The organism is Cryobacterium mannosilyticum (assembly GCF_004402705.1).
In the GTDB taxonomy this organism is placed as follows: Bacteria; Actinomycetota; Actinomycetes; order Actinomycetales; family Microbacteriaceae; genus Cryobacterium; species Cryobacterium mannosilyticum.
In genome coordinates, this window is record NZ_SOFM01000021.1 from 53444 (window position 1) to 111114 (window position 57671).

Consider the following 57671-nt stretch of genomic DNA (forward strand, 5'->3'; position numbering starts at 1 on the left):
AGCTCTGTTCTGCTACCCGCGGCCTAGCTGCGTATCCCGGCGTGTTGCCACGCACGACACCAGCTATGCACTGCCTGGCAGTGATCTCGACACCGCGTGCAGCGCGGCAGTCGAAAGTGTTGAACTAGAAGAGTCTGCCACAGGCCTTGCCCTTTCTGCAACCCGGGCGTGTCGCGCCCGGCGTGTCGCAGGGCACCGTCTCCCCGAGCGCCCCATTTCCGCCGTTCCGCTCCCGGCGTGCCTGGCGCGCAGCGGCGAAACGGGGGCGACCACCAGATCCGTGCCTGCCGTCACCCTGGTCACCAGGAGCGCAGCGTGGGCCGGGTGATCGGCAGGCCGAACTCGACAAGGCGCGTGCGCAGCCGCACCTTGCTCACCGAGACCGAGAACGGCCAGCGAGTGAACCCGTGAACCTGGCGGCGCACTCCGTCTTCCCGGAGCTTCTCAGCCCAGAGCACCTGCTCAGGCGTGCGACCGTCGCGCATCACCGGGTCGAAGTACTTGACCTTGCCATCGGTCTCCCCAACCTTGTGCTGGTCGGGGAAGTAGAAGTCGACGAAGACTTCGGCTCCGTCGACGATGAACGGATGCTGGAGCACCGGTTCAGGGAATCCGCTCAGGGCGATGTTCACCCGGCTTGCCGACTCGTTCGGCGAGCCGGCCAGGTGGGTCGCGAAATCGATCACGGCTTTCGCGCGAACGGAGCCGCGGAATGGCAGCATTCGCGCCCACGTCTCGTAGAGTTCGACCTTCGTGGCCAGAGCCGCCAGATGTCCCCGGCGGTCGGCGGAGAGGGCGCGGTCGGCCACGACGACGGCCGATTGGAGGTCGAGCGCGGCGGCGAGGTCCACAACCGTGCGCGCCACCGTCGTGACCAGCAAGCCGTTGACCAGGGTGATGTCCCGGGGATCGAGGTGGACCGCGTGCTTCCGAATGCCGGGCTTCGATCTGCCCCCGGCCGCCCGAGGAACGATGAAATGGACCTCGGCTGGAGGTCCGAAGAGAAACGGGAGGCCATGAAGCACGGCCGCCGACTGATGAGAGAGCACGAGTTCACTCCGTCGGGCGGCTGCCGCCGCGGCCACCACGACGGCGTAACGCTCCTCATTCCGGAAGGTGTCCCATTGTTCCTGAGGAAAGTAGTGCCCGCGGGCTACGCGGTGAAACTCACCACGCAGCGCGCTACGACGCAGTCGCAGGTCCGCGCCGAAAGAACGGGTGTAGTCGGCCACTGAGAACAGTCGGTCGGCCGGATTGTCGGAATGCGCAGGTGAATTCATGCACCCACAGTGCGGAGACCCCGCTCCTGCAAGGCACCAACGCCGTGATCTGTGGACAGCGGCCGGCATCCGTCACCTGTGAATGGATGCTGTCCGGCCCGAGCGCACCAGTTGCGCCGCTGCGCCCCCGGCGTGCCTGGCGCGCAACGGCGAAGTCGGCGCGCTCGACTGAATGGCCGTTCGCGATGTGTGCCAGCGGCTACTCGTCGCCGATCTACTCGTCGCCGATCTACTCGTCGCCGATCTACTCGTCGCCGATCTTCTCGTCGGCGGCGGCGCGGGCACCCTCGATCTGTTCTTCAAACTTGCCGCCGGTGACCTTGTTCGCCGCGTCGGCGACACCGCCGAGGAGCTTGTCGCTGATGTCCTCGGCCTGCTCGCTGTTCAACGCGTCCTTGACCTTGTTGTCGCCGAGGAAGTCCTGCGCCTTCTTGGTGATGTCTTCGAGTCCCATGGTGGTCTTCCTGTCTGGGCCGCATCGTTGCGGCCGAGTCAAAAATAGAACAGGGCTGCGCCCCAGCACAAGGGACTTTCGGGCACGAAAAAGGGGCCGGCCCCGAAGGACCGGCCCCTGATCTCGACAAGCTCGATTACCGAGCTTCACGCTCGATCACCGAGGTGACCGGGCTATGAAAGGAACTACTTGATGATCTTCGTCACCGTTCCGGCGCCGACGGTGCGGCCACCTTCACGAATAGCGAAGCCGAGGCCCTCTTCCATGGCGATCGGCTGGATCAGCGCGACGTTCATGTCGGTGGTGTCGCCGGGCATGACCATCTCGGTGCCCTCAGGCAGCGTGATGACACCGGTGACGTCCGTGGTGCGGAAGTAGAACTGCGGACGGTAGTTCGCGTAGAACGGGTTGTGACGGCCGCCCTCTTCCTTTGACAGGATGTACGCGGTGCCCTCGAAGTCGGTGTGCGGCGTGACCGAACCCGGCTTGACGACGACCTGGCCGCGCTCGACGTCTTCGCGCTTGGTGCCACGAAGAAGAAGACCACAGTTCTCGCCGGCCCAAGCCTCGTCGAGCTGCTTGTGGAACATCTCGATACCAGTGACCGTGGTCTTGATGGTCGGGCGGATGCCGACAACCTCGACCTCGGAGTTGATCTTGAGGGTTCCACGCTCGGCGCGGCCGGTGACGACGGTTCCACGACCGGTGATCGTGAAGACGTCCTCGATCGGCATCAGGAAGGGCTTGTCCTTGTCGCGGACGGGCTCCGGGAAGTACTCGTCGACAGCCGTCATCAGCTCGAGGATGTTGCCGACCCACTTCGGGTCGCCTTCCAGTGCCTTGAGCGCGGAAACGCGAACGACGGGAGCGTTGTCGCCGTCGAAGCCCTGCGCGGTGAGGAGTTCGCGAACCTCGAGCTCGACGAGCTCAAGGATCTCTTCGTCGTCAACCATGTCGGACTTGTTCAGTGCGACGAGCAGGGACGGCACGCCGACCTGCTTCGCGAGCAGAACGTGCTCACGGGTCTGAGCCATCGGGCCGTCGGTGGCGGCAACCACGAGGATCGCGCCGTCCATCTGGGCAGCACCGGTGATCATGTTCTTGATGTAGTCAGCGTGGCCCGGTGCGTCAACGTGCGCATAGTGACGCTTCTCGGTCTCGTACTCAACATGCGAGATGTTGATCGTGATACCGCGCTGGCGTTCTTCCGGAGCCGAGTCGATCGACGCGAAGTCGCGCTGAACGTTCGTCTTGGACGGGAACGTGTCAGCCAGGACCTTGGAGATCGCTGCAGTCAGCGTGGTCTTTCCGTGGTCAACGTGACCGATCGTTCCGATGTTTACGTGCGGCTTGGTCCGCTCGAACTTGGCCTTGGCCACTGTGGGTCCTCCTCAGGACTCTCGGCTTCACCGCCCGCTGGTTTGCGGCCGGTGAACCTGCTGGATTTGTGTACTTATGCTACTCGGGCCGGGAGGCCTAAGCGATTTGGGCCCGAAGGCCCCAGGCTATTCGCCCTTGTTCTTCTGGATGATCTCTTCGGCTACAGCCCTCGGGACCTCCGCATAGCTCTCGAAAGTCATCGAGTACACGGCGCGGCCGGAGGTCTTGGACCTCAGGTCGCCGATGTAGCCGAACATCTCCGAAAGTGGAACATGGGCGCGAATTACCTTCACACCGCTTGCGTCCTCCATGGTTTGGATCTGACCGCGGCGCGAGTTGAGGTCGCCGATTACGTCACCCATGTATTCCTCAGGGGTGCGTACTTCGACACTCATCAACGGCTCGAGCAGAACCGGGTCTGCCTTACGAACGGCTTCCTTGAAGCCCATCGATCCGGCAATCTTGAACGCCATCTCCGAGGAGTCGACGTCGTGTGCGGCGCCGTCAAGCAGGCTTGCCTTGACGCCGACCATCGGGTAGCCGGCCAGGACGCCAACGTGCAGCGCATCCTGGATTCCTGCGTCCACCGAGGGGATGTACTCCCTGGGGATGCGGCCACCCGTGACCTTGTTTACGAACTCGTAGCTCTTCTCGGCCGTGATCTCGAGCGGCTCGATCGCGATCTGAATCTTCGCGAACTGCCCGGATCCACCGGTCTGCTTCTTGTGCGTGTAGTCGTGACGCTCGACCGCCCTGCGGATGGTCTCGCGGTATGCGACCTGGGGCTTGCCGACGTTGGCTTCGACGTTGAATTCACGCCGCATCCGGTCGACCAGGATGTCCAGGTGCAGTTCGCCCATTCCCTTGATGACCGTCTGACCAGTTTCCTGGTTCTGCTCGGTACGGAAGGTCGGGTCTTCTTCGGCCAGCTTCTGGATCGCGAGACCCAGCTTTTCCTGGTCCTGCTTGGTCTTCGGCTCGATCGCAACCTCGATGACCGGGTCAGGGAACGTCATCGACTCGAGCACGACCTGCGCGTTCGGGTCGCACAGGGTGTCGCCGGTGGTCGTGTCCTTGAGGCCGATGACCGCGTAGATGTGACCGGCGGTCACGAAGGCCACCGGGTTCTCCTTGTTGGCGTGCATCTGGAAGATCTTGCCGATGCGCTCCTTCTTGCCCTTGGTCGAGTTGATGACCTGGGCACCGGAGTCGAGGTGGCCGGAGTACACGCGAACGTAGGTCAGACGACCGAAGAACGGGTGCACGGCAACCTTGAACGCGAGAGCCGTGAACGGCTCGGTCGCATCCGGGTGGCGCATGATGACCTTCTCCTCGTCACGCGGGTCGTGCGCCTCAATGGCGGGCACGTCGAGCGGGGTGGGGAGGTAGTCGATGACGGCGTCGAGCATCGGCTGGACGCCGCGGTTCTTGAACGCCGAGCCACAGAGGACCGGGTAGATCTCGCTGTTGACCGTGAGCTTGCGAATGGCGCCCTTAATCTCGGCGACGGTCAGCTCTTCGCCGGAGAAGTACTTCTCCATGAGGTCGTCGTCGGTCTCGGCGACGGTCTCGAGGAGGAGCTTGCGGTAGGAGGCGGCCTGGTCGACGAGGTCGGCCGGGATCTCTTCGATGGCGTACTTGGAGCCCATCTCGACGTCACCCTTGGAGTCGCCGCGCCAGGTCAGCGCACGCATCTCGACGAGGTCGACAACACCTTCGAAGGTGTTCTCGGCGCCGATCGGCAGCTGGATGACGAGCGGCTTCGCGCCGAGGCGCTTGACGATCGTGTCGACGGTGTAGAAGAAGTCGGCGCCCAGCTTGTCCATCTTGTTGACGAAGCAGATGCGGGGCACGTCGTACTTGTCGGCCTGGCGCCAGACGGTCTCGGACTGGGGCTCAACGCCCTCCTTGCCGTCGAACACTGCGACGGCGCCGTCGAGGACACGCAGCGAACGCTCCACCTCGACGGTGAAGTCGACGTGGCCGGGGGTGTCGATGATGTTGATCTGGTTCTCAGCCCAGAAACAGGTCGTCGCGGCAGACGTGATGGTGATGCCACGTTCCTGCTCCTGCGCCATCCAGTCCATCGTCGAGGCGCCGTCGTGCGTCTCACCGATCTTGTGGTTGACACCCGTGTAGTACAGGATGCGCTCAGTGACGGTGGTCTTGCCAGCGTCAATGTGAGCCATGATGCCGATGTTGCGGACCTTACTCAGGTCGGTGAGCACGTCAAGTGCCACGGGGGTCCTCCGGAAGTTTGCTTATGGTGATTGGGGCGAAACAGGGCATCCGGCGTTCGAGCCGCGGTGACCGAGCCTGTCGAGTTCTGATCTCGACAAGCTCGACCACCGGATCGGCTCGAAGCCGGAACGCGACTACCAGCGGTAGTGAGCGAAGGCCTTGTTCGCCTCGGCCATCTTGTGCGTGTCCTCGCGGCGCTTCACAGCGGCACCGAGGCCGTTGGATGCGTCGAGGATTTCGTTGGTGAGACGCTCGGTCATGGTCTTCTCGCGACGGGCCTTGGCGTAGCTGGTCAACCAGCGGAGGGCCAGGGTGTTGGCGCGGTGCGGCTTGACTTCAACCGGAACCTGGTAGGTGGAACCACCGACGCGGCGCGAACGCACCTCGAGGGTGGGGCGCACGTTGTCGAGTGCCTTCTTCAGCGTGACAACAGCATCCGCACCGTTCTTGGCAACGACGCCTTCGAGTGCATCGTAAACGATGCGCTCGGCGAGGCCCTTCTTGCCGTCGAGGAGGATCTTGTTGACGAGCTGGGAAACGATGGGGGCGCCGTATACCGGGTCAGCGATAACGGGACGCTTGGGCGCTGGGCCTTTACGAGGCATTACTTCTTCTCCATCTTGGCGCCGTAGCGGCTACGAGCCTGCTTGCGGTTCTTGACGGCCTGGGTGTCCAGTGCGCCGCGAACGATCTTGTATCGAACACCGGGGAGGTCCTTGACACGACCACCGCGGACGAGCACCATCGAGTGCTCCTGCAGGTTGTGACCCTCGCCGGGAATGTAGGCGGTGACCTCTGTGCCGTTGGACAGCTTGACGCGGGCGACCTTGCGGAGAGCCGAGTTCGGCTTCTTCGGGGTGGTCGTGTAGACACGGGTGCAAACGCCGCGCTGCTGGGGGTTGGACTTCAGGGCGGGAGCCTTGGTCTTGGTGACCTTGGGGCTGCGTCCCTTTCTGACCAACTGCTGAATGGTGGGCACTAATTACTCCTTGTTTTTGCTGCACGGTGACAGCTCATTGATGGTTAGCATTCGAATCGTTCGGTTTCCCGGCCGACTCGAGTTCATCTGGACCCGCCGGCACGCACGCAATGAATTCCGTGTGATTTGGTGGGTATGCCGTGGGGGCTGCTCGGTGAGCACACCCTGAGTGAGTGCCGAACCGGACGCGCCTAAGGTGCAGCACGAGGGTATCGCGGTGGCATGACTCAAGCGCACGACAAAGCGCACACCTCGAAATACTAACTCGGCAGTGGCGGCCCGGTCAAATGGGTTACGGGGTCTGACGGGTTCGTTCAGCCGTTGTTCAGATGCTGCGCGGCCAGAGCGGCGAATCGAGCGCCGTGTCGAGGTCGGCCAGGAGGGCCAGCACCCAGGGTTCGACGTAGTCGGCGACGGCCTGGCGCATCCGCTCACGGTGCCGGAACAGCTCGGCGCAGACCCGGCTGCCGACCAGGGCCGCGTGCTCGTCGGCGAGTTTCAGTTCGGTGCGGATGGCCGTCTTCTCCTCCGCCGTGAGCGGCGGCGGAGCGGATGCGGCGGCCGCGGCCTGGTCGGGCCGGGCCAGTTCGGCGAAGGTGAACAGGTAGGGCGCATCCGCGGTGGTGGGCGGGTCGAGGTCGAGGCCTTTGTACTCCGGGTCGAGGCCCTCGGTGGGGTGGTAGCTGGCGGCCGCCTTGCGTTCCTCGTTCAGGTGGATCTCGCGGCTGAGCAGGGGCAGGTTGAGCTCGGTGTATTCGTCGACGGCAGCGTCGATGACGAGCTTCACGCGCATGGCGAGGGCATGCTGCACGGCGTGCGGTACATCGGTGGCCAGGCCGGCGGCGACGATGACCGGCGAGCCGAAGCAGGTGCGGCAGAGGCGGGCGCGGCCGCGGTGCGTGCCCGGGCGCCAGCGCGGGAGCCAACGCAACCAGTTGTCAACCTCATGGCTGACGCGTGACTCGATGGATCCGTCCATGGATGTTAAGGATACTCGCTCGGGCTGCCTCGCGGCCAGTGAGTTCCCGACCAGTCCCCGCCCCGTCCCCGCCCGAGGCTTGCCCTAGGCGACTGACTCGGCGAACCCGTAAGGGTCGCCCGAACGCCACGCGTTCAGCACGGTGATGACGGCGAGCACGGCACAGGCCGCGGCGATGCCGGTCAGGTCCGCCAGAGCAGCATCGTCGAAGGGCTTCTGGCCGGCCAGGGCGTCGTGCCAGAGCAGCGGGAGAACGCCGAACAGGCCAAGGCTGATGAAAGAGAACCAGGTTTCCAGACGCCACTGGGTGGCCGTGAGGCGCCAGAACGTGCGGGCGCCGCCGGTCGGGATCGTGCCGCGGGCGGCCAGCCGACGATACGTCGCCCGCTTGAGCAGCGATGCGAGGAAGACGCCCACACAGCCGGCGGCCAGGAATCCATACAGGGAAAGCAGGGTCCAGAAGTCCTCTGAGGCGCCGCGGACCGTGGCACCCCACGCGCTTCCACTCGTTTCGGCGTGTACGGCCAGCGGGATGATCAGGAGGTACACGACGACGGGCAGGAGCATCCACAGCAGTGCGTACCGCAAGGGCGTCGGACTCATTTCCAATCCGACGGACCCTCCCTGCAAAAAAGTGCGCCGGCGCTGCGACAGTCGGCCCCGGCGGAACATCTCCCCGAAGAAGAGTGCCACCCCGGTGAAAAGCAGAATCACCCCGGGCAAGGAAGGGTAGTTGAAGTCTTTCCCCAAAAACGGCAGAAGCTCGACCATGAGCGACCCGCTCAACCCGACCAGATACAGCCAGATGAACACGGCAGCGGCGGCGGCGCCGAGCAGACCACCGGCGACGTAGAACAGACGGGGGCTGGGAATGCTGGGCGGCTGTGAGCCGCCCTTGCGCTTGGCCGGCGAGGCCGGAATGCGGCTAGGCGTTGCCATCTGAGCCTCCGGCCGGCTCGAAATCTGCGGCGACAGCCGGTTCCCGCCACCGGATCGAGTCGACGATGGCGTCAAAGAGGGCGACGATCATCTCCGGATCGCATTCGACCGGGGTGTCCGCCACGATGTGCAGCAGCTGGTCACCCGCCGGGGTCGGCAGGAGGTACTCGAGCTTTGTATCGGGGATCGTCTCCCGTCCGGGCTGGATCTGTACGACGCGCCAGGTGCGCGCCACGATGCCGCATTCCAGAGTGAAGACTTCGGCCGCCGGGAGCATGTCCTTGAGCGTGGCGGCCTGGCGCTCCGGCTGCGGAGGCTCCCCGTTCCACGGCACAAAATCGAGCACCATCGCAGCAGGAAATGGGATCCCGGGCAGAATCTCCAGCGAGAGGGCGACCTGGAACGCCCCAGCGGCACGTGCCCGGGCGACGACATCCCGCAGTTGGAGCTTCACCTCACGCCTCACCCTGGCCAGCCGGTCGTCCCGACCGACCTGCCGGATGACGAGGCCCGCAATAATGCGCTCGGACAGGGGCTCCTCACTGACGGGAATGTTCGCCCACGAGCCGGGCAGCACCATCGAAATGTCGGCGGCACGCATGGCCACTTGCCTGGTCATAGTGCCTCCGTCACGATGTGGAGTGTTTCGACGATCGCCTGGGTTTCTTCACGCATGCTGGCGAAGGCCCCGAAGTCATCGCAGGTGAAAGCGAATTGGAGCATCTCGCTCGACCCCACGGGGAACACCGCGAAGACGGTGCGCTCGGAAAGCCGGCCTTCGGCCGCGCCGAGTTCGGTGAATTCGATCCGTTGGAACAGTCCAACGACTTCGCCGGCGGGGATGTCGGCGCGCCAGAGCTCCAGGTCGCGTGACCGAGCCCCGGGGCGCATCCGAGTGGATTCCTCCCGGGCTATCCGCTCATAGGCCGCTGGCCCATCGTCGTCGTCCATCGCGAGTTGCTGCACGGTGAGAACGGCACCGATGGTCAGCTGTTTCTCGGGCCGCACCGAGACCGCCGCAGTGAGCCACGGATTCCGCTGGCCCAGCAGCCGGGTGCGAAGCTCGGCCAGTTCGGCGGCGAAGTCTCCTGTGGTACCCGGATTCGGGTCACGCTGGGCGACGTCGGCGACGACGCTCTCGGCCCAGCGCGTCGAATCCACGCTTTCCGCCGGGTCGAGCGGCACGGTATAGAAATTGGACGGCACGTCGAAGTCGTAGTCGACGATCTGCAGCGCCCTGACACCGGCAGTCACCGCGTGACCAGGCCTTCGACGCCGTTGGACGCGGCTTTCAGCAGGCTTTCCGGTCTCAGTTTGATGTCTCCCTCGGTGTTCAGGTTGCCGGGATCATTCATCAGTTTCTCTATCGAACCGCCCACCTGTCTGGCATCCAGCACCACAAGGGTGACCTTCGCCCCCGCGGTCAGGTCTCCCCAGGGCATGTCGACGGATTTGAGCTTGAGCGGGTTTTTGAGGGCGTCAAGACCTTCCGTCCTGGCCCCGGCGAGCCACTTCTCGGCGAGATTGGACCCGGTGCCGAGTTTGGATTCGAACGGGTTCTGGAAGATTTCCTTTGCGGCGCCCTTGAAACTCGTGAGGCTCTTCAGTTCGGTTCGTGCGGCGGTCTTCGTTACGCCGAATACCTTCTTGAATTGGCCTGCATAGAGGCCCTTCGATTTCGACGCCCGGAATGCGAGCGCCCCGGCCGACTTGGCCTTCGCGGCCTTGGCAAGGTACGTGACCAATTTGCCGCCGAACGCGGCCAGTGCTACGCCCACCGCCGCGAAAATCACGTCGCTGAGGCTGCCTTCACCCCGCTGGAGTTTGAAGCTCGCGTCAATGAGCGCGATCACCGCGCCCAGGACGGCGAGACCGATCAGGATTGCGCCCAGGATGGGGACCCACGAGAGGAAGATCGCCAGCACGCCCGCCCATTCGCAGACTACTTTGATCGCGTCCAGCACCGAGCCCCAGTCGTCCCAGCGAGAGTCATTGAGCCTGTCGCCCACGTCACCGGTGACAACGTCATTGATGTCATCCGCGGCCGACTTCGCGGCAGCATCTTTGGCCGCGCTGGCGGCGTGCCAGAGTCCCTGGGCGACGCCGAGTTCGTGCACCCGAGCGTCGTAACGGTCCGCCATGTTCTCGGCGCTTTTCTGGTTGACCGCCTGGTCGTCACCGACCGCTTCGGCCTTCTGATCGGCCTGCGTCTTGTTCGTGCGGGCGGCGGAGACTTCGCCTTCTGCCTGGGAAATGGTGGAGATCGCGGTGACCGCGTCGTCCTGGGCCGTCTTGAGCTTGCCCGAATAGGCGATCAGGGCCGTTGCCGTGAGGCTGTAGCGTTCCTGGGCCTTGCCGATGTCCCGCGCAACATTCTCAGCAGATTCCTTGAGTGCGGCAACGGCCTTGCTCTTGTTCTCGTCGGCCTCGGATATGCGATGGAGCGTCGTCACCGAGCGGGCGATGGCCAGCCCCAGTTCCTCGTAGCGGCGGGCCTTGGCCAGCACAACGTCGGCGTCGCCGGTCAGGTTGTTGAACGCAGTATCGCTGTTGCTCATCGTGTTCCTCGCTCGATTCCCCTAGACAACGCGGTGACCCGGCGAACCGGCACCCGGCCCGATTCCACTGTCTTTGTTGTCTTCGGCGGCCTCGACGAGGGCCTTGCCGAGTTCCTCATCCACCTGAGTGAACGCATCCCGAATGGCCTTGACCTGCTCGTGCAGGGCCGTGACCTGTTCGGTCATGTTCTTGCGCCGGTCGTTCCAGCTGCGCGAGAACTCACGCACGCGCTCCCCCAAACCGTCGTGTCCGACCACATCGGCCATCTCCCCGGTGAATGTGTCGGCATTGCTGTACTCGGTCGCGATATCGAGCAGATCCCTCTCCAGCTGCTCAAGCAAGTGCATCTGAATGACGATGTCAGACATCGAATTCTCCTCCCCCGGTGTGCTCGGCCGGCCACGTTCGGCCGGCCGAGCACACGAATTCAGTTGGCGACTAGCCGGCCAGCCCGGAGCCGAGCTGGTCGTCGACGCCCTGGATGGCGTCGCGCGCCTGCACCAGGAAATCGGCCATGCCGGAGATGCCGGCCAGGGCTTCGTTGAGGCCCTTGTCCATGCTCTGGTAGGACGTTCCGAACTGCCCCGAGGCACGGTCCGTCTGGAAGCCCTGGCTGATCAGGCCTTCAACAAGTCCCCTGAGGCGCACGAGGGTGTCTTCGATCTGCCCCTGGCCCGCCTTCAGGTTGTTCGAGGCAGTGGTCATCTCGTCGTACGTTACGTTCATGTTCGCCATGGAATACTCCTTCAAACATCGAGGCCAACCCCCATGAGCCGACCGACTGTTCTCAACCTATCGGGATTGCCGAGACCGCTCGATGGGCACGATTATCCATGCGCGTTTCCACGTCGGGCAGCGGCATGGGCAGCTGCACCCGCACGAACTTCCCGCGCGAGACGAAGACGCCTCTGCCCGGCGGGAATTCTGCCCGGTTGGAGCGCGGCAGCGGTGTCTTCAGCAGGAACTCGCCCTCCGTGTAGTCCGGCTGCAGGAGCAGTCCCCGCCGCACGGTCTTGATCTCGCTGAAGAGGCCCCAGGATGAACTCCAGGTCGAAGTCTCACTTTCGGCGATGATGGTATGGTCGCTGCGCTTGACCGCCTTCACGAGTTCAGTCAGCGGCGTCTCGGCCGGGGTCTGCAGGAAATCGGAGATGGTCTCCACGATCACCACGATGCTTCCCTCCGTGTCGGGGTCGGCGACGGCCGCGGCCAGGTCCCTGGCCAGGGCCGCGACCTCCTCGATCGTCGTGGCGGTTCCGGCCCACCAGTCGCCCTGCGCCAGCGGCGACCGGGAATTGCCCAGGTAGTACTGTCTCGCCGCCGGGCGTGCCCGGCCGTACGCCTGCGTGAGCGCGCGTAACGCCGTCGTCCGGCCGCTCGCGGGCGGCCCGGCCACGAGCATGACCCCGGACGGATCGAAGGCGTACGGGCCGAGATCCACATCGCTCATGCCCAGGACCGGGTTACCGTCGAGGGCGTCCGGCAGTTCGGCCGCCGAGTACTCGGTGGGCATCGACCCAATTCCGGCAGCTGAATGTACGCCGGCTCTGCGCATCGACTCGGCGAGGCGCTTCGTGGCTGCCGACTGGTCGGCAACCGCACTCGACCCGCCGAGGATCGCGATCTGGGTCTCCATCCCGTCGACGATCGCACGCCCAGCGGCCGACTTCGAGCCGAGGATGTCGGAGGGAACGTCGAGCATCCCATAGCCACCCTCGTCGGCCAGTCGCAGCACGATTCGCTTCTGGATGCTCGACCCCACGGAGGTGGGGATAGCCCCTGACCGGTCGGCGGTCAACGCGATATGGATGCCCAGCTGGCGACCGTCGGTGAGGATGTCCTTGAAGACGCCGTACCAGGGCATGCGTCCGCTCGTGGATTCCCATTCGTCCCGGAAGGCGGGATAGCCGTCGATGAGGAGAAGGATGCGGGGCTCGTCCCGCTTGCCGGTGAGCTGGCGGTAGTCGGCGATGTTCGACGCGTTGGCTTCCGCGTAACGCGGGCCGCGTTCCTCCAGGACCGCCTTGAGTCGGCGGAACAGCCGCACGATGCGTTCTGAGTCGTCCCCGGAGATGATCGATCCGACGTGTGGGAGGTCCTCGAGCATCCGGAGGCTGCCGGTGCCGAAGTCGAGCCCGTACACCTGGACCGGCCCGCCGCGGGGCGTGATCCCCGCGGCGCCGGCAAGCGTGCGCAGCAACGCGCTCTTGCCGGAGCCGCCGGTGCCGAAGATGGCGACGTGACCGTCGGCATCCGGGCGGAAGTAGACGGCCTGCTGTTCCTGGCGGTGCGGGAGGTCGGACACCCCGAGCAGGAGCTCGGAGTCGGTGCGCTGGCGGAGTTTGACGAGGTCGTAGGCGGGGGCCAGCTCGTCGAGCCAGGGACGACGAGGGTCGGGGATCTTCGCGAATGCTGCCGCCGCGACGATCGTGGTCACCAGGCGCTGCTGGTCGGTGGGGCCGAGGTCGCGGTCTTCGTCGATGTGGCCGTGGGTGCTCGGATCCTCCCATTTGCTCTCCGCCCCGAACCGGAGTTCGGCGACGTCGATCCCGGCGCGGTCGGGTTCGCGGCTGGTCCACCCGCCGGCGTAGGCGGACTGGAACTGCTGCAACCGGCCGGGGCCGGTCTTGGCGACCCCGCGGCCGGGGATGCCCGGGTCGAAGTGCGAGGCGTCCTTGGTGCCGATGACGTCGGTGCTGTCGGACTCGTCGGCCATCCGCAGGGCGATCCGCAGCGGCGTGTTGGCGCGCAGGTTGTCCTTGATCACGCCGGCCGGCCGTTGGGTGGCCATGATCAGATGGATGCCGAGGGAGCGGCCGCGCTGGGCGATGTCGACGACGCCGTCGACGAACTCGGGCACCTCGGTGGCGAGGGCCGCGAATTCGTCGATGACGAGCACGAGCGCGGGCGGGCTGTCGGGGTCGCCGCGCTTTTCCAGTTCGAGCAGGTCCTTGGCCTTCTTGCGGCCCAGCAGGTGCTCCCGGTGGTGCAGTTCGGCGCGGAGGCTGGTCAGGGCGCGCCGCACGAGGTGCGGGCTGAGGTCGGTGACCAGGCCGACGCAGTGCGGCAGGGTGACGCAGTCGGCGAAGGCTGAGCCGCCCTTGTAGTCGACGAAGAGGAAGGTGACCCGGTCCGGGCTGTATTCGGCGGCCATGCCGAGCACCCAGGCCTGCAGGAATTCGCTCTTGCCGGCGCCCGTCGTGCCGCCGACGAGGGCGTGCGGGCCCTGGCTGCGCAGGTCGAGGTGCATCGCGTCGACGCCGGCGGAGCCGATGATGGCCCGCAGCTTGCCGGCGCGGCGAGGTTTCGGCTTGCCGCCGCTGCGGTCGTGGATCGACATGTTCTGCTGCCAGCGGTCGATCACCGCGGCGCTCGTCTCGACCATGTCGTGCCCGAGCAGCGTGACCAGCGAGACGGTGCGCGGCAGGTCGCTGGAGTCCGCCACGAGTGCCCCGGCGTCGATGACCGGGGCCATCCGTTTGGCGAAGCTGAGGGCCGTTGCCGAGTCGACCTGCTCGGTGACGACATCCGTGATCGTCTCGCCGAGGCGCACGAACCCGGCGGTGGCGCTGCCCGGTTCGTCGCCCAGGGCGAGGTAGGTGCGGCAGACGGCCGGCAACGCGGCCACGGTCGGGGCGATCCAGATCGGGTAGACGCCGGCGTCGGCGGCGACCTCGGCCAGCTGCACCAGCCGGGCGCGGTCAACGGCCACGTCGTCGGAGATGAGCAGCACGATGGCGGGGATCGGCGCCGGTGCGCCCTGCACGGTCTTCGCGGATCCGACCTCTGCGCCGCGTTCCAGGGCGGCGTCGTCCTGCACCATGGCGCCGCGGCGCCTCGCGGACTTCGCCCTGGCGAGGCGCTGAGCGACGACCTCCTCGATGCTGGCGAGCACGGCGGCCCCGCTCGCCGCGCTGTCGGCGAGGTGGCTGCCGGCGATCGGGCTGTGCGGCGACGAGGTGTGCGGCATCCACTTGAGCCACCCCAGTTCGCGCGACCATCGCGGGGTCACCAGCGAGGCCACCACGAGTTCGGCGGGCGAGTGCAGCGCGGTGAGCTGCACCAGGACCGAGTTGATCGAGCCCATCGTCTGGTCGGGCGAGCCGGCCAGGCCCAGCGCGCCGGAATCGAAGAGGTTGTCGATCAGCGGCACGCCCTCGATTCGGCGGTTCGCCTCGACGACGGCGTCGAGCTTCTCCTGGAACTGGGGCAGCATCTCCCCCGTGCTGTTTTCCGCGACCGTGTTGCGGGAGTTCATCGTTCCCACGCCGAGCCGCACGTTCAGGAATGACCAGTGCTCAGGGCGCCTGGTCCAGAGGAGCGGGCCGCGCCGTCCGGCGTCGTCGTAGGCGTCGAGCGTGGATGGCGACTCGCCGAGGCGCAGGTCACGCTCGCGCACCCGCTCGGCGGCCAGGCGCGTAGCCAGCACCTCGAGCCGCGCTTCGAACCTGGCCACGGCCTTCTTCATCCGCTGCTTCTCCCGCGACTTGGACGTCAGGAAGTTGCCGATCAGCATGATCGGGGACATCAAACAGAAGATCAGCGTGTACGGCTGGCGGGTGAGGGCGAACATCGCGCCGCCCATCAGCAGCGGGGTGATCATGGCGAGCAGGGGGAACGGCTGCTCGTCCTTCTCCGCGGGAACGTCGGGCGCATTGAACTCCTGGCCCGTGTAGCGCGTCTCCACCTTCGGCGACCGGTTGAAGAAGATCGGGCCGGGTTTCGGCGCGGCGTCCGCCGAGGCTCCGGCGATCTTGCTGATCTCCACCTCGGAGTCGCCGAGCAGAAGGCGCTCCGCCTTCGCGATGCGCACGCGCCCGACGATGCCGCCGTCGACGACCACGCCGTTGGCAGAACCGAGATCGATGACCTCTACGGCGTCAGCGACCTCGAGGCGTGCGTGCTTCTTGGAGACCAGGTTGTCGTCGAGCACGATGTCGCAGGACGGGTCGCGGCCGAGCACGAAGCTCCCGGCGGAGAGAGGGAACTCGCGCCCGGCATCCGGGCCGTTGATGACGCGCAGGGTGGCGACGGCCTGCGATTTCACCTGCGACGGCGCCTGGTACATGACACCGGCGTCGGCCAGGCTCACGGATGCGCCGGAGCCGATCCACGCCTCGCCGACCGGGGCGTCCGGCGGCAACATGATCGGGTCGCCCTGGCCGGGCAGGGTGGCCCGGAGGGTGAGGTTGCGCTCGGCAGAGTGAGGCACCTCAGAATCGACCCGGCTGATGGTGGTCGCGATCTCGGAGATGGTCGCCGCGGCATCCGCTGTGACGACGATGTCGCTCGACGAGCCCGACGGGCGAACGAAGGTGAGTTTCAGGCGCATGCGTTTACATCCGAACTAGTCTTCGCGGCGTTCCCACGGCCAGAGCGGGCGGCCGTGCTCGCCCACACGGGAGGCGAGCAGCCAGGAGTAGGCCAGTGTGACGACGACGGCGAGGATGCCGGTGGCCAGGGAGAACGGGCTGAGCAGCATCGTCGCGCTGAAGGTGAGCACGTGGAACGGCTGCCCGTCGCCCGCCGCGTACAGAATCGCGCCGGTGACGATGAAGATGCCGAATGCGGCGATCCCGGCCGCGAAGGAGAAGCCGACGGCGACGCGCTGCCGGTCGGGCCGGGTGGCCACGCCGAGCGTGAGCATGAGCACGAACACCAGCAGCACGGCGGCGGCGGCCATGCTCGGGCCGACAAGCGGGCCGGCATCCGGTTCGCTGATCACGTCAAGGTTCGTGGCGAGGCTGATCATGCCGAAGGCCGCCACGATCAACGCGCCGTAGAGCACCGCTGCGAAGACCGCGACGACCGTCGCGTACTTCTGGTAGTCACGCATCGCTCCCCCTGTCCGCGTCTAGTGCGAGTGTAGCCGGACGACGCGGAGCCTGTGCCCGTTCTGGGTGCAGACGTGTGCTGTGCCCACGGGCTAGTCTTGCCCCCACCAGCACCGCGGTCGTTGCGGTTGCCCTGGCCGGGCGGAGGACTGAGCGTGAACCTGTTCCGACGCACGAAAGCCCTGCCCAGGGCGGGTGAGCACCGCGCCACGGCCATCACGGAGACCGAGCCGACTCCCGCACCTCCGCGCCATCTCCTGGTGCCCGCCGTAAAGGTCGGCGACCTGGAGTCTGAGGCCCTGCGGCACCGGGCCGCCAATGCGTTGGTCGGCAAGCACCTCACGCCCCCCGATCCGGCCTCCCCCGAGTCCGAGGTCGATCTCGGGATCGCACCAGTGCCGATTCCCGAGCCCGGTTGGCAGCCCGTTCCCCTGGCCGCCAACCGCGGCCGCTTCTTCCAGAGCCCGACTCCGGTCGGCACGGGATTCATCCTCGAGCGCGACGAGGCCAAGGCGGTCCTGGATGACTGGTCCATTCCGTATTCCGACGTGGTGCGGCCGTACCTGACCAGTGAGGACCTGGCCGACGATCCCGGCCAGCGACCCCGACGCTGGATCATCGACTTCGGCCAGAGAGAGCTGGACGAGGCGGCACGGTTTCCGCGGGCACTCGTGATCGTTCAGGAGCGGGTGAAGCCTGAGCGCGAGACCAACGCGGATGAGATCTTCCGAGCCCGCTGGTGGCTTTTCGGACGCCCGCGGCTTCCCATGCGGGCAGCCCTCGAGCCGCTCGCGCGCTATGCGGTGCTCGGATCACTCGGCAGACGGATGCTCGTGGCGTGGGCGCATCCGTGGATCGTGGCCGGCAATTCGACCCTGATTTTCGCCGGGGCCGACGACTACAGCATGGGCATTCTGCTGTCGGGCGCCTACGACACCTGGGCCCGCGCCGGCACCCTGGCGGGCGCCCTGCTCAACACTCCGACGGCGGCCCTGGCCGCCTTCCCCTGGCCGGATCCGGTCGGAGCCGGCCGCCGGGACGCTGTCGCGGCAGCCTGCATCGCCCTGTACCGGCGCCGGAGTGAGCTCTGCCGGGAACACGGCATCGGGCTGAGTCGGCTGTACGGCATGACCTGGCCCGAGGACAACCCCGATCTCGCGGAGCTGCACCGACGCCTCGACGACGCCGTGGCGGACGCTTACGGCTGGGAGCCGTCGATCTCGGCCCACCCCGCCCAGATTCTAGAGCGTCTGCTGCAGCTGAACCGGGACGTGACGGACGGGCGTCGCCCCTACTCGCCGTTCACATCGGGCGGCTGATTCCCTGCGGTGGCGCGCGGCGCTCCCGCCTAACGGAGGAGCGCCGCACGCCGCAGGAGGCTCAGTTGGAGCGGATGCCCTGGGGTCCGTCGGCGAGCACGCGGTCGTACTCGGCCTTCGCCGCGGCGTTGCGCTCGGTGACCGAGCGGCCGCGTCGGGCGATCCAGGCGCCGGTCCAGATCGGCACCTCACGGGCCACCACGGCGGCGGCGATCGCGCCCGGGTTCAGCCACTGCTGGCTGACGAAGCGGTAGGCCTCGTCGGGCGTGAAGTTCCACGCCTGCACGCTGAGCAGGGCCGCCCCGATGTAGGAGAAGTAGACGACGACGGCCACCAGGAAGCCGAAGAGCACGTAGGCCCACCAGCCGCCGCGGTTGACGATCGCGACCAGCAGGGCGAAGCCGAGGAAGAAGAAGATCACCGGCACGTAGAAGATCGGCAGCACGATGAAGTCGGTGAACTTCGCCGTGGTGTCGGCGAGCGAGCCGCTGCCGATGCCGGAGAGCGCCAGTGCGACGAGGGCGTAGAGCGCCGCGAAGACGGCCGTGCCGAGGAGCCCGATCAGGATGCCGGCGCCGCGGTTGCCCTTGTACCTGGGCGCGGTGGGCGCCTGGATGTACACCGGGGGCTGCACGGTGGTGTTCGTCGGCGTGTAGGCCTGGGTCGGCTCGGTCGACTGGGTGTACGGGGGCTGTTCGCGGGTGGGCGCGTCGTCGCTGGCGAGCGTGGCGGCACCGGTGCCGCCGACCGTGGCGGCCGGCACGTAGGTGTCGCGCTTGACCGAGTCGGCGGAGACCGGCGCGGGAGCGTAGGCCTGGGTGGCGGCCGAATCGGGCGCATCGTAGGAGATCGGCTGGCCGATCGGCGCGCCCGGGTGCGCCTGCTCGGGGTTGGTCTGCTCGGCAGGGTGGGCGGATGCCGCGGGTGCCGCGCCGTCGCGGGCGTCTGCCTCGCGGCGGGCCGTTTCGGGGTCGACGCCGACGGGGCCGGTCTCGTGGCGTCCGGTGGTGGTTGCCGAGGCATCCGTGTCGGGGTTGGTGTTGCCGTCGTTGGGCGTGGTGTCGCTCATGCTGCACTCCTCACGGGCCTGGCGGCCGTAGTTCTCTGCAGCAACCATAGCAATGCGCGTGCGGCGCGCCGGTGAAGCGCAGGGCAAAGTCTGGTGGCGGGGTCCGTCGGGTCGCGTCTGGGCGCGCATTTGACCCTCGCAGCGCCCACCCCGCGTCGAAATCTACCTTTTCGGTCAAACCCGGCTTGCACGCCGGTCGGTTTCGACCGAAAAGGTAGGTCTCGGGAGATGGCGGGCTATTTGGCCGGGGCCGGGGCCGAAGCGGACGCGGGCGTCGCGGGCGGGACCAGCACGTAGACGAGGCCGGAGATCGTGGCGTTGAGTATTCCTCGGGCGGACGGTGCGGCGCCAGCACTGCCCTTCTCTGTTGAAGCAACTGCCGCCAGCGGGTCGGCCTCAGTCGTGGTCAATCCCGAAAGCAAGAAGAGCCTCGGGCCGGTCTGGAGCCCACTGACGAAATCGAGAACGCGGTCGTAGTCGCCCTTGATCGTGATCTGCAGGGCGAGGGAGGCAAAATTCCCCGCCGTGATCCGCGGGTCTGCGACAGGGGGGATTCCTCCGGTTGCGGGAACTGCCGGCGCGGCCGCGGCATCGGTTGGGGCCGGTGCGGGGCTAGCCGCCGCGCCAGCGGCTGGCGCCTCAGCGGCGGGTGCGATGGCGGCCGGCGCCACGACCGGTGCGTACGCCACGGCGTCCGCGACTACCATCCCGGTGATGGACACCTGGGACTGGACAGCGAGGGATGACAACTGATCGACGAAGGCCGGCATCTCGGTGCCGTCCGGAACCGACAGGTTGAGGGGCGCCAACTCTGCCCGCACCTTGTCGATGCCGGCGAAGTCGTCCTTGAGTCGAGCAAGCACGACGGACTGTGCCCGGTTCGAGGCTTCCACGGACAGGCGTTCCGCATTCGCGGTCGAGGCGACCTTGAGCTGCGGCTGGATCCCGAGAAGGAATCCGAACGCGAGGATGGCCCCCATGAGCAGCACGGATCCGATGACCCAGAGTCTGTTCTTATCCACAGCTACTTCTCCTTCGCGGCGAAACGTTCGGCAAATGCGGCGTCGTTGATGTGCATCGTGATGTCGACGGTGTATATCCCGGTGGCCTCGTCAAGGAGCAGCTGGCCGGGCAGGGCATCCGCGAACCCGGGGAGCGCTGCAAGCCCGGTCAGCCAGGTGGGCACGTCGGGCAGGGAATTGCTGGTCGCGCTGAACGTCACGGTGGCGACCCGTGCCCCCTGCAGCGGAGCGGTCGGCTGTTCGTAGACGAGGATTGGGGTGGCCGAATCAACCGTGACCGACTTGATCGAGACGCTGGGCGGCAGCGTGGCCTGGACTCCCTGAAGGTAGGGTTTCCAGTCGATCTCGGTCGACACTCCCACCCTTTGCGCCGCCTTCACGAGGTCGACCTGAGCCTGCGCCGTGCGCACTTCGCCGTACTTTGTCTGTTCGGCGAGCAGTCCGGCCGTATGCGACTGTTCGGCCAGCAGCCCAAGCTGCGCCTGGGCGGAGAGCACTGTAGCGGCACCGATGCCCGCGGCCACGACAACCAGCAGACCGACGACGCCGATTCCCAGGCCACGCCTGATGGCCTTTGCCTTGCGGCGCTTGAGGACCTCGGGAGGCAGCAGGTCGACCCGGGGCTCCCCGCCGATGAGCAGCTCGTCGCCGGAAACGTTGCGGCTCATGCGTTACTCCCCAGTGCCAGGCCCAGTGCGACGAGGTATGTCCCCTGGGTTTCCTTGAGGGCTTCCGCGTTCACACCCCGGCCAAGCCCGATCGTGCCGGCCACGTCCGGAGCCAGTACGGGCAGCCGTGTCACCTCGGTCAGCGCCTCGGCGAAGCCCCTCAGCCGGGCACCTCCCCCAGTGAGAACGATTCGGGTCACCGGCACGTTCTGACGCGTGTTCACGAAGTAGTTGACGGTGTTCCTGAGGCTATTAAGCAATTCGGTGGTGACTTCCCTAATCACCGTGACGGCCGCCTCGTTGCCGGGAGCCGCCTCCGCCAGCCCCAGGGACCGTTTGAGTTCCTCGGCCTCATCGGCCGTGATCGTGAGACGCAGCATGAGCGCCTGCGTCAGGTCGTCCCCGCCGGTGGGGATGAGGCGCACGAATTGGGGCACGCCGGCATAGCTGACGACGACGGTCGTGGTGCCCGCGCCGACATCGATCTGCACGACCGGGTCATCCGTTCGTGCACCGCGAAAAATCGACCTGCTCAAAGCGAACGGGATCAGGTCCACTTCGACCGGCGTGAGCCCGGCAAGCTCGACGGCTTTCACGTTGCCGAGCACGGCGTCCTTCACCGCGGCCACGAGCAAACCGTTGATCTGAGGGCCGCCTTCACCCTCGGTTTCGGAGATCGGGTAGAAGTCAAGCAAAGCGTCAGCAACGGGAACGGAGAGCATGTCCTGCACCTGAAACGGCAGAGACTCCCGGATCCGTTTGATCGACATTTTCGGCACGGTCAGATCGCGCGCGAGCACCCGGTGATTGCCCATGCCGAGAACCACGTTCTTGCTCTTGAACCCGCCACTCGACCATAGCTGTTTGATTGCGGCCGCTACGGTGTTTGGTTCGAGCACCTCGCCGCGGCTGACCGCGCCTTCCGGAAGGGGCACTTGGTGGTAGCGCACGAGCAGCGGGTTGGCCTTGCCCGCGTCGCTCACCTCCACGGCGCGCACGGCGACACTTCCGATGTCGATTCCTACGACGTTTGCAGTCATTGATTCTCCCAATACAGACGTGCGGTCATGCCAAACCGAACAGAGAGAGATAACCCGTCGCTATCGCCCCACCACCGAATATTCCCAGCCATGCCCCGGCGAGCATCCACGGACCGAACGGGATGCCGCTCTTCCGATTCGCCCTGCGGGTCATGATTAGGACAAGACTAAACAGTCCACCGAGCAAGAACGCGGCGAACGCGCCGACGACCAGCGGAGCCCAGCCTAGCCATCCCAGAAAAAGTCCCAGAATGCCGGCGAGCTTCACATCTCCGAACCCCATGCCGCCCGGGTACAGAAGTGCCATCAAGAGATACAGGCCGAAAAGTGCCCCCCCGCCGATTAGAGCCGACAGCAGTCGTTCGGGCGCACCGGCCAGAAGCGCGGCCGAGGTCAACAGCACAGCGCCCACCGGGTAGGCCGGCAGAACGATCCGGTTCGGCAGTGTGTGGGTGTCGAGATCGATCAGTGCAAGTGCGACGCTTACCGCAGCGAGGTAGAGGAAGGCCACCATTGTGAGGGCCGCCGCCGCTACCACTGTGTCAATCATTCCGGCGGCGGATACGAGCTCTCCGAACGAGCCGAGCCCGGTGGTCGAGCTGAGCCCGGTGGTCGAGCTTGTCGAGACCCCGGACAGCACCCACCAGGCAACAACACCGAAGAACACCGCCGTGCCCAATTCGACCAGCGGATATCGCGCCGAAATCCCCGTCGCACAGTCACGGCAGCGCCCACGCAGCAGAAGCCAGGAAAGCACTGGGATGTTGTCCCACGGACGGATCTGGGCCGCGCACGACCCGCAGGCGCTGGGTGGCGACACAATCGATCGTCCGGCCGGGACCCGGAATACAACGACGTTCAGGAATGACCCGATGAGTAGCCCGAAACCTCCGAGAAGAACGGCCGGAACAATCATCACCCGACGAGATCCCGAGACGAGACCAGAGTGCCCAAGACCGGCGGCGACCCCGAGGATCCACCGGGAGTATAGGTGCCGGCACCGAGGTCGGCACCCGGGAGTCCAACTCCGATGTACCCGAAGACCGCGTTGTTCCAGTTGGAGATGGTGCCCGCATACATCTGTCCCCGCCAGGTGAACCCATTCCCGGTGCTGATGCCACACGGCGTGTACAACATCGCGATGATCGGCGCGTCAATCTGCAGATTGTTCCCGATCGTGAAGTTGCCCTGGCCCGGGCTGCAGGTCGCCGTGTTCCCAGCGGGAACAAGGTCAGGCGTGATGAACCACACGCGATGCACGGCAGCAGTCGATGACCTGAAATTCATGCTGTTGGCAAAGGTGAATTTCTTTGCGACCACCACGAGGTCATTGGATAGCGTGACATCACCTGAGTCGGACACACCGCCACAGTTGAGCGCATTGAAGATTATCGGGTTCGCACCGTTATTCTGCGGGAGAGGGCAGTTTCCGGCCGTTGTCGGTCGAATGTTCTCGTCGAAGAGCACCCCCGCTGAGGTCATCCAGTCGTTGCGGTTGTAGCCGAACTCGGTCCACACCGGCACGGTAGGCATTGGCATTGTTGGGTTCCACCGTGCAAGCGGGTGCGAAGGGGGTCTGCTGCCCGATGCCCTCAAGATCCCCCCGATCGTGCCCCCGGGCGGCGGGAACGTCGTCGTTCCGAATGCCCATGCGTCTTGGGTGACGGTGCAGCTCTTGAGCGAGATTGAGCCTGTGACGACGACCACACTTCCGGTGATCACGGTGTTGTTGTCACAGTCGAGATTGCCGGTTTTGACCTGAATGGCCGGAACGGTGGCCGATGAGGTGATGAGCCCTCCGTTGTTGAAGTTCGCGCCGTTGGCCAGGTAGATGGCCGCTCCGCTAGAAACTGTGCCCGGCGTCAGCGCCGGGGTATACGGGTAGATGGCCTCGACCGTGCTGGTGTCACCTGACGACGCCCCACTCACCCCTAAGGATTGCGAAGTACCTGTGGACGTGATCTTGACCTGCGAGGCTACCGTGCAACTCACCGGAGTGCCGGCAGCGTTCAGGTATTCGACTGTGGCGGAGTATTTTGGATTCGCGCTCGAGGCAAACGTCGCCGGACAGCTCCCAGCGCCGGACATTCCGGCTACGACGACCGAGACGCCCGCTTCCGCCGCAGCGCGCGACTGCACCAGGGCTTTGTTGCTACTCGTAACGCCAAGCCCGTTCACGGTCGCGGCAGTGATCGTCAGGCCGATCACCACGGTAACCGCCATCACCCCGATCACGGCCATCAACGCGCTCCCACGTTCACGAACTCGGTGAGCGTCAAGTCTCGAGGTCAGAAGCATGGCAGTCCCACCAATCCGGTCACGGGTACAGGCACGGGCAGAGGTTGAAGACTGGTCGACGAACTGCTGATGCGCACGGGCCGACCATTAACAGTACTGACATCGAGATTGAGAGTGACACCTCGGGGGTTCACAGCGGGGGTCGACGTGAAGACAGCCCCTGTCGAAACCCGTTGCATGCCAGTGCCAAGCAGAGTCCAGGTGGCAATATTCGCTGCCGTCGCGGGGATGAGTGCGGCCGACCTCGTCGTGCGCACTTCTCCTCCACCGAAGTACCAGGCCTGGCAAAACCAAGTCTGCGGCGAAGTTAGGCTGGCGGTTCGGACAGTCAGAAGCTCGGTACCTGGACTCGGCGCCGTGATCTTGAGCGCACTGGCGTTGCGCACACCCTGTCCGACTGATTGGGCGACGAGCTGACCGGCGTTGCTCGCCTGAGTCGCATTTCGGACTCTGCGTTCGGAGCTGAGAGAGTTGATCAGGAGACCACCGACGATCAAAAGCACAACTACGGCAAGCACCATGTAGACGAGAAGTTCTATCAGCGTCGTGCCGGCGTCTGTGGGCCGGGGAATCGCGTGTCGTGCTTTCGGAGCCATCAGGGAACCCTCAGATACACCAGGGTGGTTGCGGTCACCGGAGTGTACGTTTGGCCGGGAGCGGAGATCGACACTGTCACTGTAACGCTCACCGTTCTGGGATAGCTCGCCGCACTGGACGGGCAGGAGGCCACAGTGTGCGCCCGCTGGTAGCTCGTGCCCCGGCCGTCAGAAGTGGCCGGAACCGAGGGTGAGGACCCATACGCCGTCAAGGCCAGACAGGTGTCGCCTGCCGTCCTCACGAGAACGAGCTCCTGATCCAGCATCTGGGTTGCGGTGGCGACAGTCGAATTTCGTTCTGAGGACCGCAACGAGATGATCAGGAGCGGGAGGAAGGCAACGGCGAGCGTGCCGAGGAGGAGCATCGAGATCACGATCTCGATCAGACCGAACCCACGCTCGGCCCGCTGGGGGTGCTCAACGGAGGTGATCTGGAGCTTCTTCACGGTCGGGTCCGGTCTGCCAGGTAGCTAAAGGAGATGCAAGAGTGGGAGAACCGAATGGGGAACCGCATGCAGTCCCCCATTCGGATCTATTCAGGACCAGCCCCTGGTGGTTACGGGCACACGCCCGCGGTCACCCCAGTGCTGTCCGTGATGCGGAATTTCGTGGCACCCGAACTCTTACTCACCCCGTCGATGCAGAAGGCGGTGCCAGATGCCGCCGGCGCGGGCGTCTTGAATGCGATGGAGAGCGTGTTGTCGCTCTTGGCGAACCCGTACTTAGCAAGGCCCGTTCCGGCTGCCGCATCGAATGTCGGCGCAACAGTCGCACCGTCAGTGAAGTAGGAGACGACGGCGATTTTCGCCGTCGCGAGGTCTGACTTGACCCCACCGTCCTTGGCCGAGTCCTGCTGGCCCAAGAAGATCGGGATTGCGATCGCGGCGAGAATCCCGATGATGATGACGACGACCAGGAGCTCAATGAGAGTGAAGCCCTTTTCCTTCCGGCCGAGTTCTGAACGCTTGCGGGCAAGCGCTTCCGTGATGCTGCGAATCATGTGAATGTCCTTTGCTGGATGGGTGCTGGGAAAGGCGACTGCGTTGCCTGTATTGAGCTTATGGTCCTGCGGTTGGGGCTATAGCCCACGAACAGGGGTGTTTGGTGCAGAACGCACCCCCAGTCCGGGGCTGGCTATTTGATGTATTCGAAGATGCTGAACATGGGCATGTAGAGAGCCACGATCATTCCACCGACCACGACCCCGATGAAGGCGATCATCAGGGGTTCGATCAGCGCCGTGAGCTGCTCAGCCGTGGCCTGCACCTCTTGGTCGTAAAAGTCCGCGATCTTGCCGAGCATCTGTTGGAGGGCGCCGGCGTCTTCGCCCACCGCGATCATCTGGACGACCATTGCTGGAAAGACAGGTTCCAACGCAAGGGGCCCGGCGATCGACTTGCCCTGGCGTACGGACTCCTGCACCTTATGCAGAGCCGACTCCACGACCCAGTTTCCTGACGTCTCGCCGACGATGTTGAGCGATTGCAGAATTGGAACGCCCGCGCCGATCATTGTCGAGAAGTTGCGGCTGAAGCGGGCGATAGCCAGCTTTGTCAGCAAGGGCCCGAAGACGGGAAGTTTGAGCTTCACCGGGTCCAGGACCTTGCGCACTCGATCAGTGTTCTTATTCTTGCGCCACCAAACCGCAAAGGCGATTCCGCCGACAATGAGCACAGGAAGGAGCCAAACCATGGTTTTCGAGAGCACGACGAGTATCTGGGTAGGCAGCGGGAGCTCACCGCCAAACCCCTTGAACATCTTCTCGAAGACCGGAACGATGAAGGTCAGCATGCCGATGACGGCGACAACAGCCATGATAAGAACAATGATCGGGTACGCCAGTGCCGACTTGATAGTGTCACGCAGCTTCCCTTCTGACTCAAAGTTGCCGGCTACTGAGTTGAGCGAGTTCTCAAGGAATCCGCCCGTCTCACCGGCCCTGATCAGGTTGATCATGATGGGCGGGAACACGGTGGAGTGCTTGCCCATCGCTTCGGAAAGCGAGACTCCGGTCTCGACGTCATTGCGGATCGACGTGAGAATCTTCGCGAGGTCTTTGTTCTCCGTCTGCTCCGAAAGAATATTCAGTGTGCGGAGCAGCGAGAGCCCTGCCGAAGTCATGGTCGCCATCTGCCGGCTCATGATGGCCAGGTCTTTGAGGCTGATGCTCTTGTTGAACCCGGGGATTTTGATGTCCATGTTGAGGCCTGTGCCCACCTCAACCTCGGCGACCGAGATCGGCGTCAACCCCATCGCCCGCACCCGCGACATGGCCATGCTCTCTGTGCCGGCATCCAGGCGCCCCTTGACGACCTTGCCGGCGACGTTGCGTCCCTTGTAGGCGAACGCCAGGCTGGTCGCCATCACTGAGCCCTGGGCGAGTAGGAATCGCCGAAGTCGATGCCCTTCGCCCCGCTGACGGATGCTTCGACATGGTCGACCCGGCGGATAAGCTGGTTGAGACCCTCTAGGTCCTGCGCCTTCTCCTCGGCCGATGCCCGGGAGATCAGTCCCGCGTCTACGAGCTCGGCCAGGTGCTGATCCATGGTGTGCATGCCCAGGGCCTTACCGGCCTGCATCGAGGAAGCGACCTGGTAGGTCTTTCCCTCGCGAATCAGGTTGGCCACGGCGGAAGTCGTGACCATCACCTCGGTGGCGACGACCCGGCCTCCACCGATCTTCTTGACCAGGGTCTGACAGACCACGCCCTGCAGGGTGGCGGCGAGCTGCGCGCGCACCTGCCCCTGTTGGTGCGGCGGGAACACGTCGATGACACGGTCGATGGTCTGGGCAGCAGACTGCGTGTGCAGGGTGGCGAAGACGAGGTGGCCGGTCTCGGCGGCGGTCAGGGCGACCGAGATCGTCTCCAGGTCGCGCAGCTCGCCGATCAGGATCACGTCGGGGTCCTGGCGCAGCACGTGCTTCAACGCAGCGGCGAAGCTGTGGGTGTCGTGGCCCACCTCGCGCTGGTTCACCAGCGACTTCTGGTGTCTGTGCAGAAACTCGATCGGGTCCTCGACCGTCACGATGTGGTCGGCTCTCGTACGGTTGACGAGGTCGATCAGCGCGGCCAGGGTGGTGGACTTGCCCGAACCGGTCGGGCCGGTGACCAGCACGAGCCCACGCGGCAGCTTGGCGAACTGGCTCACCGTCTCGGGGATACCGAGGTCCTTGAGCGGCTTGATCTCGCGCGGGATAAGCCGGAAGGCCCCGCCGATCGAGTTGCGCTGGTAGTAGTAGTTGACGCGAAAGCGCGCCCCGCCGGCCGTGTAGGCGAAGTCAAGCTCGAGTTCCTCCTCGAACTGTGCGCGCTGCTTGGGCGAGAGGATGCTGTAGAGCGCCGAGGTGACCTTGTCACCCATCCAGCGGGACTCACCCTCGATCGGCCGGAGGCCACCGTCGACGCGGATACTCGGCGGGGCGCCGACCGTGATGTGAAGGTCGGACGCACCGGTGTCGAGCACCTCGGCCAGTGCATTCAGCAGATCGAGGTCCGAGACCTCATTGTCGGTGCTCCTGGTGCGGGAGCGTCGGCCTGTTGTCTCGACCGGACCGGTGTCCGAGTCCGCCGGGAGAACGGCGGTCTCCAGCGGGTGGGCGTGCGCGACATCCGTAATGTGCGTTTCAACAACCGGAATTTCGGCAAGAACTTCAGTCGAGTCGTCGAGACCGTCCGGTTCGGGATCGCCGAGGCTCCAGCTGCCGCCGGCAGCCCCGGGCGGTGTCACCGGGATTTCGTAAATTGGCTGGCTCATGCAGATGTCCCCTTCAGCACTATGCGACCACTCGCAAGATTTCTTCGATCGATGTCAAACCCAGTTGCGCCTTGGCCCAGCCGTCTTCGCGGAGCGTGATCATGCCCTGTTCGCGCGCGACCCGGCCGATTTCGGCGCTGGACGAGCGGGACACGGCGAGGCGCTCGATCTCCTCGGTCACCGTCATCACCTCGTGCACGGCGATCCGGCCGCGGTAGCCGGTCTTCGAACAATGCGAGCAGCCGACCGGTCCGTATATCGTCGGCAGCGGTCGCTCCGGGTCGAACGCGAAGCGCAACCGGGTCAGGTACTCCGCCGTCAGCACGGACGGCTTCTTGCACTTGTCGCAGAGGCGTCGGGCCAGCCGCTGGGCGACCACGCAGTCCAGGGCGGACCCGACCAGGAACGGTTCGATGCCCATCTCCGTGAGCCGGGTGATCGCGCTCGGCGCGTCGTTGGTGTGCAGGGTCGACAGCACGAGGTGCCCGGTCAGCGACGCCTCGATGGCGATCTGCGCGGTCTCGTGGTCGCGGATCTCACCCAGCAGCACGACATCCGGGTCGCTGCGCAGGATGCTGCGGAGCGCGCTGGCGAAGGTGAGGCCGGCCTTCGGGTTCACCTGCACCTGGTTGATGCCCGCCATGCGGTACTCGACCGGGTCTTCAACTGTGATCACGTTGATCTCGGGGCGGGCGACGGCTCCCAGGGTCGTGTAGAGGGTGGTCGACTTGCCCGAACCCGTCGGACCGGTGATCAGAATCATGCCGTAGGGCTTGGAGTAGGAGGTCTTGTAGGCCTCGAAGTTGTAGTCCAGGAGAGCCAGCGCGCGCACGTCCAGGGTCGTGTTCGAGTTGTCGAGAATTCGCATGACGACCTTCTCGCCCCACACGGTGGGCAGGGTCGCGACGCGCAGGTCGATCTGGCGGCCGGCGTGGCGCACGGTCATGCGGCCGTCCTGCGGTTTACGCCGCTCGGCGATATCGATGTCGCTCATGATCTTGAGCCGCGAAATGACGCCGTTCTGGATGCTCTTGGGCGCGGTCTGCATCTCGTGCAGCACGCCGTCGATGCGGTAGCGCACCCGCAGGCTGTGCTCGCCGGGTTCGATGTGGATGTCGGACGCCATGTCCTGGATGGCCTGGCTGACCAGCAGGTTCACGAACCGCACGATCGGGGCGTCGTCGTCAATGGAGTCCGAGACGCCGAAGGATGAGCTCTCGGCGGCGGCGTTCTCTTCCTCCAGGGTGGAGGTCAGGTCGCTGAGTTCGTCGTCGGCGCGGTGGTAGCGGGTGATCGCGGCGAGCAGGTCGCCACGTTCGGCGACCACCTGGGTGACGCGCATCCGTGACGCCTCGCGCACGTCGTCGACGGCGAAGACGTTGCCGGGGTCGACCATGGCCAGGATGAGCCGGCCGTTGTCGACCGCGATCGGAATGACCTCGTGGCGTTTGCAGACCGCGACCGGCACCAGCGAGACCGCCAGGCGGTCGACCGGGTAGTCGGCCAGCTCGACGAAGGGGAGGTTGGCCTGCTGCGCTCGGGCCTTGGCGAATTGCACCTCGGTGATGACGCCCTTGGTGACGAGGGCGCGCACGGCGGTCTCGTCGGCCGGGTCGCCCGCCATCAAATGGTCGAGTTCCTCGATCGGGAGCAGACCGTGCAGGATCAGAATCTCGGTGAGGCTGGCCACGCGAACCTCTCCCGGACTGTAGAGCGCTGCTGGAACTGCGAGTGCTTGCAGCAGGGTGAAGCGGCACTCGAAATGTAATGGGTAACGAAAAACGGTATCCCGCCGGGGTGCCGCCGACCAGTCCCGCGATCAGGGGGTACGGGGGTGAAACGGTACGTACCCAGGGATTCACTTCGCTGAACCGTACTTGAAGAGTAGCGCCCCTTCATCAAGTCGTAGACGCGACGCGCAAGACCTCCTGCCGGTCAATCGTTGCTGCTAGGTTTTGTCCCAGAAGCGACCGGGGGAAATGCGATGATCCTGCAAAACTGGCAGTGGATGTTTGTCTACCCGGCGGTCGTTCTGGCCATCATGGAGACCCTCTGGATCGTCTCCCGGAAACGACCCGGATTCGGGCACCGGACCGCAATCGTGATCAGCCTCCTCGTCCGGCTCATCTACCTGGTCTGGCGGGTGCTCTTCACTATTCCGACGGATGCGTGGTGGAACACGGCTACCGGTTTGGTATTGCTGGCTGTCGAGGTCATCGGTTTTGCCCAGTCCGTGACGGTCTATGCGACCTTGTGGCGGCCGCACGCCGGAGTCAGTGTGCCGCTGCCACCGGCGGACAAACTCCCCAGCGTCGACGTATTCATCGCAACCTACAACGAACCCGTGTCCATGCTCCGCATGACGATCGCCGGTGCTGTGAGCATGCGCTACCCACGCGATGCCGTACGAATTTACGTGTGCGACGACGGCGGACGAGACGAAGTGCGTCAGCTGGCCGAGCAATACGGGGCAACCCACATCACCAGGGAGGACCACGCGCATGCCAAGGCCGGCAACCTGAACAACGCGCTCGGTCTGAGCGAAGGCGAATTGATCGTGACCCTGGACGCAGACATGGTGCCACGACCCGATTTCCTGGAACACACCGTGGGCCGTTTTCAGGACGAGAGACTGGGATTCGTCCAGTCACCGCAGGCGTTCTACAACGAGGACCCGTTTCAGTACAACCTCTTTTCCGGCAAGGCCCTGCCGAACGAGCAGGACTTCTTCATGCGCACCCTCCAGGGCGGCAAGTCCCGATTCAACGCCGTGATGTATGTCGGAAGCAACACCGTCTTCCGACGCACGGCGCTCGAGACGGTCGGAGGATTCGCGGTCGGCGTGATCACTGAAGACCTCGCCACCGGCATGCTCATCCAGGCGGCGAAGTACCGGACCGAGTTCGTGCCGGAGATCATCGCCGCAGGTCTGGCCCCCGAGAATCTTGCCGACATGCTCAAGCAGCGCGACCGGTGGTGTCGCGGGAATATCCAGACCGCTCGAAAGTGGAACCCGTTGACGCTGCCGGGTCTCACTCCCATGCAACGGTGGTTGTATTCCGACGCGGTCGTGTACTGGTACTTCGGCGTCTTCAAGCTGATCTACATCCTGGCGCCCATCCTGTTCCTGCTATTCGGAGTCACCGCACTGGACACGAGCGTGGAGGCTCTGATCGTGTTCTGGCTCCCGTCGTACCTCTGCGTCACGATGTGCTTCGTCATCGTCGTCGGCCGGCGACGGAGCCACTCGTGGAGCAACATCTACGAGTTGGCGCTAACCCCCGCCATCGCCTTCTCCGCCGCGGCCGAAACACTCGGACTGAAGGTCAAGGCGTTCAACGTCACACCCAAGGGGGTCGGCTTGCAGCGGCAGGTATTCCACTGGCGGATCGCGCTCCCCCACCTGGTTTTGCTGGTGCTCTCGGCAATCGGCCTGCTCAACGCTCTTGTCTTTTCTCCACAGCTCGCCGGCACCGCCGCTCTGTTCATCAATGTCTTCTGGTGCCTGTATTTCGTTGTCGGCCTGGCATTGTCGGTCGCCCTCTGTGTGGAGCGCCCCCGTCTGCGGTCGGCCGAGCGCACACGCATGGGGACGATGGTGACCGCCGAATTCCAGCGAATCGGGAGTCACCCGGGAGTCCTTGTCGATCTCAGTCTCACGGGTGCGCGGGTTACGATTCCCTGGTCCGATCGGCTGGAACCTGACGTATTCGCCTCGCAGACCGCCGCGGTCACCGCTCTGCGGCTACCTGACATCGGAGCCGTGCGCGGAACCGGAAGCTGGATAGCCACCACGCCTCAAGGAGTCAGCGTCGGCTTTCGGTTTGATCCGCTCACTCCGGAGCAGACCGTGGAATTGGTGCGTGTAATCACCGAGTCACCGAATTGGGTCCGAGGAGACGAGGAGGAGAAGGCACTCCTCGTAACCGCAGGTTGGCGGGCAGTGCGCGGAGCCTCCCGCACCCTCGCGCCCTGGCGACGGTCCCAGGTGCGGGTAGCCAGCGGCGCCCAGGCCATCTTGCACCCTGTTGCCTCGGTGGAGATCGAATCGGCCCTCCAACGGGCACGGAAGAGATCGACCGAACGTGCCGTCGGTGGTCTGACCGACGGTTCCCAGGGCGCCGTCGTCGTACAGGTCGCTGACCAGCCATCGCCCTCGGACCCCACAACGCTCACCGCAGTGGTCGAAGACATCGGTTTCGGCGGCTGTCGGCTCTCGATGCGCCACCGCCTGCAACCGGGATCGCTCGTCATTGTTGAGATCCCCGGAAGCCTGGCGATTCCTGAGGGGGCCGAGGTGCGCTGGGTCAAGCGTCGCGGTTTACGGTTTGAGGCCGGCCTGCAGTTCGACCGGTCGGCCCCAAACCACGACTGACCGTCCGCGTCGGCGTGCGCCCGGTCGACCGGGCGGAGACGATCAGTCGCCGAAGAACACGTTCGGCGATGCCGCCGGTGCGGGCTTCGAGAACAGGTAGCCCTGGCCGTACCGGCAGCCCATCTCGGTCAGGAGGTCTCGCTGACCGGTGGTCTCGATGCCTTCCGCGACGACGTCGAGGTTGAGGGAATCGGCCAGGCGAAGGATGCCCTCGACGATCGCCCGGTCGTGCTCGGAGCGTTCGAGGTCGCGGATGAAGGTGAGGTCGATCTTCAGCAGGTCCACGGTGAACGCCTTCAGGTGGGTGAAGGAGGAATAGCCGGTGCCGAAGTCGTCGATGGCCAGCCGCACCCCGAGGGAGCGCAGTTCCTGGAAGGTGCGGGCGGCGGAGTCGATCGCATCGAGCACGGCGCTCTCGGTCAGTTCCAGCCAGAGCTGGTCCGGCGGGAGTCCGCTCTCCGCGAGAGCCCGTTTCACGACGGCCCCGAAGTCGTTCTGCACGAACTGCCGCGGTGACACGTTCACACTGACGGCCATGCGCCCGTCGAGGGAGGCGGCGGCCTGGCAGGCCTGGCCGAGCACCGTGGTGCCGATCCCCATGATCAGGCCGACCTCCTCGGCGATCGCGATGAACTCCCCTGGCGAGACCAGGCCCCGGTCTGGTCGCCGCCACCGGGCGAGCGCCTCGGTGGCCACGACGGTGCGCTGCTGCAGGTCGACGATCGGCTGGTACCAGGTCTCGATCTCGCCCAGCTCCACGGCGTCACGCAGCGCCAGTTCGGTATCGAGACGGCGCTCGATCCTCCCGCGCAGGTCGTCGTCGAAAACCTCGTAGCGTGCCCTTCCGCGGCCCTTCGCCAGGTACATGGCCTGGTCGGCGTTCCGGAGCAGCGACTCGGCGTCGTCGTGGCCGAGACCGAAGGCGATGCCGATGCTGGCGTCGACGGATGCGACCTGGTCGCCGACCAGAATCGGCTCGGCGATGGCCTTTTGCAGCGCCTCGGCGATCTTGTGCACGTCCCTGTTGTTGCCGACATCCGGGCAGATCACGACGAACTCGTCGCCGCCGATGCGGGAGACCGTGTCGGTTGAGCGCGCGTTCATCCGCAGCCGAATGCCGACCTCGGTCAGCACGGCGTCACCGGCGTGATGGCCGAGGCTGTCATTGACGAACTTGAACCGGTCGAGGTCGATGAAGAGCACAGCGACGCCCTGTCCATGACCTGACGCCTGCAGGAGGGCCTGGTTGAGCCGGTCGAGAAGCAGCAGGCGGTTGGGCAGATTGGTCAGGGGATCGTGGAAGGCAAGGTGTTCCACGCGCGCCTCGGCCAGCCGGCGGGCGGTGATGTCCTCCAGTTGGTAGAGGAGCCCCCCGGCCGACTCGCCCTCGTTGATCTCGGCGATGCTGACCTTGACCCACGTTTCCTCCTCCTCGTCGCCGCGCCGCATCCGCCGGTCCATCCGCTGCCGGGTGGACGGCCCGTCGGCGAGGCTGAGTCGATCGCCGCCGCCGGCTCCGGCCGGCATGAAGATCTCGTCGATGTGCCCTTTGACCACGGATGTCGCTCGACCTGCGAGGTCGAAGAGCCGCTTGTTCGCCTCCAGCACCTCTCCGTCGAGGGAGACGATCGCCGTGCCGAGCGGCGAGGAGGCGAAGGCCGCCTCGAAGCGTGCTCGCGCTGCTGCGGCCGCTTCCTCGGCGTTGCGAAGATCGGTGATGTCGGTCACGGTGGCCAGGTGTCCGGTGACGGTCTCGGGGTCCAGGCCGTGGATCGGCGCGGTGCTGACCTGAACCCAGCGCACCTGGCCCTGCGGGGTGCGGAAGCGCAGGGTGGTTTCGTAGATTGTGCCGGCGGCGACGACAGCGCCCCACTCCGCGGACACCCGATCGCTGTCGTCGGGGTGCATCGCCTTCGCCCACCCGTCCCCCAGAGACTCGTGGAGGGTCAGACCGCTCAGGGCCAGCCACTGGTCGTTCGCGGTGAGGAGCCCTCCCTCGGAGTCCAGCTCTACGATGCCGACGGGGGCGATCTTGATGAAGGTGTGGAGCTTGTCGGCGACTTCGCCGAGTTCCCGGGTGCGGCAGCCAACAGCCTCCTCGAGGGTGTGGTTGACCTCGGCCAGGGCCTGCATGGCTTCGTTGCGTTGCCGGTCGAGTTCCCTGAGTCTCCGGGCCGCGATCCACATCAGCGCGACACCCAGCACCGTCATGCTCGAAATCAGGATGGCAACGCCGAACACCGTGTCGTACAGACCCTGGTGCTGACCCCACAGCCGCAACCAGCCGAGGAGGAAAGGGCCGAGAATGAGGAACGGCACGGCACGGCGCATCAGCTGCCCCGCGCTGCCCTGATCGCGAAGCAATCCCACCAGGCCCACCGTGGGCTGCTGGAGCAGCACGGCCACCGACAGGATGGCGATGCTCAACGCCGTGTGCAGTGCGATGCTCGTGAACCCGGCCACGGTGTAGAGGGACGACACGCCATAGGCATAGCCCAGGAGGGCAATCAGGCTGATCAGCAGGGAGGCATGCGCGAAGACCTGCACCAGGGTGGTGCGGGCCTGTCGCACGGCGATCACGGCCGTGCCGAGGAGGATCAGCCCCACCGCGGAGAGCGGCGCCATCCGCGGGTCCTGGCCGGCCAGGTCGATCCCCGGCACCCACCCGGCGATGCCGAACGTGGACCCGAGCGCGTACCCGACCAGGGTCGCAAGTGCGAGGGCGACCGTGACGGCGGCCAGGCTCACGGCCGCCCACCGATGCGCGAGCCCGACGGAAAGTGACAAAACGATCAGGGCGACGGCGGTGATCGGCTTCATCGGCGCGAGATGCGGCAGCACGGTCGTCAACGCGGCGGTGCCGGTGTACCAGCCGATCAGGACGATGAGTCCGACAGCCCCGACGAAGGCCGCGCCGATCCGACTTGCCAAACCCATGGTGCTCCCAGCTCGCGATGGGCGAGAATGCCGCCACCAGTAGAAGAATACGGGGTTCCGGCATCCTCGCCGTCCCTCGCCACGGATTCCTCTGTCGTGGCGGTCTCGGGAGGCGTAGGATCACCTCTATATGCGATAGTCACCGCCCACCGATCCGAGGAAAGCCCGGTCGGGGGACGAGGAGTTCCAGTCCGCCACTGCGTTCGTCGCCACCGCGGCCGGCACTCCCACTCGGAAGCAGGCGCCAGCGGTCGGCCGAGACGGCGTGGGTCCGCGGCTGGGGCCCCACGGCGCTCTTCCTGTTCGGCCCGTTCCTTCATCGATGAGAAGGGATTCTCACATGTTCAAGGAAGTACACACGGTATTGCCCGCGGCAGATCTCAAGCGCGCGCAGTCCTTCTATCACGACGCTCTCGACCTCGACCCTGCCGAGGTTCATCAGGGCGTTCTCGTCTACCGCCTGGATTCCGGCCAGGCCTTTGAAATCTATGAGACGAGCAATGCCGGAACCGCCAAGAACACCCAGATGGGTTGGGTGACCGACGATCTCGACAGTGAGATGACGAGGTTGCGGGCCCGCGGAGTGGTCTTCGAGGACTACGACATTCCCGGCATGAAGACCGTCAACGGGGTCGCGACTACGGACGAGATGAAGTCCGCCTGGTTCCGCGACACCGAGGGCAACTTCATCTGCGTCTCCGAGATGCTCTGACGTCAACCGGCCCGACCGGCCGCCTGGATGGCGCTTCGGCACCATCCAGGCGCGGACGGCAAGGCAATGTCAGAGTGCGCGCAACGGGAGGTACACGGAGTTGCCCAAGCGGGTGAATTCGGCCGATTTCTCGGCCATACCCGACTCGATGGCTGCCGCGCTGGTGAGGCCGTTCTCTTCGGCGTAAGCACGAACATCCGCTGAAATGCGCATTGAGCAGAATTTCGGCCCACACATGGAGCAGAAGTGCGCCGTCTTCGCCGGCTCGGCGGGGAGCGTTTCGTCGTGGAAGCTGCGGGCGGTGTCCGGGTCGAGTGACAACGCGAACTGGTCATTCCACCGGAATTCGAACCGGGCCAGGCTGAGCGCGTCGTCACGTTGCTGTGCCCTCGGATGCTGCTTGGCCAGATCTGCGGCATGGGCGGCGATCTTGTAGGTGATCACTCCGGTCTTGACATCGTCGCGGTTCGGCAAACCGAGATGTTCCTTGGGCGTCACGTAACAGAGCATGGCGGTGCCGGCCTGGGCGATGATGGCCGCGCCGATCGCGGAGGTGATGTGGTCGTAGGCCGGGGCGATGTCGGTGGCGAGCGGACCCAGCGTGTAAAAGGGAGCCTCTTCGCAGAGTTCCTCCTCGAGCCGGACGTTCTCGACGATCTTGTGCATCGGCACATGACCGGGGCCTTCGATCATCACCTGCACGCCGTAGGACTTGGCGACCTTCGTCAGCTCGCCCAGGGTGCGCAGTTCGGCGAACTGTGCCTCGTCGTTCGCGTCGGCGATGGACCCGGGCCGAAGTCCGTCACCGAGCGAGAAGGTCACGTCATAGCGGCGCAGGATCTCACAGAGCTCGACGAAGTGCGTATAGAGGAAGCTTTCCTTGTGGTGGGCGAGGCACCAGGCCGCCATGATGGACCCGCCGCGGGACACGATCCCGGTGACGCGCTTGGCCGTGAGCGGCACATACCGGAGCAGAACCCCGGCGTGCACGGTCATGTAGTCGACGCCCTGTTCGCACTGCTCGATCACCGTGTCGCGGTAGAGCTCCCAGGTGAGCGCCGTCGGGTCGCCGTTGACCTTCTCCAGTGCCTGGTAAATCGGCACCGTGCCGACGGGAATGGGCGAGTTGCGGAGGACCCATTCCCGGGTGAGGTGGATGTCCTTGCCGGTGGACAGGTCCATCAGAGTGTCCGCTCCCCACCGGGCGGCCCACACCATCTTCTCCACCTCTTCCCCGACCGACGACGTGACCGCGGAGTTGCCGATGTTGGCGTTGATCTTGACCGCAAATGCCTTGCCGATGATCATCGGCTCGCTCTCCGGGTGCCGGTGGTTCGCCGGGATGACGGCGCGGCCGCGAGCGACCTCATCTCGCACAAGTTCGACCGGTAGGCCTTCCCTGGCTGCCTCGTATGCCATTTCCGGAGTGACGAGTCCGGCTCGCGCCCAGACGAGCTGGGTGGCCGCCCCGTCGATGGGCGCCGGCCGGATCCAGCGGTCCCTGGTCTTCGCCAGACCCGCGTCCAGGTCGATTTCCGCGCTCTCGTCGGTGTACGGGCCCGACGTGTCGTAGAGATCGAAGTGCTCTCCGTTGCTCAGGTTCACCCGGCGAACCGGGGTGGCCATTCCCGGGAATCCGGGAACTGATTCGTGCCTCTTCGTGCTGCCCCAGACGGCTCCTGTGGTGACAGTGGACATGGCTATAGCGTCGTTCGTGCTCATTCGGCAGATCTCCCTACGCCGGCATTACCCGGACAGGTTCAACGGTCGACGGCCCCGGCCGTCCTCTCAGCTCGCTGGTGCGAGCTCCCGTGGTGATGTGTTGACTCCACCACCCTATCCGCGAATCGGACGCCGGCGAACTGTCCGGCTACGCCCCGGCCCAGACGTTGGCGATGATGTCGTGGGTGTAACCGTCGGGGCCCGAGTTGACGTAGTGGGTCGCCAGCCAGATCCCGTCCCGGACGAAGTGCGACTCACCGGAGGTGCCGGCATCCCCGCTGGTCTCGGTGACGCAGCGCAGCCCGCCGAGCTCCTCGTAACAGGTCATCCCGGCGGCGGCGAGGCGCGCCTTCACGGCCGCGCTCTGCTCCGCGGTGACCCAGACCAGGTTCGTGGTGAGCCCGCTGTCGGAGCCGCCCTTCGGGTTTCCCCAGACGCAGGTGAGCTTGTCGGCCGTGTCGATGACCGTGCTGAGTTCGGCATCCGCTGTGCCGTGCCGCACTTCGGAGTCCGCCGCTTCGGTCCAGGCCGGGTTGAGCACCGCCGTGCCGAATGCCGCCACCATCGCCGGGCTGTAGAGTTCGCCGCAGGTCGACGGATGCGGCCCGGCCGGGGTGGCCGCCGGGGCAGGCGCCGCGGCCAGGGCCACCGGCGCCGGGGTCTTGCTCGGTTGGGGGCGGGCGCCCGCGGCAGCGTCACCGGGCAGGCCGGCGCCGCCGCGCCAGACGATGAGCAGCACGACGAGGGTCACGACCAGCGCCGAGCCGATAGCGCCGAGCAGGAACCAGAGCCGGCGCCGGGCGCGCGGTGGAGCGGACGGAGCTGGTGCGGTCATTGGCGAACCCCCTGGCAGATTGGGGCCAGCCTATCGGGCACGGTGGTCTCGACAGGCTCGATCACCGGGCGGGTCCGATGATCGGCCATTGGGCTCGTCGAAATCACCGGGGCTCAACGACGGATGGCCCCCTGCCGAAGCAGGGGGCCATCCGTCGTACCTAGCGAATGCTAGTTGTAGGTGCCGGGCGTGAAGTCGTCCGACGAGAAGCTGTCGAAGTCGACGAAGCTCAGGTCACCCTCGTTGAACGTCGCATCATCGGTGAAGATGCGGTTCGGGTAACGCTCAGCCTTGGCTTCATCCGTTGCCTCGACAGTGACGTCGCGGTAGCGGGGAAGACCGGTGCCGGCCGGGATCAGCTTTCCGATGATCACGTTCTCCTTGAGGCCCATCAGCGGATCGCTCTTGCCTTCCATGGCCGCCTGGGTCAGAACCCGGGTGGTTTCCTGGAAGGAAGCGGCCGACAGCCACGACTCGGTGGCCAGCGAAGCCTTGGTGATACCCATGACTTCCTGACGAGCCGAAGCCGTCTTCTTGCCCTCGGTGAGCGCGGTGCGGTTCAGCTCGTTGTACTTGAGCCGGTCGACCAGCTCGCCGGGGAGCAGGCCGGTGTCGCCGTGCTCGACGACGGTGACCTTGCGAAGCATCTGGCGAACGATGACCTCGATGTGCTTGTCGTGAATCGGCACACCCTGCGAACGGTAGACATCCTGCACGCCACCGACGATGTGCTTCTGCACAGCGCGAACACCCTTGACGCGAAGAACTTCCTTCGGGTCGACGGCGCCGATGATGATCTGCGTGCCGAGCTCGACGTGCTGGCCATCCTCGACAAGGAGGGTGGAGCGCTTGAGCACCGGGTAGGCGATCGGCTCGTCGCCGTTGTCGGGGGTCAGGATGACCTTCCGGCTGCGGTCGGTGTCCTCGATCGTGATGCGGCCCGCGGTGTCGACGATGGGCGACGCACCCTTAGGGGTACGAGCCTCGAAGAGCTCCTGGACGCGCGGCAGACCCTGGGTGATGTCGTCGGCGGATGCCGAACCACCGGTGTGGAAGGTACGCATGGTCAGCTGCGTGCCGGGCTCACCGATCGACTGCGCGGCGATGATGCCGACGGCCTCTCCGATGTCCACGAGCAGGCCGGTCGCGAGCGAACGGCCGTAGCAGACCGCACACACACCGACGGCGGACTCACAGGTGAGCACCGAGCGAACCTTGATGGTCTCGACGCCGGCCTCGACCAGCTTCTCGATGAGCACATCGCCCACGTCGTCACCGGCCTCCGCGACAACCTCGCCCTTGGCGTTGACCGCGGGTGCGGCCAGGCTGCGGGCGTAGACCGCGTTCTCCACGTTGGGGTGGCGAACGAGTTCTCCGAGCGGGTTGATCTCGGCGATCGGCAGCTCGAGGCCCTTGGTCGTCCCGCAGTCGTCTTCGCGGATGATGACATCCTGCGAGACGTCCACGAGACGACGGGTGAGGTAACCCGAGTCGGCGGTACGGAGAGCGGTGTCGGCCAGACCCTTGCGAGCACCGTGAGTAGCAATGAAGTACTCGGCGACGGACAGGCCTTCGCGGTAGCTCGAGATGATCGGGCGAGGGATGATCTCACCCTTCGGGTTGTTCACCAGGCCTCGCATGCCGGCGATGTTTCGCACCTGCAGCCAGTTACCACGAGCACCGGACGTGACCATGCGGTTGATGGTGTTGTCCTTGGGGAAGTTCTCCTGCATGGCCTTGGCAACGTCTTCCGTTGCCTTCGTCCAGATCTGGATGAGCTCCTGGCGACGCTCGAGGTCGGTCGTGAGACCCTTCTCGAACTGCGACTGCACCTTGGCGGCCTGCTTCTCGTAGCCGGCAACGATCTGCGGCTTGTTCGGCGGGGTCAGGATGTCACTGAGCGCCACGGTCACACCGGAGCGGGTTGCCCAGTAGAAACCGGCATCCTTCACGCGGTCGAGCGTTGCGGCCACTTCCACCTTGGGGTACCGCTCGGCGAGGTCGTTGACGATCGCCGAGAGGGTGCCCTTGTCGGCGACCTTCTCGAAGTACGCGTAGTCGACCGGCATGGCCTCGTTGAAGATGGCGCGTCCGAGGGACGTGGTCACCAGCACGGTGCCGACGGCCTGACCGCCCACCAGTTCGACGCCTTCAGGCTGCGTGCCCTCTTCGAAGTACTTGTCGGTCAGGCGGATGCGCACCTTGGCGTTCAGGTCGAGCGACTTCTGGTCGAAAGCGAGGATCGCTTCCGCGACAGAGGAGAACGCGCGCCCCTCGCCGATGACGCCTTCCTTGAGCGTGGTCAGGTGGTGCAGACCGATGATCATGTCCTGGGTGGGCAGGGTCACCGGGCGACCGTCTGACGGCTTCAGGATGTTGTTCGAGGCGAGCATGAGGATGCGCGCTTCGGCCTGGGCCTCCATCGACAGCGGCAGGTGCACAGCCATCTGGTCACCGTCGAAGTCGGCGTTGAACGCGGCACAGACGAGCGGGTGCAGCTGGATGGCCTTACCCTCGACGAGCTGCGGTTCGAACGCCTGGATGCCGAGGCGGTGAAGCGTCGGTGCACGGTTGAGCAGCACCGGACGCTCGCGGATGATCTCCTCGAGCACGTCCCAGACCTGCGGACGGCTGCGCTCGACCATGCGCTTGGCGGCCTTGATGTTCTGAGCGTGGCTCAGGTCGATCAGGCGCTTGATCACGAACGGCTTGAACAGCTCGAGTGCCATCTGCTTGGGCAGACCACACTGGTGCAGCTTGAGCTGCGGGCCGACGACGATGACCGAACGGCCGGAGTAGTCGACGCGCTTGCCGAGCAGGTTCTGGCGGAAACGACCCTGCTTGCCCTTGAGCATGTCGCTCAGTGACTTGAGGGCGCGGTTTCCGGTGCCCGTGACGGGGCGGCCACGACGACCGTTGTCGAAGAGCGCGTCAACGGCCTCCTGCAGCATCCGCTTCTCGTTGTTCACAATGATCTCGGGGGCACCGAGGTCAAGCAGACGACGCAGGCGGTTGTTGCGGTTGATCACACGACGGTAGAGGTCGTTGAGGTCGCTCGTTGCGAAACGGCCACCGTCGAGTTGCACCATCGGGCGCAGTTCGGGCGGGATGACCGGGACGACGTCGAGCACCATGGCGGCCGGCGAGTTGCCGGTCATGATGAACGCGTTGACCACGCGGAGACGCTTGATCGCACGGATCTTCTTCTGGCCCTTGCCCTCGGCGATCTGCAGGTGCAGGTTTTCGCTCTCGGTGACCAGGTCGAAGGCCAGCAGGCGTTTCTTGATGGCTTCGGCGCCCATGTAGGCCTCGAAGTACATGCCGAAGCGGTCCTGCAGCTCGTGGAAGACCGAGTCCTCAGGCTTGAGGTCGCCGACCTTGAGAGTGCGGAAGTCCTCCCACACACGCTCGAGGTGAGCGATCTGCTCGTCGAGGGACTTGCGGACCTGGCTCATCTCCTTTTCGGCGGCGTCCTTGGTGCGCTTCTTCTGGTCGCTCTTGGCGCCTTCGGCCTCCAGTGCTGCGAGGTCGGTTTCGAGGCGCTGCAGGCGGTCGGCGATCCGGGAATCGCGCTGGCCCTCGATGGTCTTGATTTCGAGGCGCAGCTCGTTCTCGAGGCCGGGCATGTCCTGGTGGCGGCCGTCTTCGTCGACCGTGATGACCATGTACGCCGCGAAGTAGATGACCTTTTCGAGGTCCTTCGGAGCCATGTCCAGCAGGTAGCCGAGACGGGAGGGGACACCCTTGAAGTACCAGATGTGGGTGACCGGGGCGGCGAGTTCGATGTGGCCCATGCGCTCACGGCGCACCGACGACTTCGTGACCTCTACGCCACAGCGCTCACAGACGATGCCTTTGAAGCGCACTCGCTTGTACTTGCCACAGGAGCACTCCCAGTCGCGGGACGGTCCGAAGATCTGCTCTCCGAACAGGCCGTCCTTTTCCGGCTTGAGCGTGCGGTAGTTGATGGTTTCGGGCTTCTTGACCTCACCGTGCGACCAGCGACGGATGTCGTCGGCGGTGGCCAGGCCAATGCGAAGCTCGTCAAATGTTGTTACGTCGAGCAATTTCTCTCCTTGGAAAGTTTTCGAAGTTTTCGTCAGTGGCCGGGCTTAGATGTCGTCGATGGACGACGACTCAAACCTGGTGGAAATGTTGATGCCCAGTTCCTCCGCTGCGCGGAAGACCTCGTCATCCGTGTCGCGCAGGCTGACTGCTGTTCCGTCGGACGAGAGAACCTCGACGTTCAGGCACAGCGACTGCATTTCCTTGATCAGAACCTTGAAGCTCTCCGGAATGCCGGGCTCCTGGATGTTCTCGCCCTTGACGATCGCCTCGTACACCTTCACGCGGCCGAGGATGTCATCCGACTTGATGGTCAGGAGTTCCTGCAGTGCGTAGGCGGCGCCGTATGCTTCGAGCGCCCACACCTCCATCTCACCGAAACGCTGTCCACCGAACTGCGCCTTACCACCCAGCGGCTGCTGGGTGATCATGGAGTAGGGGCCGGTGGAACGGGCGTGGATCTTGTCGTCGACAAGGTGGTGCAGCTTCAGGATGTACATGTAGCCCACGGAGACCGGGTTCGGGAACGGCTCGCCGGAGCGGCCGTCGAACAGCTGGGTCTTGCCGGAGCTGCCGATCAGGCGGTCGCCGTCGCGGGTCGGGGTCGTGGAGTCGAGAAGACCCTCGATCTCGACCTCGAGCGCGCCGTCGAACACCGGGGTCGCGACCTTGGTGTTCGGGGCTGCGCTGTGAGCCTGCTCGGGCAGACGGCCGGCCCACTTGGGCTTGCCTTCCACCTGCCAGCCCTGCTTGGCGATCCAACCCAGGTGGGTCTCGAGCACCTGGCCGAAGTTCATTCGACCGGGGATGCCCAGCGGGTTGAGGATGATGTCGACCGGGGTTCCGTCGGCGAGGAACGGCATGTCCTCGATCGGCAGGATGCGGGAAATGACACCCTTGTTGCCGTGACGGCCGGCGAGCTTGTCACCCTCAGTGATCTTGCGCTTCTGGGCGATGAAGACGGCCACGCGCTGGTTGACGCCCGAGCCGAGCTCGTCGTCGCCATCCTGCGAGTCGAAGACCTTGACGCCGATGATCGTGCCGCGCTCACCGTGGGGAACCTTGAGGCTCGTGTCGCGAACTTCGCGGCTCTTCTCGTTGAAGATCGCGCGGAGCAGGCGTTCCTCGGCGGAAAGCTCGGTCTCGCCCTTCGGCGTGACCTTGCCGACGAGGATGTCGCCGGGGCGAACCTCGGCGCCGATCCGGATGATGCCGCGCTCGTCCAGGTCTGCGAGCAGATCCGGGGAGACGTTCGGCAGGTCGCGGGTGATCTCTTCCTTGCCGAGCTTGGTGTCGCGGGCGTCGACCTCGTATTCCTCGATGTGAATCGAGGAGAGGGTGTCGTCCTTGACCAGGTTCTGGCTCAGGATGATCGCGTCCTCGAAGTTGTAACCCTCCCACGGCATGAACGCGACGAGCAGGTTCTTGCCGAGAGCGAGTTCTCCGTTTTCGGTGGCGGGGCCGTCGGCGATGACTTCGCCGACCTCGATCCGCTCGCCGGCCTGGACGATCACCCGGTGGTTGTAGCTCGTGCCCTGGTTGGAGCGCGCGAACTTGCGCAGGTAGTAGTCCTGGGTTCCACCCTCGTCGAGCTGGATGGTGACGACGTCAGCCGACACCTCCATGACGACGCCGGCCTTGTCGGCGGTGAGCACGTCACCGGCGTCAATGGCCGCGAAGACCTCCATGCCGGTTCCGACGAGCGGGCTCTCGCTCATCAGGAGCGGGACGGCCTGACGCTGCATGTTGGCACCCATGAGGGCGCGGTTCGCATCGTCGTGCTCGAGGAACGGGATCAGCGAGGTGGCGACGGACACCATCTGGCGGGGCGAGACATCCATGTAGCCGATGTCTTCTGCGGGGAAGAGGTCAACCTCTCCACCCTTCTTGCGGGCGAGCACGCGGGCCTCGGCGAAGTGCGAGTCCTTGGTGAGCGGCGCGTTGGCCTGGGCGACGATGTACTCGTCTTCCTCGCTTGCGGTGAGGTAGTCGATCTGGTCGTTGAGGACCTTGCCGTCGACGACGCGACGGTACGGGGTCTCGATGAAACCGAAGGCGTTGATCCGCGCGAACGAGGCGAGCGAACCGATCAGGCCGATGTTCGGGCCTTCCGGGGTTTCAATCGGGCACATGCGGCCGTAGTGCGAGGGGTGAACGTCTCGGACCTCGACGCCGGCACGGTCACGGGACAGACCACCCGGGCCCAGCGCGGAGAGCCGACGCTTGTGCGTGAGGCCTGCGAGCGGGTTGTTCTGGTCCATGAACTGGCTGAGCTGCGACGTGCCGAAGAACTCCTTGATCGCGGCGACGACGGGGCGCACGTTGATCAGGGTCTGCGGGGTGATCGCTTCGATGTCCTGCGTGGTCATCCGCTCGCGGACGACGCGCTCCATGCGGGACAGGCCGGTGCGCACCTGGTTCTGGATGAGCTCGCCGACGGCGCGGATACGACGGTTGCCGAAGTGGTCGATGTCGTCGATGTCGATGCGGATGTCGGTGGGCTTGCCGTCGCGGATCCCGGCGATCGTGGTCTGGTTGTCGTGGAGCGCAACCAGGTACTTGATCGTGGCCAGGATGTCCTGCAGGGTGAGCACGGAATCGCTGAGCGGGGCTTCGAGGCCGAGCTTGCGGTTGATCTTGTAACGACCGACCTTGGCCAGGTCGTAGCGCTTGGAGTTGAAGAAGAAGTTGTCCAGGAGCGCACGCGCGGCCTCGGCGGCCACCTGCTCGCCCGGACGGAGCTTGCGGTAGATGTCCTTGAGGGCTTCTTCCTTGGTGAGGATGTTGTCCTTTTCCAGGGTGAGCTCGATCGACGCGAAGCCCTTGAATTCCTCAAGGATCTCTTCGCTGGTCAGTCCGAGCGCCTTGAGGAAGACGGTCACGGACTGCTTGCGCTTGCGGTCGATGCGGACGCCGACCTGATCGCGCTTGTCGATCTCGAATTCGAGCCAGGCACCACGGCTCGGGATGACACGAGCGGAGTAGATGTCCTTGTCCGACGTCTTCTCCTGCTGGCGGTCGAAGTAGACACCCGGCGAGCGCACGAGCTGCGAGACGACGACACGCTCGGTGCCGTTGATCACGAAGGTGCCCTTGGGGGTCATCAGCGGGAAGTCGCCCATGAACACGGTCTGGGTCTTGATCTCACCTGTGAGGTGGTTCATGAACTCAGCGTTCACGTACAGCGGTGCGGAGTAGGTCTTACCCTTTTCCTTGCACTCGTCGATCGTGTACTTCTCCGGCTCGAGCTCCGGGTTGGTGAACGACAGCTGCATCGTTTCGCCCAGGTCCTCGATGGGGGAGATCTCTTCGAAGATCTCGTCGAGGCCGGTGCGAGTCGCCATGTCCTGACGGCCGGCCGCCTGGCCTTCCGCGACACGGGTCTTCCATTTGTCGTTGCCTACGAGCCAATCGAAGCTCTCGGTCTGCAAAGCAAGCAGATCCGGAACAGTCAGATTGTCGCTGATCTTTGCGAACGAAAGACGCCCAGCGGCGCGTCCGTTCTTGGGTGAGTTGGTGGTTGCGTTGCGCGCAGCAGCCAAGGAAATAACCTCCGTGGACCCCGTCAGGTCTAGTCACTGTTAGTAATGAATACCGAGTACGAACTCCACAGACCCTCCGTATATCTGAACCCGCTGATATAACTGAAACGAGGTATGCCTCAAGGTGGCTTGAGCACGCAAAGCCGACCGCAATATGAAGGCAGAGATTTGTCTGGGAGCGCAAAGATCAAGCATAGGCGCTTTCCCACGCCGTGTCCACCTCAATCTTGACCTTCCCGGAATTCTCAGGTATAACCCACCTTCGTGTCGGTCGGATGGGCGGAGACGCGGCTGGTGGAGGGCGCAGACTGGGGGGATGAGCAGGGTTGAAGCGCAGCATCCGTCGGTCACGTTGAAACTCAGCGGGCACCTGGCCGTGATCGAACCCGACCGGTTCACCCCGGGCAGTTTCAACCTGATCGTGGACGGCACGCCCCAGTCCCATGTCAACGTCGACCACCCCGACGAGTTGTTCTTCGAGTACGTGCAGCGGATCGGGCACGTGATCGACCTGATCGGCGAAGTCGGCGAGCCGATCACCGCGGTGCACCTCGGCGCCGGCGCTCTGACGCTCCCCCGCTACGTCGAGGCGACCAGGCCCGGCTCCCGGCAGCAGGTGGTGGAGCTTGAGAGCGACCTGATCGACTTCGTGCGCGCCGAACTGCCCTGGGACAAGCGCGCGCAGCTGCGGGTGCGGCACGGCGACGCTCGCGAGGTGCTCGGCAAGCTGCCCGCCGGGTTGCACGGCTCGGTCGACCTGGTCGTCGTGGACATCTTCTCCGGGGCGCGCACCCCCGCGCACGTGACCAGCCGCGAGTTCTACGAGCTGGCCGCGCCGCTGCTGAGCCCGAGGGGCGTCGTGGTGGTCAACGTCGCTGACGGGCCGGGCCTCGCCTTCGCCCGCGCCCAGGCCGCGACGCTGTCGGCCGTGTTCGACCATGTGCTCGGGCTCGCCGAGACCCAGGTGCTCAAGGGGCGCCGGTTCGGCAACATCGTGTTCGTGGCCGCCCACACGCCGATCGACCTGAGCTGGGTGTCGCGGCTGCTCGCCGGCGGCCCGCACCCGTCGAAGGTGGTCGAGGGGGCGGAGCTGCGCCAGTTCATGGCAAGCGCGCTCGCGACGACGGATGCGACGGCCACCCCGTCGCCGCTGCCCGGCCGCACGGTCTTCCAGATCGGCAACTGAGTCGGCCAGGGCCCTTCCGATTCCACATTCCCTGTGGATAACTCAGCTTCCCTGTTGATAACCGCGCTTCCCTGTTAATAACCCGGTGGCGAGGGCGTTGCCTCGCTGTTCCCCGTGCGGTACATCTCGCCTCCGCGTGGCTAACTCAGGAGATCCGGAGCCGGCCCCCGGCCTGACAGCCGGAATGGCTGTGGCGGGGCGCGGCGGCATCCGGGATCTCCTGAGTTAGCCACACACTTCGGGGCGCGGTGCGGGCTCGGCGTGGCGTCCGGCGCGAAGCCCGGCGTGAGGCCCGGCAGGAAGCCCGGCGCGAAACGCCCCCGCACTGGGGGCGGCAGGTGCCGGTCCGGGTTACTCTGGAGGCGACCCGTTTTCACCCGCGGCACGCCCTGGCCGCCCTCGTTTCAGGAACACACCCTGCCCATCATCATTGGCTACGACGCCGTCACCCTGCGTGAAAAAGTCGATCTCCGCGCTGCCGGCCTCCGTCTCGACGAACTCGGCGAACTGCGCAGCCTGTCTGCCCTCAACGAGAAGGTCGCCCTGCTGCGGCTGACCGGCCGCCTCGACGAGGCCTGGGACATCGCCAATACGGCGCTCCGCCAGGCCCGGTTCACCGGGTCGCGGGAAGAGCTCGCAGCCAGTCGCATCCGTCGCGCCCAGGTGCAGCAGTTCCAGGGCAAGCTCGACGAGGCCGCGGCCGAACTCACGCACTGCGTGCTGGAGTCGGAGACCCACGAGTGGGCCGGCGTCGCCGCGTTCGCCCGGGAGAACCGGGGCAAGGTCTACTTCGAACAGGGCGACCTCGATGGCGCCCTGGCCGACTTCACGGCCGCCGTGTTCCTGCGCGAGAAGGCGGGCGCCTCCTCGGAGCACCTCGAAAGCTCGCTGATCGCCGTGGCCGTGGTGGAGTCGTTCATCGCCGAGCAGCGCGAGGCCCGCTAGCCCGCGGCATCCGCTCTCCCGTCCCGTTCTCTCCCGTCCCGTCCCGTCTCCGGGCATAACTCCTGCAGATCGGCTGTGGTCGGGATGCCCGCCCCCGGTTTCACGCGGAAGTCCGGCTGCGGGCACCGAATCTGCAGGAGTTACGCACGTGGGGCATCGGGGGCATGCTGGATTCACGGCGGGTGAGCCCCTGGTGCGGAGCCCCCGGTTGGTGCGAAATGTTGGTGAGAGACGACTGAGGCGAGGCAGGAGATGACCGACGATCGGGGACGGGACCGAACCTTGCGACCCACCGGCCGCCGGAACCTCGCACTGCTGGCGGCGCTGCTGCTGGCGGCGGCGCTGGCGGGATGCTCGGCCAGCGCGCCGCGGCCGTCCGTGGCAACCGAGACGCCGGCCCAGGCCCGGCCGACGCCCTCCCGGAGCGTGCCGCCGAACGCGGTGCTGTTGCCGGTGCATCCGGTGGGTGACCCCGTGGTCATCGCGTCGGGGCTGGATGCCCCCTGGTCGATCCTGCGCCTGCCTGCCGGCACCCTGATCAGCGAACGCGACACCGCGCTGGTGCGGGAGTTCCTTCCCGACGGCAGCCTGCGGGATGCCGCCAAGGTCCCGGGAGTGCGCCCCGGCGGCGAGGGCGGCCTGCTCGGCCTCGCGTTCCTCGCCGACGCCGCTGCTCCGGGCGGAACCGGCTGGGTGTACGCCTACTTCACGGCCGCCGACGACAACGAGATCGTGCGGATGCCGCTGTCCGGCACTCCGGGCGGCCTCGGCCTCGGCTCGGCCGAGCCGGTGCTCTCGGGCATCCCCAAGGCCGGCAACCACGACGGCGGCCGGCTCGGCTTCGGACCCGACGGCCTGCTCTACGCCACGGCCGGTGACGCGGGCAACACCGCCAACGCCCAGGATCTCGGCTCGCTCGGCGGGAAGATCCTGCGGATGACGCCGACGGGCCAGGTGCCGGCCGGCAACCCGTTCGGCACGCTCATCTATTCCTTCGGGCACCGCAATCCGCAGGGCATCGCCTGGGACTCCCGGGGCCGGCTCTGGGCGAGCGAGTTCGGCCAGAACACCTGGGACGAGCTCAACCTCATCGTGCCCGGCGGGAACTACGGCTGGCCGGTCGTGGAGGGTGCGGCCGGGAACCCCGACTACCGCGACCCGGCAGAGCAGTGGCGCACGAGCGAGGCGAGCCCGAGCGGGCTGGCCATCGTGAACGACACCCTTTTCCTGGCAGCGCTGCGCGGCGAACGGATCTGGCGCATCGATCCCTCCACCGGGGAGACCAGTGCGTGGTTTGTCAACAGCTTCGGCCGGCTGCGCGACGTGGTGTCGGGCCCGGATGGCACACTGTGGTTTGTGAGCAATAACACGGATGGCCGCGGAGACCCGTCTCCCGGCGACGACCGGCTGTACCAGGTACGGGTGGCTCCCTGATGGCCGACCTCGACCGGGTGCGGCGCTGGGCCGACGCCCTCATCGCGCTGCACCTCGACCTGACCTGGACCTTCGCCTTCGACAACGCGAAGAAGCGCGCGGGACTGTGCAATTACACGGTGCGGCGGATCACCGTGTCGCGGTACCTGGCCGCCCGATACGACGACGACGAGGTGCACCAGATTCTGCTGCACGAGGTCGCGCACGCCCTGGCCGGCCCGCGCGCCGGGCACGGGCCGAAGTGGAAGGCCGTCGCCAGCGGACTCGGCTACGACGGCAAACGCACGCACGACGGCGAGATCGCCGACGAACTCGCTCCGTGGGTGGGAGTGTGCCCGGCCGGTCACATCCACTACCGCTACCGGCAACCCACCCGGGCGTTCGCCTGCGGGCTGTGCGGGCGCGGGTTCAACCGCGCGCACCTGATCAAATGGAACCGGAGGGAGATCACGGCGGCGGCACGGCGCCGCGCGGCGGCAGCCACGGGCACAGGCACGAGGTGACGAACGCCCGGGACGAACGCCCCGGGACACCATGTGAGGAACACCCGGGACGAACACCCCAGAACACCCGGTGACGAACACCCGGTGACGAACACCCCCGGACCATCACCCCGTGGCTGTCACCGGCAACCGTCACCCGTCAGCGGTCACCCGTCAGTCGGTGACGGTCAGTCGGTGACGGTCAGTCGGTGACGGTCAGTCGGTGACCGTGACCTCTTTCCAGAAGGCGACGTAGTTGCTGTAGTCCTGGCCGACCCGCTCGAATGAGGCCGGGTACGGCGTGGGATAGCTGAACGCGCGGTCCTGCAGCAGGGCGTCGTCGTTCTTCACGCTGAAGTACTGGCATTCGCCCTTCCAGGAGCAGGTGTACTGGGTCGGGCTCTTCACCAGCAGGTCCTCGTTCACCGACGCCGGCGGGAAGTACCAGTTGCCTTCGATCCTGACCAGGTCGTCCTGCGGCGCTTCGGCGAGGACGGTGCCGTTGAGTACTGCCTTCATGGGAGCTTCTCCTTGGGTCGGTGCCGGGCGTCTCGGCAGTCGGCCGAGGCCGTGCTCCGGCCGTGCTGGGGAAAACGTCAGGCTGGGAAGGTGAATTCCCGCAGCAGCGGGATCCCAGCCGATTCACGGCCGGCGTCCGACTCGACCGTCGCCCGGTCCGGCGCGCCGACCGCGGCCGCCACCTCGGCCTGCCGCCCGTCGGCGACGAGGGCGAGGGCCGTCTCCGAGGCGGTGACCAGGTGCCGCAGCGCCTGCCGGAGCCCGGTGAAGCTTGCGGCGGCCGCCGCCGCCTCCGGCGAGACGTGGTCGATCCCGAGGCCCGCGAGGGCGTCGATGACCGCGCCGGCGACGAGGAAGTCCTCGACCGCGAACCGAGCGGTGCCGTCGTTGCGCCGCTCGCCCACCGCGATCACCGCGACGGCGAACCGGTCGCCCTTCTCCGCCTGCCGATCGAGCACCCATTCGGCGACGCGCTCGACCGTGCCGAGATCGGCCCGGATGACCTGGTGCGCGGCCAACGGAGTGGGGATGCCCTGAGCGTAGCCGGTGGGCGGCAGCGCGTCGGCCAGGATCACGACGTCCGCCTGCCCGGCGAGGGCCTGGAAGCCGACGAGGCCGACATCGAAACGGACCTGGTATTTCTGCTGGGGCTCGGCGGCAATCACCTCATCAGAATATCGGGAACGGCCCGGCGGACGGCAACTCTGCGGGCGCCGTGCTATTGGACGTCGAACCGGGCCAGCGCGTCGGCATCCGTCGCCAGCGTCATCGCCCGACGGGCTCCGTCCAGCGCCGCGACCGGGTCGGTCTCGGCCACCGCGAGGGTGAGCTGGCGCTCGGACTCGGTCAGGCGCGTGCGTGCCTCGGCGCCGACACGTCCGGGATGCCCGGTGATGAAGTCGCGGGTGACGGTGAGCTGGCTTCGCACGGCGAGCAGCGCGCCGGACAGGGCGCCGCGGGCGTTGTCGAGGCGAAGCTGCCGGTTGCGGGCGTCCGAACGGATGACGTCCAGCCCATCCATGGCCTCCCGGAGCCTGGCGAGGTCGGCGGCCGGATCGCTGAGGCGGGACGGCCGGCGCAGCTCGCCCAGCGCCGCGTCCGCGTCGGCGATGACACGGTTCAGGTCGGTGCGCGCGTCGGGCTCCTCGTGCGCGTCGCGCAGCGTGCGCGCCTCGGCCAGTTCGGCGTCGGCAGCGTCGAGTGCCCGGGTGAGGGCGGCGAAGCCGAGGTGCAGCCGGTCTTCTCCGGTCTCGATCGCGTCGAGCAGCTTGCCGGCCCGGAAGAGGCCGTGCTCGGCCGCCTGGAGCTGATCGCCGACCGGGCGGGCGGCGTCGGCGGCAAGCTGGGCCGCGGCGGCGTCCGTGGCGGCGCGCGCCTCGTCCAGGGCGGTCTGGGCGCGGCCGGCGTTGTCGCTGATCGAGGCGAGCGCGGCCGCCGAGTACGTGTGGGAGAGGCGGGCGAGGCTGGCCGCCCCCGCGGCGACGCGGTCGGAGACCCGGTCGAGGCGGCGCTGCAGCTTCTCGAGCAAGAGCGGCGCATCCCGTTCGAGGCCCCGCCGCGACGAGAAGTCGCGGGTCTGGGCCTGGAGCCGGGCGGTGGCCTCGTCGGCGAGCTGGGCGATCTGCTCGGTCCAGCGGCGGCGTTCGGTCTCGCTGTCGGGGATGCCGTCGTCGAGCTTCTGTTGCAGCGCGAAGGCTTCCTTGAGCTGGCGGGTGGACAGGGCGAGCGCGGCGGCGAAGTCGCGGGTGGCCCCCTCACCGAACTGGGCGAGGGCGAAGGCGAGTTCGTCGGCGTTGGCTTCGATCAGGTCGTCGGCGCGGACCAGGGCGATCGCGGCGGCACGGGAACGTTCGGCGGCGGCCGCCGCCAGGGCGAGGTCGCGGGCCCTGGCCCGGCGCCGGGCCAGGCCGACCAGCAGCGCCACGATGACGCAGACCACCCCGAGAACGATGGCCGAGGGCACCCACCAGAGTTCGCCAGTCATACCGGCGAGTCTAGCCAACGCCTGGGCCAGGTCTCCGCAACGAAACCGCCGATCCTGAGCCCATTCGCCGGCACCGCGGAGGGCACCGGATGCGGCGTCGGACGACCGGCTAGCCGCGCCGCATCTGGCGGCGGATCAGGTCGTAGTCGTGCCGCGAGATCTCGATCAGGCCGCGCCGGAGCTGGTAGCCCCAGTCGGGATCGTCGCGGGTGAATTCGAGCACGGTGAGCAGCGGGCGGATCGACGCGGCGACGGCATCCGTGTCGTAGTCGACCGGGTGCCGCCACGGCCGGTAGGACCCGGACCCCGCCTGGCCGGCCTGGCCCGTTCGGCCCGGGGCACCCTCGGCGATCCACCCGATCGCGGTGAACTCGCGCAGGGTCTCGCCATCGGACTCGGTCTTCGGCGAGTAGTAGACCACGCCGTCGGATTCGCGCATCTCCTCGAGGGCCGCCCGCGACCCGTGATTGGCCTGCGCGAGCCCCATCGACACTCCGCGGAGCACCTGCTCACGCGGCGCGACGCCCAGCCAGTATCGAATTGCCACCCTCTCAGTTGTACTGCATCAGGATGCGCCACAGACTAGGGGCATGCGTGTACTGCTGAAAGAGATCCTCGACTGCTCCCCGGATGCCGCGTGGCGCGCCCTGCGCAGCCCCGCCGTCTTCCGGGAGGTGAGTTCGCCCGTGGTGAGCGCCGAATCGCTCGAGGCAGGCGGGTTCCCCACCGTCTGGGAACCCGGCGAGCACCCGGTCGGCCTGAACGCGCTCGGCCTCGTGCCGATGGGCGAACAGGTGATCCGGCTCACCATGGAGACCACCCGGAGGGACGGGGTGCGCATCCTCCGCGACACGGGCCGCGGTGTCTCCGGCGCGCTCGCCTCGGTCACCCTCTGGGACCACCGGATGGCTGTCGCCGCCGACCCGGCCGGCACGGGGAAGACCCTGTTCCGCGACCAGCTGATCTTCCGGACCGGTGCGCTCACCCTCGCCAGCTGGCCCGTGTTCTGGGCCCTCTGGCAGTGGCGGATGCGCCAGCTCCGGCGTCTGGCCCCGACCTGGCGGCTCGACCTCGGCGTCGACCTGCCGGCCGATGCCGGCGCCTCTCCTGATGCGTCCGCAGCGGCCGACGCCTCGGCCGGCACGGTGTCCGGCGCCGATTCCGCCGCCGTTTCCGGGGTGACCGAATGACCACCACGCTCGGCGCCCTCCAGGTGGCCGACTGGCGCCGCCGGGTGTTCGGCCTCTACGCCGGGGTGCGCCAGCTCAGCGCACACGACCCCGCGGCCGGCCACGAACTGTGGCGCAGCGGCCGCGACGACCTGTTCGCGGGGCATCCGTCGTCGCCGTTGATGCCCGACGACCGGTCCGCGTTCACCGGCCTGCCCGTCGCCGCCTACGACCCCGACTGGCGGTTCGAGGTGGAGGTCCACCGAGCCGAGCAGCCGTATCGGATCCAGGTGGACACGGGCACGGACGGCACGGTGCCGTTCGACCTCGTCGGCACGGTGCGCCTGCCCTACCTCGGCGCGATCGACCTGTGGCGCCTGGCCAGCTACGGCGGCGGGCTCTTCCTGCCGGTCAAGGACGGCCTGTCCGGCAAGCCCGGCGGAACGTACGGCGGCGGCCGCTACCTGCTCGACACCGTCAAGGGCGCCGACCTCGGTCCGGGCGCCGACGACGACACCCTCGTGCTCGACTTCAACTTCGCCTACAACCCGTCCTGCGCCTACGACCCGATGTGGGCCTGCCCGCTGCCGCAGGCCGGCAATGTCGTGGCCGTCGAGGTGCCTGTCGGCGAGCTGTACACCGGCGCGGAACACGACTGAGGCACCGTTCCTGGGAAGCCGCTTGACAGCATCCGCTAGAGTGGGAGCTTGCGAATGCGTAGTTGCGTTTGCTGCGTCGTAGAACGCCCTCTTCTTTCTTTCTCCGTCCGCCCACTCGTGGGCCGGCCGGATTTTGCGAATGAAACCTTCTTACGGCGAACGGATGTGCCCATCGGCACCTTCGCCATGTGAATCCTCCTGGTTCCGGCCATTGCCATTGCGCAAATCCGGTCCACGTGAGGAATCTGATGCCCGAAAGGCACCACTTTGTCTGAAACTTCCTTTGGCACGCTCGGCGTGCCGGCTCCCCTCGTCGCCGTTCTCACGGCGCAGGGAATCGACAGCCCCTTCCCGATCCAGGTCGACACCCTGCCCGACACCCTGAACGGCCGCGACGTGCTCGGCCGCGGCAAGACCGGCTCGGGCAAGACCCTCGCCTTCGCACTTCCGATGGTCGCCCGCCTCGGCGGCAAGCTGTCCGGCGGCAAGCGCCGCCCGGGCCGCCCGCTCGGCCTGATCCTCGCCCCGACCCGCGAGCTCGCCACCCAGATCACCAATGCGCTCACCCCGCTGGCCGAGGCGTACGGCCTCAACACGACGACCATCTTCGGCGGCGTCTCCCAGGGCCGACAGGTCTCCGCCCTCAAGGCCGGCGTCGACATCGTCGTGGCCTGCCCCGGCCGCCTCGAGGACCTCATGAAGCAGGGCTTCGTGAGCCTCGACGCCGTCGAGATCACCGTGCTCGACGAGGCCGACCACATGGCCGACCTGGGCTTCCTGCCCGTCGTCACGCGCATCCTCGACAAGACGCCGAACAGCGGCCAGCGCCTGCTGTTCTCCGCCACGCTCGACAATGGCGTGGACAAGATCGTGCGCCGCTTCCTGCACAACGAGGTTCTGCACTCCGTCGACGAGGCCACCAGCCACGTCTCCGCGATGACCCACCACGTCTTCGAGGTCGACGGCGTCGAATCCAAGAAGGCCCTGATCGAGAAGCTCGCCTCGGGCACCGGACGCCGCATCCTCTTCATGCGCACCAAGCACCACGCCAAGAAGCTGGCCAAGGCCCTCACCGAGGCCGGTATCCCCGCCGTCGACCTGCACGGCAACCTGTCGCAGGTGGCCCGTGACCGCAACCTCGCCGCGTTCAGCGCCGGCGACGTGAGCGTTCTCGTCGCCACGGATGTCGCGGCGCGCGGTGTGCACGTCGACGACATCGAACTCGTCATCCACGTCGACCCGCCGGCCGAGCACAAGGCGTACCTGCACCGCTCGGGCCGGACCGCCCGCGCCGGCAGCGCCGGTGACGTCGTCACGCTGGTCCTTCCGGAACAGCGCCGCGACACCGACGCGCTCCTGCGCAAGGCCGCCATCAAGGTGACCCCGCAGCGCGTGAACGCGGACTCCCCCGCCGTCGCCGCACTCGTCGGCGATGTCGCCGAGTACGTCAAGCCGCTTCCCCGCGCCGAGCAGCCGCAGCGCCAGTCGCAGGGCGGCCGTTCACAGGGCGGCGGACGCTCGCAGGGCGCCAATGCCCAGCGCAAGCGCGACGAGCGCGAGAGCGGTACCCGCGGCGGCCGTGACGGCGGCCGCGGCCGCAGCGGCGACTCCGTGGCGGCCGGCGGCTCTGCCCGCCAGGACCGTGCCGGACGCCCCGCGGCATCCGGTCGCAGCCACTCCCCGCAGGGGAACGGCGGAGCGGCCCGCACCGGCCAGGGTTCGGGACGCTCCGGCGGCCTGCAGGTCGGCGGCCTCGTGCGCGGTGCCGGCTCCACCGGCGGCGCACGCCGCTCGGCTCCCCGCCGCGCCCAGGGCTAACCGAACTGAGTCACGAGGCAGGTGACCGCCGGCTGATCAGGGTTGTTCCGATGCCGGTGTGGACGCGCTCAATGTTGTCATAGGTGAGCCCGGGTGTCAGGGATGCTGCACGTGCCGCAGTACCTCCGTGCATCCGGGCCGCGACCTACCCCACCCGCGAGGCGAAGATATCGCTGGCCGGGCGGGGTGAGATGCTGCCGGGCGGGTTGGCCCCGGCACCGTTCATCTGGGTGAAGAACGTCAGGAAGTCACCCTTCGAGTGGGTCAGGCCTTCGTAGTCCCCCGCGAAGTATCCGCGGGCCCTGGCTCCGCTCGACATGTCGAAGTCGGCACCCACCCGTGTCTCCTGCCAGGTGGCGCCACCGTCGTGGGAGTGCAGCAACCATGTGCTCGTGACCAGCGGAATCCCCGCATCGTCATTGCGGAAATCGTAGTAGAGCACACCGATGCTGCCGTCGGGCAGGACGTGCACGCGCGGCGTGAATGCCGGCGAGGAGTGGACCGTGTTGATGGCGTAGGACACGGTGCCCCAGCTTGCGCCGCCGTCGGTGGACTTGGCAAAGGCAATCTGGTCTCTCGCGTTCCCGGTGGAGCGGGCGTCCTGCCAGGCCGCGTAGACCTCCTGGTGTCCCGGACGCGGATCAGTCGCCCAGGACGGGATGATGTCGCCCGTTCGCACCGGGCTGCCGAACGTTGGGTCAGTGACCCCGACGCTGTTCAGCTTGTCGACGATCGTCGGGGCCGACCAGGTCGACCCCCGGTCGGCGGAGCGCTGGATGGCGACGTTGTCGCCCCGCACTTTCTTCGCGTTCTTGAAGTTGTAGATGAGGTCAAATCCGTTCACCAGGTCCTCGGTGCCGGTGACCACAATCTCG

General features: G+C 66.3%; 46 protein-coding genes and 1 riboswitch (1 of these 47 cut by a window edge). Of the genes, 10 read left to right on the forward strand and 36 right to left on the reverse strand.

Going from position 1 to position 57671, the window contains the following annotated elements; genetic code table 11:
* Window positions 1–299 precede the first annotated feature (299 nt).
* From E3O32_RS07725 to E3O32_RS07795, 15 genes are all read right to left on the reverse strand, one after another.
* A complete protein-coding gene (locus E3O32_RS07725; protein WP_134508237.1) occupies window positions 300–1280 on the reverse strand; it encodes a hypothetical protein in 981 nt (326 codons plus the stop codon).
* Window positions 1281–1524: 244 nt separating this feature from the next.
* Complete coding sequence (locus E3O32_RS07730) at window positions 1525–1734, reverse strand: Rv0909 family putative TA system antitoxin (protein WP_134508239.1); 210 nt, start codon at window positions 1732–1734, stop codon at window positions 1525–1527.
* A 185-nt stretch (window positions 1735–1919) separates the two neighbouring features.
* Window positions 1920–3113, reverse strand: coding sequence for an elongation factor Tu (tuf, locus tag E3O32_RS07735; protein ID WP_134508241.1), 1194 nt, complete (start codon window positions 3111–3113; stop codon window positions 1920–1922).
* A gap of 126 nt (window positions 3114–3239) precedes the next feature.
* Window positions 3240–5354, reverse strand: coding sequence for an elongation factor G (gene fusA / locus E3O32_RS07740; protein WP_134508242.1), 2115 nt, complete (start codon window positions 5352–5354; stop codon window positions 3240–3242).
* Between the two features lie 135 nt (window positions 5355–5489).
* Entirely contained in the window at window positions 5490–5960 is a 471-nt protein-coding gene (rpsG, locus tag E3O32_RS07745; protein ID WP_066597688.1) for a 30S ribosomal protein S7, read from the reverse strand.
* Entirely contained in the window at window positions 5960–6334 is a 375-nt protein-coding gene (gene rpsL / locus E3O32_RS07750; RefSeq protein ID WP_055811472.1) for a 30S ribosomal protein S12, read from the reverse strand. Before rpsL ends, rpsG begins: the two co-directional genes overlap by 1 nt.
* A 325-nt stretch (window positions 6335–6659) precedes the next feature.
* Window positions 6660–7313 (reverse strand): spermidine/putrescine ABC transporter substrate-binding protein, encoded by a 654-nt coding sequence (locus tag E3O32_RS07755; RefSeq protein ID WP_134508244.1) that lies wholly within the window; start codon window positions 7311–7313, stop codon window positions 6660–6662.
* Window positions 7314–7397: 84 nt separating this feature from the next.
* Window positions 7398–8252, reverse strand: coding sequence for a hypothetical protein (locus tag E3O32_RS07760; RefSeq protein WP_134508246.1), 855 nt, complete (start codon window positions 8250–8252; stop codon window positions 7398–7400).
* On the reverse strand, window positions 8239–8871 hold the full coding sequence (locus E3O32_RS07765) for a hypothetical protein (RefSeq protein WP_134508248.1): 633 nt from the start codon (window positions 8869–8871) through the stop codon (window positions 8239–8241). Before E3O32_RS07765 ends, E3O32_RS07760 begins: the two co-directional genes overlap by 14 nt.
* Complete coding sequence (locus tag E3O32_RS07770; protein ID WP_134508250.1) at window positions 8868–9506, reverse strand: hypothetical protein; 639 nt, start codon at window positions 9504–9506, stop codon at window positions 8868–8870. Before E3O32_RS07770 ends, E3O32_RS07765 begins: the two co-directional genes overlap by 4 nt.
* Window positions 9503–10810: a TrbC/VirB2 family protein gene (locus E3O32_RS07775; RefSeq protein ID WP_134508252.1), complete on the reverse strand. Its 1308-nt coding sequence runs from the start codon at window positions 10808–10810 to the stop codon at window positions 9503–9505. The genes E3O32_RS07770 and E3O32_RS07775 overlap by 4 nt, the downstream gene beginning before the upstream one ends.
* A gap of 21 nt (window positions 10811–10831) precedes the next feature.
* Complete coding sequence (locus E3O32_RS07780; protein ID WP_134508254.1) at window positions 10832–11179, reverse strand: hypothetical protein; 348 nt, start codon at window positions 11177–11179, stop codon at window positions 10832–10834.
* 70 nt (window positions 11180–11249) lie between these two features.
* A complete protein-coding gene (locus E3O32_RS07785) occupies window positions 11250–11546 on the reverse strand; it encodes a WXG100 family type VII secretion target (protein WP_134508256.1) in 297 nt (98 codons plus the stop codon).
* A gap of 52 nt (window positions 11547–11598) precedes the next feature.
* On the reverse strand, window positions 11599–16143 hold the full coding sequence (locus E3O32_RS07790; RefSeq protein ID WP_134508258.1) for an FtsK/SpoIIIE domain-containing protein: 4545 nt from the start codon (window positions 16141–16143) through the stop codon (window positions 11599–11601).
* Between the two features lie 15 nt (window positions 16144–16158).
* On the reverse strand, window positions 16159–16647 hold the full coding sequence (locus tag E3O32_RS07795; protein WP_134508260.1) for a DUF6121 family protein: 489 nt from the start codon (window positions 16645–16647) through the stop codon (window positions 16159–16161).
* A 153-nt stretch (window positions 16648–16800) separates the two neighbouring features.
* On the opposite strand from E3O32_RS07795, the gene E3O32_RS07800 reads away from it, so the two are divergent.
* Entirely contained in the window at window positions 16801–17964 is a 1164-nt protein-coding gene (locus tag E3O32_RS07800; protein WP_134508262.1) for a DNA methyltransferase family protein, read from the forward strand.
* A 61-nt stretch (window positions 17965–18025) separates the two neighbouring features.
* Here the strand turns inward: E3O32_RS07800 and E3O32_RS07805 are convergent, their stop codons facing one another.
* The 11 genes from E3O32_RS07805 to E3O32_RS07855 all read right to left on the reverse strand — a co-directional run bounded on the left by E3O32_RS07805 (window position 18026) and on the right by E3O32_RS07855 (window position 30102).
* A complete protein-coding gene (locus E3O32_RS07805; RefSeq protein ID WP_134508263.1) occupies window positions 18026–19033 on the reverse strand; it encodes a tripartite tricarboxylate transporter TctB family protein in 1008 nt (335 codons plus the stop codon).
* A 236-nt stretch (window positions 19034–19269) separates the two neighbouring features.
* Window positions 19270–20055 carry a hypothetical protein gene (locus tag E3O32_RS07810; RefSeq protein WP_134508265.1) on the reverse strand — a complete coding sequence of 262 codons (786 nt, stop codon included), beginning with the start codon at window positions 20053–20055 and terminating at the stop codon, window positions 19270–19272.
* Window positions 20056–20057: 2 nt separating this feature from the next.
* Entirely contained in the window at window positions 20058–20723 is a 666-nt protein-coding gene (locus tag E3O32_RS07815; protein ID WP_134508267.1) for a hypothetical protein, read from the reverse strand.
* A complete protein-coding gene (gene pilM, locus E3O32_RS07820; protein WP_134508269.1) occupies window positions 20720–21763 on the reverse strand; it encodes a type IV pilus assembly protein PilM in 1044 nt (347 codons plus the stop codon). Before pilM ends, E3O32_RS07815 begins: the two co-directional genes overlap by 4 nt.
* A gap of 25 nt (window positions 21764–21788) precedes the next feature.
* Window positions 21789–22679, reverse strand: coding sequence for a prepilin peptidase (locus tag E3O32_RS07825; protein ID WP_134508365.1), 891 nt, complete (start codon window positions 22677–22679; stop codon window positions 21789–21791).
* Complete coding sequence (locus E3O32_RS07830) at window positions 22679–24007, reverse strand: hypothetical protein (protein WP_134508271.1); 1329 nt, start codon at window positions 24005–24007, stop codon at window positions 22679–22681. The genes E3O32_RS07825 and E3O32_RS07830 overlap by 1 nt, the downstream gene beginning before the upstream one ends.
* Before the next feature lie 649 nt (window positions 24008–24656).
* Window positions 24657–25103 (reverse strand): type II secretion system protein, encoded by a 447-nt coding sequence (locus E3O32_RS07835; protein ID WP_134508273.1) that lies wholly within the window; start codon window positions 25101–25103, stop codon window positions 24657–24659.
* 110 nt (window positions 25104–25213) lie between these two features.
* Window positions 25214–25657 carry a type II secretion system protein gene (locus E3O32_RS17750; protein ID WP_134508275.1) on the reverse strand — a complete coding sequence of 148 codons (444 nt, stop codon included), beginning with the start codon at window positions 25655–25657 and terminating at the stop codon, window positions 25214–25216.
* A gap of 134 nt (window positions 25658–25791) precedes the next feature.
* Window positions 25792–27021, reverse strand: coding sequence for a type II secretion system F family protein (locus E3O32_RS07845; protein WP_134508277.1), 1230 nt, complete (start codon window positions 27019–27021; stop codon window positions 25792–25794).
* The gene (locus tag E3O32_RS07850; protein WP_134508279.1) at window positions 27021–28412 is read right to left on the reverse strand and encodes a type IV pilus twitching motility protein PilT; all 1392 of its coding nucleotides are present in this window, start codon (window positions 28410–28412) and stop codon (window positions 27021–27023) included. The genes E3O32_RS07845 and E3O32_RS07850 overlap by 1 nt, the downstream gene beginning before the upstream one ends.
* 19 nt (window positions 28413–28431) lie before the next feature.
* Window positions 28432–30102: a GspE/PulE family protein gene (locus E3O32_RS07855; RefSeq protein ID WP_134508281.1), complete on the reverse strand. Its 1671-nt coding sequence runs from the start codon at window positions 30100–30102 to the stop codon at window positions 28432–28434.
* 294 nt (window positions 30103–30396) lie between these two features.
* Here E3O32_RS07855 and E3O32_RS07860 point away from each other — a divergent pair, with 294 nt between their 5' ends.
* The gene (locus tag E3O32_RS07860) at window positions 30397–32787 is read left to right on the forward strand and encodes a glycosyltransferase family 2 protein (protein ID WP_134508283.1); all 2391 of its coding nucleotides are present in this window, start codon (window positions 30397–30399) and stop codon (window positions 32785–32787) included.
* Between the two features lie 42 nt (window positions 32788–32829).
* Here E3O32_RS07860 and E3O32_RS07865 read toward each other — a convergent pair whose 3' ends face one another.
* A complete protein-coding gene (locus E3O32_RS07865) occupies window positions 32830–35724 on the reverse strand; it encodes a putative bifunctional diguanylate cyclase/phosphodiesterase (RefSeq protein ID WP_134508285.1) in 2895 nt (964 codons plus the stop codon).
* A 340-nt stretch (window positions 35725–36064) separates the two neighbouring features.
* On the opposite strand from E3O32_RS07865, the gene E3O32_RS07870 reads away from it, so the two are divergent.
* A complete protein-coding gene (locus E3O32_RS07870; RefSeq protein WP_241974701.1) occupies window positions 36065–36436 on the forward strand; it encodes a VOC family protein in 372 nt (123 codons plus the stop codon).
* Between the two features lie 69 nt (window positions 36437–36505).
* On the opposite strand, the gene thiC is transcribed toward E3O32_RS07870, so the two are convergent.
* From thiC to rpoB, 4 genes are all read right to left on the reverse strand, one after another.
* Window positions 36506–38134 carry a phosphomethylpyrimidine synthase ThiC gene (thiC, locus tag E3O32_RS07875; RefSeq protein ID WP_241974702.1) on the reverse strand — a complete coding sequence of 543 codons (1629 nt, stop codon included), beginning with the start codon at window positions 38132–38134 and terminating at the stop codon, window positions 36506–36508.
* A gap of 17 nt (window positions 38135–38151) precedes the next feature.
* Window positions 38152–38259: riboswitch (TPP riboswitch) on the reverse strand.
* Window positions 38260–38306: 47 nt separating this feature from the next.
* Window positions 38307–38993, reverse strand: coding sequence for a hypothetical protein (locus E3O32_RS07880; protein WP_134508291.1), 687 nt, complete (start codon window positions 38991–38993; stop codon window positions 38307–38309).
* 170 nt (window positions 38994–39163) lie between these two features.
* The gene (locus E3O32_RS07885; protein ID WP_134508293.1) at window positions 39164–43060 is read right to left on the reverse strand and encodes a DNA-directed RNA polymerase subunit beta'; all 3897 of its coding nucleotides are present in this window, start codon (window positions 43058–43060) and stop codon (window positions 39164–39166) included.
* A 45-nt stretch (window positions 43061–43105) separates the two neighbouring features.
* Window positions 43106–46600 (reverse strand): DNA-directed RNA polymerase subunit beta, encoded by a 3495-nt coding sequence (gene rpoB / locus E3O32_RS07890; protein ID WP_134508295.1) that lies wholly within the window; start codon window positions 46598–46600, stop codon window positions 43106–43108.
* Window positions 46601–46916: 316 nt separating this feature from the next.
* On the opposite strand from rpoB, the gene E3O32_RS07895 reads away from it, so the two are divergent.
* The 4 genes from E3O32_RS07895 to E3O32_RS07910 all read left to right on the forward strand — a co-directional run bounded on the left by E3O32_RS07895 (window position 46917) and on the right by E3O32_RS07910 (window position 50668).
* Window positions 46917–47786: a spermidine synthase gene (locus tag E3O32_RS07895; RefSeq protein WP_134508297.1), complete on the forward strand. Its 870-nt coding sequence runs from the start codon at window positions 46917–46919 to the stop codon at window positions 47784–47786.
* Window positions 47787–48071: 285 nt separating this feature from the next.
* A complete protein-coding gene (locus tag E3O32_RS07900) occupies window positions 48072–48731 on the forward strand; it encodes a YfgM family protein (protein ID WP_241974703.1) in 660 nt (219 codons plus the stop codon).
* A 252-nt stretch (window positions 48732–48983) separates the two neighbouring features.
* Entirely contained in the window at window positions 48984–50165 is a 1182-nt protein-coding gene (locus tag E3O32_RS07905; protein ID WP_134508299.1) for a PQQ-dependent sugar dehydrogenase, read from the forward strand.
* Window positions 50165–50668 (forward strand): SprT-like domain-containing protein, encoded by a 504-nt coding sequence (locus tag E3O32_RS07910; protein WP_134508301.1) that lies wholly within the window; start codon window positions 50165–50167, stop codon window positions 50666–50668. The genes E3O32_RS07905 and E3O32_RS07910 overlap by 1 nt, the downstream gene beginning before the upstream one ends.
* A gap of 195 nt (window positions 50669–50863) precedes the next feature.
* On the opposite strand, the gene E3O32_RS07915 is transcribed toward E3O32_RS07910, so the two are convergent.
* The 4 genes from E3O32_RS07915 to E3O32_RS07930 all read right to left on the reverse strand — a co-directional run bounded on the left by E3O32_RS07915 (window position 50864) and on the right by E3O32_RS07930 (window position 53697).
* On the reverse strand, window positions 50864–51166 hold the full coding sequence (locus E3O32_RS07915; protein WP_134508303.1) for a DUF427 domain-containing protein: 303 nt from the start codon (window positions 51164–51166) through the stop codon (window positions 50864–50866).
* 77 nt (window positions 51167–51243) lie between these two features.
* Entirely contained in the window at window positions 51244–51831 is a 588-nt protein-coding gene (locus E3O32_RS07920; RefSeq protein WP_134508304.1) for a hypothetical protein, read from the reverse strand.
* A 53-nt stretch (window positions 51832–51884) separates the two neighbouring features.
* Window positions 51885–53150 carry a hypothetical protein gene (locus E3O32_RS07925; protein WP_134508306.1) on the reverse strand — a complete coding sequence of 422 codons (1266 nt, stop codon included), beginning with the start codon at window positions 53148–53150 and terminating at the stop codon, window positions 51885–51887.
* A 109-nt stretch (window positions 53151–53259) separates the two neighbouring features.
* Window positions 53260–53697, reverse strand: coding sequence for an EVE domain-containing protein (locus E3O32_RS07930; protein ID WP_134508308.1), 438 nt, complete (start codon window positions 53695–53697; stop codon window positions 53260–53262).
* A 43-nt stretch (window positions 53698–53740) separates the two neighbouring features.
* Here E3O32_RS07930 and E3O32_RS07935 point away from each other — a divergent pair, with 43 nt between their 5' ends.
* The 3 genes from E3O32_RS07935 to E3O32_RS07945 all read left to right on the forward strand — a co-directional run bounded on the left by E3O32_RS07935 (window position 53741) and on the right by E3O32_RS07945 (window position 56796).
* Complete coding sequence (locus E3O32_RS07935; RefSeq protein ID WP_174776496.1) at window positions 53741–54340, forward strand: hypothetical protein; 600 nt, start codon at window positions 53741–53743, stop codon at window positions 54338–54340.
* Window positions 54337–54978, forward strand: coding sequence for a DUF1684 domain-containing protein (locus E3O32_RS07940; RefSeq protein WP_134508310.1), 642 nt, complete (start codon window positions 54337–54339; stop codon window positions 54976–54978). Before E3O32_RS07935 ends, E3O32_RS07940 begins: the two co-directional genes overlap by 4 nt.
* A gap of 267 nt (window positions 54979–55245) precedes the next feature.
* On the forward strand, window positions 55246–56796 hold the full coding sequence (locus E3O32_RS07945) for a DEAD/DEAH box helicase (RefSeq protein ID WP_134508312.1): 1551 nt from the start codon (window positions 55246–55248) through the stop codon (window positions 56794–56796).
* 145 nt (window positions 56797–56941) lie between these two features.
* Here the strand turns inward: E3O32_RS07945 and E3O32_RS07950 are convergent, their stop codons facing one another.
* Window positions 56942–57671: the 3' portion of a sialidase family protein gene (locus tag E3O32_RS07950; protein ID WP_166790803.1), read on the reverse strand. 425 nt of this gene lie beyond the right edge of the window; 730 of the gene's 1155 nt are visible here — the last part of the coding sequence; its start codon lies off the right edge, out of view; it ends in the stop codon at window positions 56942–56944.

Bases quoted from the DNA above. Each gene is read 5' to 3' on its own strand.
- E3O32_RS07935 (WP_174776496.1), top strand. From the start codon at position 53,741: ATGCGTGTACTGCTGAAAGAGATCCTCGACTGCTCCCCGGATGCCGCG.
- pilM (WP_134508269.1), bottom strand. From the start codon at position 21,763: ATGACTGCAAACGTCGTAGGAATCGACATCGGAAGTGTCGCCGTGCGC.
- E3O32_RS07755 (WP_134508244.1), bottom strand. From the start codon at position 7,313: ATGGACGGATCCATCGAGTCACGCGTCAGCCATGAGGTTGACAACTGG.
- E3O32_RS07725 (WP_134508237.1), bottom strand. From the start codon at position 1,280: ATGAATTCACCTGCGCATTCCGACAATCCGGCCGACCGACTGTTCTCA.
- E3O32_RS07895 (WP_134508297.1), top strand. From the start codon at position 46,917: ATGAGCAGGGTTGAAGCGCAGCATCCGTCGGTCACGTTGAAACTCAGC.
- E3O32_RS07790 (WP_134508258.1), bottom strand. From the start codon at position 16,143: ATGCGCCTGAAACTCACCTTCGTTCGCCCGTCGGGCTCGTCGAGCGAC.
- E3O32_RS07940 (WP_134508310.1), top strand. From the start codon at position 54,337: ATGACCACCACGCTCGGCGCCCTCCAGGTGGCCGACTGGCGCCGCCGG.
- E3O32_RS07760 (WP_134508246.1), bottom strand. From the start codon at position 8,252: ATGGCAACGCCTAGCCGCATTCCGGCCTCGCCGGCCAAGCGCAAGGGC.
- E3O32_RS07870 (WP_241974701.1), top strand. From the start codon at position 36,065: ATGTTCAAGGAAGTACACACGGTATTGCCCGCGGCAGATCTCAAGCGC.
- E3O32_RS17750 (WP_134508275.1), bottom strand. From the start codon at position 25,657: ATGATTCGCAGCATCACGGAAGCGCTTGCCCGCAAGCGTTCAGAACTC.
- E3O32_RS07780 (WP_134508254.1), bottom strand. From the start codon at position 11,179: ATGTCTGACATCGTCATTCAGATGCACTTGCTTGAGCAGCTGGAGAGG.
- E3O32_RS07845 (WP_134508277.1), bottom strand. From the start codon at position 27,021: ATGGCGACCAGCCTGGCGTTCGCCTACAAGGGACGCAACGTCGCCGGC.
- E3O32_RS07850 (WP_134508279.1), bottom strand. From the start codon at position 28,412: ATGAGCCAGCCAATTTACGAAATCCCGGTGACACCGCCCGGGGCTGCC.
- E3O32_RS07730 (WP_134508239.1), bottom strand. From the start codon at position 1,734: ATGGGACTCGAAGACATCACCAAGAAGGCGCAGGACTTCCTCGGCGAC.
- E3O32_RS07805 (WP_134508263.1), bottom strand. From the start codon at position 19,033: ATGAGCGACACCACGCCCAACGACGGCAACACCAACCCCGACACGGAT.
- E3O32_RS07860 (WP_134508283.1), top strand. From the start codon at position 30,397: ATGATCCTGCAAAACTGGCAGTGGATGTTTGTCTACCCGGCGGTCGTT.
- E3O32_RS07815 (WP_134508267.1), bottom strand. From the start codon at position 20,723: ATGAGCCGCAACGTTTCCGGCGACGAGCTGCTCATCGGCGGGGAGCCC.
- E3O32_RS07865 (WP_134508285.1), bottom strand. From the start codon at position 35,724: ATGGGTTTGGCAAGTCGGATCGGCGCGGCCTTCGTCGGGGCTGTCGGA.
- E3O32_RS07785 (WP_134508256.1), bottom strand. From the start codon at position 11,546: ATGGCGAACATGAACGTAACGTACGACGAGATGACCACTGCCTCGAAC.
- E3O32_RS07915 (WP_134508303.1), bottom strand. From the start codon at position 51,166: ATGAAGGCAGTACTCAACGGCACCGTCCTCGCCGAAGCGCCGCAGGAC.
- E3O32_RS07775 (WP_134508252.1), bottom strand. From the start codon at position 10,810: ATGAGCAACAGCGATACTGCGTTCAACAACCTGACCGGCGACGCCGAC.
- E3O32_RS07880 (WP_134508291.1), bottom strand. From the start codon at position 38,993: ATGACCGCACCAGCTCCGTCCGCTCCACCGCGCGCCCGGCGCCGGCTC.
- rpsG (WP_066597688.1), bottom strand. From the start codon at position 5,960: ATGCCTCGTAAAGGCCCAGCGCCCAAGCGTCCCGTTATCGCTGACCCG.
- E3O32_RS07910 (WP_134508301.1), top strand. From the start codon at position 50,165: ATGGCCGACCTCGACCGGGTGCGGCGCTGGGCCGACGCCCTCATCGCG.
- thiC (WP_241974702.1), bottom strand. From the start codon at position 38,134: ATGTCCACTGTCACCACAGGAGCCGTCTGGGGCAGCACGAAGAGGCAC.
- E3O32_RS07825 (WP_134508365.1), bottom strand. From the start codon at position 22,679: ATGATTGTTCCGGCCGTTCTTCTCGGAGGTTTCGGGCTACTCATCGGG.
- E3O32_RS07925 (WP_134508306.1), bottom strand. From the start codon at position 53,150: ATGACTGGCGAACTCTGGTGGGTGCCCTCGGCCATCGTTCTCGGGGTG.
- E3O32_RS07795 (WP_134508260.1), bottom strand. From the start codon at position 16,647: ATGCGTGACTACCAGAAGTACGCGACGGTCGTCGCGGTCTTCGCAGCG.
- E3O32_RS07905 (WP_134508299.1), top strand. From the start codon at position 48,984: ATGACCGACGATCGGGGACGGGACCGAACCTTGCGACCCACCGGCCGC.
- E3O32_RS07765 (WP_134508248.1), bottom strand. From the start codon at position 8,871: ATGACCAGGCAAGTGGCCATGCGTGCCGCCGACATTTCGATGGTGCTG.